This window comes from Bacillus sp. FSL R5-0443, assembly GCF_038608285.1.
In the GTDB taxonomy this organism is placed as follows: domain Bacteria; phylum Bacillota; class Bacilli; order Bacillales; family Bacillaceae; genus Bacillus; species Bacillus velezensis.
In genome coordinates, this window is the sequence record NZ_CP152013.1 from 345,515 (window position 1) to 403,185 (window position 57,671).

Genomic DNA, 57,671 nt, shown 5'->3' on the forward strand with positions numbered 1-57,671 from the left:
ATGGCGGCGAAACGCTTGAGCCGCTGCGGATTCATTATAAAGACTATGCGGTATGGCAGCAGAAATTTATTCAATCAGAGCAGTACCGCAAGCAGGAGGAGCATTGGCTTCGGGAGCTTGACGGCGAGCTTCCGGTATTGACGCTGCCGGCTGATTACAGCCGTCCGGCCGTGCAAACCTTTGAAGGAGACAAGCTGGTCTTTTCTCTGACTGAGGAACAGACGTCGGCTCTTCGCAGTCTTGCGAAACAAACGGATTCTACCATGTACATGGTGCTGCTGGCGACATACAGCGCCTTTCTATCAAAACTGAGCGGACAGCATGACATCATTGTCGGCTCGCCGGTTGCGGGACGGTCACATGCGGATCTCGCAAACGTCATCGGTGTTTTTGTGAATACACTCGCGCTTCGTACGTATCCGGAAGCGGACAAAACGTTCACGGACTATCTTAAAGAAGTAAAACAAACCGCTTTACATGCATTTGACGCGCAGGATTATCCGCTTGAAGACCTTCTGCAAAAGGTTGAGGTGCAGCGTGATACGAGCAGAAATCCGCTGTTTGATGCGGTATTCTCAATGCAAAATGCAAATGCGGAAGATCTGGTCATGGAAGGAATTGAGCTGAAGCACCATCCGTTTGACAGAAAAACAGCCAAGTTTGACCTGACAATGACGGCTGAGGACACAGACGAAGGTTTAACGTTTGTGCTTGAATATAACACCGCGCTGTTTAAACCGGAAACGGCAGAGACATGGAAGCATTACTGGCTTCAACTGTTAGAAGCCGCAGCGGAAAATCCGGCTGCGAAGCTTTCTGAGCTTTCATTGGTGAATAAAACAGAAAAACAAGCTCTCCTCAACGCATGGAAGGGAAAAACACTTTCTGTGCCGCGGGACAAAACGGTTCACCGTCTCTTTGAAGAAACGGCCGCCCGCTACGCGAACCGGCCGGCCGCGGCATACAACGGCGCGAAATGGACGTACGGCGAGCTGAACGCAAGGGCGAACCGGATCGCGCGCATTCTCATGGACTGCGGCGTCACGGCTGACGAACGTGTCGGCATTTTGACGAAACCGTCCTTGGAAATGGCCGCGGGCGTACTCGGCGTCCTGAAAGCAGGCGCGGCATTTGTGCCGATTGATCCCGACTACCCGGAAGAGCGGATCAGCTACATTCTGCAGGACAGCGGCGCCAAGCTTCTTCTTACACAGGAAGCGCTCGACGTGCCGGAAAGCTACAACGGAGAAACGATTCTGCTTGACGGCAGCCGCTCCATTTTGAGCCTGCCGCTTGATGAAAACGATGAAGCGAACCCGCAGACGGAAACAACGGCGGATCATCTCGCTTATATGATTTACACGTCAGGAACGACCGGACAGCCGAAGGGTGTCATGGTCGAACACCATGCGCTGGTGAACCTGTGTTTCTGGCATCACGACGCATTCGCCATGACGGCGGATGATAAAAGCGCCAAATACGCGGGCTTCGGTTTTGACGCCTCTATCTGGGAAATGTTCCCGACATGGACCATCGGCGCGGAGCTTCACGTCATTGACGAAGCGATCCGGCTGGATATCACCCGCTTAAATCACTATTTCGAAGAGCACGGCGTGACCATCACTTTCCTGCCGACGCAGCTGGCCGAACAATTTATGGAGCTGGAAAATACCTCTCTCCGCATGCTTCTCGTCGGCGGCGACAAGCTGAAGCGGGCGGTGAAACAGCCGTACACGATCGTCAACAACTACGGCCCGACGGAAAACACCGTCGTCGCGACAAGCGGCGTCATCAATCCGGAGGAAGGATCGCTTTCCATCGGACGGGCGATTGCCAATACGAGAGCGTATATTCTCGGCGACGGCGATCAGGTGCAGCCGGAAGGCATTGCCGGTGAATTGTGCGTGGCCGGCCGCGGTCTGGCGCGCGGATACCTGAACCGTGAAGAAGAAACGGCGAAGCGGTTTACCGCAGATCCGTTCGTGCCCGGCGAGCGCATGTACCGGACCGGCGACCTCGTCAAATGGAACGCGCAGTGCGGCATCGAATACATCGGCCGTATTGACCAGCAGGTCAAAGTGCGGGGCTACCGGATCGAGCTTTCAGAAATCGAAGTCCGCCTCGCCCAGCTTGCGGACGTTCATGACGCAGCGGTGACGGCCGTGGAAGACAAAGCGGGCAATACCGCGCTTTGCGCCTATGTCGCGCCTCAGCAGGACGATATTGAAGCGCTCAAATCCGCGCTGAAAGACACGCTGCCTGACTACATGGTGCCGGCGTTCTGGGTGGAGATGGACGAGCTTCCGGTCACCGCAAACGGAAAGATTGACAAAAAAGCCCTGCCGGCGCCTGACATTGAAGCGGGAAGCGCGGCATACAAAGCGCCGGAAACGGAGATGGAGACGCTGCTTTCCGACATTTGGCAGGAAGTGCTCGGTCTTGACCAGATCGGCGTAAGCGATAATTTCTTCACGCTCGGCGGGGACTCGATCAAAGGCATCCAAATGGCGAGCCGTCTGAACCAGCACGGCTACAAGCTGGAGATGAAAGATCTCTTCCAGCATCCGACCATTGAAGAGCTCGTCTCCTATGTGGAGCGGACGGAAGGCAAGCAGGCCGACCAGGGCCCTGTCGAAGGCGAAGCGGCCTTAACGCCGATCCAGCGCTGGTTCTTTGAGAAGAACTTTACGGACAAACACCACTGGAACCAATCCGTCATGCTTCACGCGAAAGACGGCTTTGATCCGGAGATAACAGAAAAAACATTACATGTCCTGACGGTGCACCATGATGCGCTCCGGATGATTTATCGTGAACAAAAACCGTATTACAGAGGGCTTGAGGATGCGTCTGTTGAACTGAACGTCTTTGAGCTGAACGGACCTGCTGAAGACCATGAGGATCGTATCGAAAGGGAAGCAGACCGTCTTCAAAGCAGTATTTCACTGGAAACAGGACATCTCTTGAAAGCCGGGCTCTTCCGGGCTGAAGATGGAGACCACCTTCTTCTCGCAATCCATCACTTAGTCGTGGATGGTGTATCTTGGCGGATTTTACTGGAGGACTTTACGTCCGTGTATACGCAGCTGAAGCAAGGCAATGAACCGGCGCTGCCGCCGAAAACACATTCATTCGCCGAATTTGCCGAGAGAATCAAAGAATACGCAAATACGAAGGCGTTTCTGAAAGAAGCGGATTACTGGAGAGAGCTTGAGGAAAAAGAGGTATGCACTCAGCTTCCGAAAGACAGGCAGTCTGGTGATCAGCGCATGAGACATACGAGAACGGTCAGCTTCTCTCTGACGCCTGAACAAACTGAACAGCTGACGACAAACGTACATGAAGCCTATCACACCGAAATGAACGACATCCTGCTCACGGCGCTCGGACTGGCGCTGAAAGAGTGGACGGGTGAAGACACGATCGGCGTTCATTTGGAAGGCCACGGACGCGAAGACATTCTTGACGGCCTGAATATCACCCGGACGGTCGGATGGTTTACGAGCATGTATCCGATGATCCTTGAGATGAAGCACGCCGACGATCTTTCATATCAGCTGAAACAAATGAAAGAAGACATCAGACACATCCCGAACAAAGGAGTCGGCTACGGCATTCTGCGTTATGTAACGGCGCCTGAGCATAAAGAGAATCTTTCATTTGAGATTGATCCGGATATCAGCTTTAACTACTTAGGCCAGTTTAATGAGATGTCGGATTCCGGCTTATTTACAAGATCCGGGATGCCGTCAGGACAATCGCTGAGCCCTGACACAGAGAAGCCGAATGCGCTTGATATTGTCGGATTTATAGAAAATGGGCAGATGACGATGACGTTTGCCTATCATTCTCTCGAATTTCATGAAAAAACCATTCAATCGTTCAGTGACAGTTTTAAAGGGCACCTCTTGAAAATCATAGATCACTGCCTGGCCCAAGACGGACCTGAGCTTACGCCTAGCGATCTTGGCGATGATGATCTGACGCTTGATGAACTTGATAAATTAATGGAAATTCTCTAACAGAAAAGACAGAGGTGACATATGAGCAAAAAATCGATTCAAAAGGTGTATGCACTCACACCGATGCAGGAGGGAATGCTGTATCATGCGCTGCTTGATCCGTATTCTTCCTCCTACTTCACACAATTAGAGCTTAGGATTCACGGAAGCTTTCAGCTGGAGCTTTTTGAAAAAAGCGTCAATGAGCTGATCCGGACATATGACATTTTGCGTACGGTATTCGTGCACCAGCAGCTTCAAAAACCGCGCCAAGTCGTATTGGCGGAGCGGAAGACGAAGGTGCACTATGAAGATATCAGTCAATTAGATGAATCGCGCCAAACCGAATATATTGAACGCTATAAACGCGGCGTGCAGCAGCAGGGCTTTCATCTGGCGAAAGATATTCTCTTTAAAGCGGCGGTGTTCAGACTCAGTGAGAAGGAGCTGTATCTCGTCTGGAGCAATCATCATATCGTCATGGACGGCTGGAGTATGGGCGTTTTGATGAAAAGCCTGTTCCAAAACTATGAAGCGCTTCGTGCCGGCCGGCCCGCCGGGGGAAGCCAGGGCAAACCTTACTCTGACTATATCAAATGGCTCGGAGGCCGGGATTATGAGGAGGCGGAACAATATTGGAGCAGCCGCCTGGCGGATTTCGAACAGCCGAGCCTGCTCCCGGGCCGTCTGGCAGCAGAAAAGAAAGACTACCAAAATGAAGAATATTCTTTTGTCTGGGATGAAGAGCTGGTCGCGCAGATTCAGCAGACCGCCAACCGGCATCAAGTCACGGGGCCTAACCTGTTTCAGGCCGTTTGGGGTGCGGTGCTCAGCAAATACAACTATACAGACGATGTGGTGTTCGGCACCGTCGTATCAGGCCGTCCTTCAGAAATCAACGGCATAGAAACGATGGCGGGGCTGTTCATCAATACAATTCCCGTCAGAATCAAGATTGACAAAGATGCAGCCTTTTCGGACGTGATGGCGGCAGTTCAGAAAAACGCCGTGGAAGCCGAGCGCTATGATTATGTGCCGCTCTATGACATTCAAAAGCGCTCCGCCCTGGACGGCAGCCTCTTAAATCATTTGGTCGCGTTTGAAAACTATCCGCTGGACAAAGAGCTGGAAAACGGGGGCATGGAGGAAAGACTCGGCTTTTCCATTAAAGTTGAACATGCTTTTGAGCAGACGAGCTTTGATTTCAATCTCATCGTGTATCCGGGAAAAACGTGGACTGTCAAAATCAAATACAACGGAGCGGCTTTCGCTCATGATGCCATCGAACGAACGGCGCACCATCTGACCCGCATGATGAAAGCCGCGGTCGGAACGCCTGACGCGCCCGTGCGGGAACTCGGCCTTGTTTCAGGCGAAGAAGAGCGGCAGATTGTTGAGATATTCAATGATACGAAAACGGCGCTTCCGGAAGAGGAGGCCGTTCACCGTTTGTTTGAAGCACAGGCAAACCGGACGCCTGCAAGCATCGCGATAAAAGAAGCGGGACGCGAATGGACCTACCGTGAAGTGAACGAAGCGGCCAACCGTCTGGCGAGACACCTTGTGAAGAGCGGGCTGGAAAAAGGCCGGACCGCCGCTATTATGAACGACCGGTCTGCGGAAACCGTTGTCGGAATGCTTGCCGTCCTAAAAGCAGGCGGCGCATATGTGCCGATTGATCCGGCTTTTCCGGAGGACCGTCTCCGCTTTATGGCGGAAGACAGCTCGATTCGGCTCGTACTGACAGTTCAGGACTATCAAGAACAAGCGGGCGCATTGCAAGTCCCGGTCGTCATGCTGGATGAAAGCGCGGATGAAACGGTAAGCGGAACAGACTTGAATCTTCCGGCCGGCGGCAACGACTTGGCGTATATCATGTATACATCCGGATCGACCGGCAAACCGAAAGGCGTCATGATTGAACACAGAAATATCATCAGGCTCGTCAAACATTCGAATTACGTGCCGGTTCATGAAGAAGACCGGATGGCGCAAACGGGAGCCGTCAGCTTTGATGCCGGAACCTTCGAAGTCTTCGGCGCATTGCTGAACGGAGCGTCATTGCACCCGGTGAAAAAAGAGACGCTGCTTGACGCCGGACAATTCGCCCAATTTCTGAAAGAGCAGCGGATCACGACCATGTGGCTGACGTCTCCGCTGTTTAATCAGCTTGCCCAAAAGGATGCCGGCATGTTTAACACGCTCCGGCACCTCATCATCGGCGGTGATGCGCTTGTGCCGCATATCGTCAGCAAAGTGAGAAAGGCATCACCGGAGCTGTCGCTTTGGAACGGATACGGGCCGACGGAGAATACGACGTTTTCGACGAGTTTTCTCATTGATCAGGATTATGACGGTTCGGTCCCGATCGGGAAGCCGATCGGAAATTCCACTGCGTACATTATGGATGAAAACCGCAATCTCCAGCCGATCGGCGCGCCCGGTGAGCTGTGCGTCGGCGGAAGCGGAGTGGCAAGAGGCTATGTGAACCTGCCTGAATTAACGGAGAAGCAGTTTGTCCGCGATCCGTTCAGACCGGATGAAATGATATACCGGACGGGGGACTTGGCGAAGTGGCTTCCGGACGGCACGATCGAGTTTCTCGGCAGAATTGACAACCAAGTAAAGGTCCGCGGTTTCAGAATCGAGCTCGGCGAAATCGAGGCGAAAATCAGCCAGGCGGAGAATGTGACGGAATCTGCGGCTGTGATCCGGAAAAATAAAGCGGATGAAAATGAAATCTGCGCTTACTTTACGGCAGACCAAGCCCTTTCGCCGGAAGACCTGCGCAAAACACTTTCGGAATCACTTCCGGAATATATGATTCCCGCGCACTTCATCCAGATGAATCAGTTTCCGCTTACGGCGAACGGAAAAATTGATAAAAAAGCGCTGCCTGAGCCTCAGGCTGAAGCCGTTCAAAAAGAATACGTAGCGCCGAAAACGGAAGCGGAGCAGAAACTCGCTGACATTTGGGAAGGCATTCTCGGTGTAAAAGCGGGTGTGACTGACAATTTCTTCACGATTGGCGGACATTCTTTAAAAGCCATGATGATGACCGCTAAAATCCAGGAGCACTTTCAAAAAGAAGTACCGATTAAAGTGTTATTTGAAAAGCCGACCATTCAGGAGCTAGCGCATTATTTGCAGCATGAGAGCGAGGAGGAGCAGCAGTTTGAACCGATCCGACAAGCGCCTTATCAGAAGCATTATCCTGTTTCCTCAGCACAGCGCAGGATGTATATCCTTAATCAGCTCGGACAGGCCAGCACGAGCTACAACGTCCCTGCTGTACTTTTGCTGGAAGGGTCAGTAGACAAAAAGCGTCTTGAGGAGGCCATGCAGGCATTAATCAACCGTCATGAGACACTGCGTACGTCATTTGACATGGCAGAGGGAGAAGTCGTGCAGACCATTCACAAAAACGTGTCGTTTGAGCTTGAAACCGCCGAGGGCCGGGAAGAAGATGCAGAAGAGCTGACAAAAGCCTTTATCAGGCCGTTTGCGCTCAACCGCGCGCCGCTTGTCCGTTCGAAGCTGATCCGGCTTGAAGAAGACCGGCATCTTCTGCTGATTGACATGCACCACATTATTACGGACGGAAGCTCAATGGGCATTTTCATCGGTGATCTTGCGAAGCTTTATCAAGGCACGGAGCTTGCGCTGCCAAAGATTCATTATAAGGATTTTTCAGTCTGGCAGCGTGAAAAAGCAAATCTCGATCAGCACGAAGCCTACTGGCTTGATACGTTCAAAGGCGATCTGCCGGTGTTGGATCTGCCGCTTGATTTCCCGCGTCCTGCCGAGCGCAGTTTTGAAGGGGAACGCGTCATCTTCGGGCTTGATAAACAGGTGACGGCGCAGATTAAGAAGCTGCTGGCTGATACGGATACGACGATGTACATGTTCTTGTTAGCCGCTTTTCAAGTGCTGCTGTCCAAATATTCGGGGCAGGAAGACATCATAGTCGGGTCTCCGGCGGCCGGAAGACAGCATCCTGATCTCCAAGACGTGCCGGGCATGTTTGTCAACACAGTTGCGCTTCGGTCGCATCCTGCCGGCAAAAAAACGTTCAAACAATTTCTGGATGAGGTGAAAACGGCGAGCCTTCAAGCTTTTGAGCATCAAAGCTATCCGCTTGAAGAATTAATTGAAAAACTGCCGTTAACGAGGGACACAAGCCGGAGTCCGCTGTTCAGCGTGTTATTTAATATGCAGAACATGGAGATCCCGGCTCTGCGGCTCGGAGATTTGGAGATTTCTTCATACTCCATGCATCATCATGTCGCTAAATTTGATCTTTCCTTAGAAGCGGCTGAACGCGGAGAAGAGGTCGGATTGAGTTTTGATTACGCGAAAGCCTTATTTGCGGACGAAACCATCCGCCGCTGGAGCGCTCATTTTGTCAATCTGATTAAAGCCTGCGCTGAAAATCCGGATATTCAGCTGGCCGACGCAAGCCTGCTGTCCGCTCCTGAACGGGAAGCGCTCCTTTCTGATGAAAAACGTACGGAAGCGGATCTGCCTGAGGGCACTTTTGTTTCGCTGTTTGAACGGCAAGCGCAAAAAACGCCTGATCTCACGGCGGTTGCGGGCGGAATAAGTCTGACATATCGTGAGCTTGATGAACGCTCGAACCGGTTTGCCCGCCACCTTCAGGCTTGCGGAACGGGCAGTGAGGACATCGTAGCCATTATGATGGATCGTTCGGCCGACTTGATTACCGCGATTCTCGGCGTCATGAAAGCCGGAGCGGCATTTCTCCCGATTGATCCCGAGACTCCTGAAGAGAGAATCCGCTACTCTCTTGAAGACAGCGGAACGAAGCTTCTGGTCGTCAATGAGAGAAACATGACCGCGGCCGCCGTTTATAAAGGAAAAACGGTCGTAATGGAAGACGGAGAATGGCAGAACGAAAGCGCCGACCGGCTTGAAACGGAGCCCGGCTTCGACCAGCTTGCATATATCATTTATACCTCGGGAACAACGGGCAAACCGAAAGGCGTCCAGCTGGAGCACCGCAATCTAATCAATTATGTCACATGGTTCAGCCGTGAAGCCGGTTTGACCGAAGCTGACAAATCTGTGCTGCTGTCTTCTTACGCATTTGATCTCGGCTATACGGCCATATTCCCGATTCTTCAGGCGGGCGGCGAGCTGCACATTGTGCCGAAAGAGACGTACACCGCGCCTGATCAGCTTGGTGAGTATATACAGAAAAACGGCATTACGTATATGAAACTGACGCCGTCATTGTTCCATATGACCGTCAATACAGCCCGTTTTACGTCAGAACGCCGTTTCAGCCCGCTTCGTTTAGTGGTGCTCGGCGGAGAAAAGATCATCACGTCCGATGTCCGCAAGTATCATGACGTATACGCCCATACCGACTTCATCAATCACTACGGGCCGACGGAAACGACGATCGGCGCCATTGCCGGACGGATCAATATGGAGCGCCTTGATCAATATGAACAGCGTCCCGTCATCGGCCGCCCGATCGCGAATACCGGCGCGCTTGTATTGGACGGAGCAATGCAGCTCGTTCCTCCGGGCGCAAGCGGCGAGCTTTATATTACCGGGAAGGGGCTTGCCAGAGGATATCTTCACCGTCCGCAGCTGACGGCGGAGAAATTTCTCTCAAATCCTTTTTCACCGGACAGCCTCATGTACAAAACGGGAGATGTCGTCCGCAGGCTTCCTGACGGGACGATTGAATTTATCGGCCGTGCGGATGATCAGGTGAAAATCCGGGGCTACCGCATTGAATTAAAAGAGGTTGAAACTGTGCTGTTAAGCGTAAACGGCATTCAGGAGGCGGTCGTTCTCGCAGTCAGCAAAGGCGGGCTGCCGGAACTGTGCGCGTACTATAAAGCCGACAGCGGGCTGAAAGGCTCTGAGCTTCGCAAACGGCTTTCCGAAACACTGCCGTCTCATATGCTTCCGGCTTATTTCATGCAAGTAGACCGCATTCCGCTCACAGCCAACGGAAAAGCCGATAAAAACGCCCTTCCGAAACCGGGCGTCAGCCAAACGGCGCAAACAGCTTCAGCCTTGCCGGAAACGGAATTGGAGGAAAAGCTGTGCCGCATTTGGAAACAGACACTCGGTACGGATACGCTCGGCATCGACGATAATTTCTTCGATTACGGCGGGCACTCTTTAAAAGGCATGATGCTCCTCGCCAATATTCAGGCTGAACTGGACAAAACGGTTCCGTTAAAAGCGCTGTTCGAACAGCCGACTGTCCGCCTGCTTGCCGCATATATCGAAAAATCAGCGGTATCTGAGGGATATCGGATGATCTCACCGGCCGACAGTGCAGACGCGTACCCGTTATCATCCGCCCAAAAACGGATGTACGTCCTGAACCAGCTTGACCGGGAGACAATCAGTTATAATATGCCGTCCGTTCTTCTGATGGAAGGAGAAGTCAATATTTCAAGGCTTCAGGAAGCGCTCAATCAGATGATCAATCGCCACGAGTCTTTGCGGACGTCCTTTATCGATCAAAACGGCCGCCCGATGCAGCAGATCGCAGAACAGGCTGACATCGACCTGCACATCTTTGAAGCAGCAGACGAGGAGAAAGCGGATCTTATCATTCAGGCATTCATTAAGCCGTTCGATCTGAGTGCGGCTCCGCTCATTCGGGCCGCTCTTGTCAGACTGAATGAAAAGAAACACCTGCTGCTGCTGGATATGCATCATATTATTGCCGACGGCGTGTCCAGAAGCATGCTGGTCAAAGAGCTCGCTCATCTTTACAAAGGCGGAAGCCTGCCGTCGCCGAACCTGCACTATAAAGACTTCGCCGTCTGGCAGAATGAACCCGAGCAGGCCGAACGGATGAAAGACCATGAGCGTTATTGGCTCTCCGCATTTTCCGGCGAGCTTCCTGAATTGAATCTGCCGACCGATTTCCCTCGTCCGCCGGTTCAAAGTTTTAAAGGACAATCCGTCCGTTTCAGAGCGGGGCGTGAAACGGAAAAAGCGGTGCGTGAATTAATGGAATCATCGGGAGCGACTCTTCATATGGTGCTTCACGCCGCGTTCCATGTCTTTTTGAGGAAAATCACGGGGCAGCGCGATATCATTATCGGTTCGGTGACCGCCGGAAGAACGAGCGCCGAAGTTCAGGAAATGCCGGGGATGTTTGTCAATACGCTTGCGCTTCGCAATGAAACGCAAAAAGAGCAGACCTTTGCCGAGTTGCTCGAACGGGTGAAACAAACCAATCTCGACGCGCTGGCGCATCAGGATTATCCGTTTGAAGATCTGATCGGAAAGCTTGACCTGCCGAGAGATATGAGCCGTAACCCATTGTTCCAGGTGATGGTGACGACAGAAGATCCGGATAAAGAAACACTGGAACTGGAGAACCTGCGCATCACTCCGTATGAGTCAAACCAAGGCACGGCGAAATTCGATCTGACACTCGGCGGCTTTACGGATCAAGAAGGTCTCGGCCTTCAGTTTGAATATGCGACTGATCTGTTTAAAAAAGAAACAATTGAAAAGTGGAGCGCCGGGTTCCTGCGGATTCTGAAGCAAGCGGCAGAAAGTCCGGACAGAAAGCTGCCTGAGATTTCACTGATCAGCGATGCTGAAAAACAAGCCCTCCTCAACGCATGGAAAGGAAAAACAATTTCTGTGCCGCGGGACAAAACGGTTCACCGTCTCTTTGAAGAAACGGCCGCCCGCTACGCGAACCGGCCGGCCGCGGCATACAACGGCGCGAAATGGACGTACGGCGAGCTGAACGCAAGGGCGAACCGGATCGCGCGCATTCTCATGGACTGCGGCGTCACGGCTGACGAACGTGTCGGCATTTTGACGAAACCGTCCTTGGAAATGGCCGCGGGCGTACTCGGCGTCCTGAAAGCAGGCGCGGCATTTGTGCCGATTGATCCCGACTATCCGGAAGAGCGGATCAGCTACATTCTGCAGGACAGCGGCGCCAAGCTTCTTCTTACACAGGAAGCGCTCGACGTGCCGGAAAGCTACAACGGAGAAACGATTCTGCTTGACGGCGGACGCTCCATTCTGAGCCTGCCGCTTGATGAAAACGATGAAGCGAACCCGCAGACGGAAACAACGGCGGATCATCTCGCTTATATGATTTACACGTCAGGAACGACCGGACAGCCGAAGGGTGTCATGGTCGAACACCATGCGCTGGTGAACCTGTGTTTCTGGCATCACGACGCATTCGCCATGACGGCGGATGATAAAAGCGCCAAATACGCGGGCTTCGGTTTTGACGCCTCCATCTGGGAGATGTTCCCGACATGGACCATCGGCGCGGAGCTTCATGTCATTGACGAAGCGATCCGGCTGGATATCACCCGCTTAAATCACTATTTCGAGGAGAACGGCGTGACCATCACCTTCCTGCCGACGCAGCTGGCCGAACAATTTATGGAGCTGGAAAATACCTCTCTCCGCATGCTTCTCGTCGGCGGCGACAAGCTGAAGCGGGCGGTGAAACAGCCGTACACGATCGTTAACAACTACGGCCCGACGGAAAACACCGTCGTCGCGACAAGCGGCGTCATCAATCCGGAGGAAGGATCGCTTTCCATCGGACGGGCGATTGCCAATACGAGAGCGTATATTCTCGGCGACGGCGATCAGGTGCAGCCGGAAGGCATTGCCGGTGAATTGTGCGTGGCCGGCCGCGGTCTGGCGCGCGGATACCTGAACCGTGAAGAAGAAACGGCGAAGCGGTTTACCGCCGATCCGTTCGTGCCCGGCGAGCGCATGTACCGGACCGGCGACCTCGTCAAATGGAACGCGCAGTGCGGCATCGAATACATCGGGCGTATCGACCAGCAGGTCAAAGTGCGGGGCTACCGGATCGAGCTTTCAGAAATCGAAGTCCGCCTCGCCCAGCTTGCGGACGTTCATAACGCAGCGGTGACTGCCGTGGAAGACAAAGCGGGCAATACCGCGCTTTGCGCCTATGTCGCGCCTCAGCAGGACGATATTGAAGCGCTCAAAGCCGCGCTGAAAGACACGCTGCCTGACTACATGGTGCCGGCGTTCTGGGTGGAGATGGACGAGCTTCCGGTCACCGCGAACGGAAAGATTGACAAAAAAGCCCTGCCGGCGCCTGACATTGAAGCGGGAAGCGCCGCGTACAAAGCGCCGGAAACGGAGATGGAGACGCTGCTTTCCGACATTTGGCAGGAAGTGCTCGGTCTTGACCGGATCGGCGTAAGCGATAATTTCTTCACGCTCGGCGGGGACTCGATCAAAGGCATCCAAATGGCGAGCCGTCTGAACCAGCACGGCTACAAGCTGGAGATGAAAGACCTCTTCCAGCATCCGACCATCGAAGAGCTCGTCTCGTATGTGGAGCGGACGGAAGGCAAGCAGGCCGACCAAGGACCGGTCGAAGGCGAAGCGGCCTTAACGCCGATCCAACGCTGGTTCTTTGAGAAAAACTTCACGGACAAACACCACTGGAACCAATCCGTCATGCTTCACGCGAAAGACGGCTTTGATCCGGACCTGGTGGAAAAAACCCTGCAAGCATTGATTGAACACCATGATGCGCTCCGCATGGTTTACCGTGAAGAAAGGGAAGGCATCATTCAGACATACCTCCCTGTCACAGAATGCAAGGCAAGCTTTGAAATCGTTGATCTGTACGGAACTGACGAGGATATGCTGAAAAGCCAGATTCAGCGGCTTGCCGATCATCTTCAGGGAAGTCTTGATCTGGAGAACGGCCCGCTGTTAAAAGCGGAGCAATACCGGACAGAACAAGGCGATCATCTGTTAATCGCGATTCACCATCTCGTCGTGGACGGGGTTTCATGGAGAATTCTGCTTGAGGATTTCGCTTCAGGTTATAAACAGGCGCAGCAGCAAAACAGCATCGTCCTCCCGCAGAAAACCCACTCCTTTAAAGATTGGGCGGAGGTGCTGAACACATTTGCGCAATCAGAAGAGCTGAAAAAGCAGGCGGCTTATTGGGCGCAGGCAGATGCGGAAGAACTCCAGCCGCTGCCGAAAGACCATGATCCGAACAAACGGCTCGTCAAACATACGGCGGCCGTGAAATGTGAATTGACTGAGGAAGAAACGGCACAGCTGCTCACAGATGTTCATCATCCGTACGGAACGGAAATCAACGACATTCTGCTCAGCGCGCTCGGCTTAACGATCGGTGAATGGACGGAAAACGGCAAAGTCGGCATCAACTTAGAAGGACACGGCCGGGAAGAAATCATACCGAATGTCAATATTTCACGGACGGTCGGCTGGTTTACGGCCCAATATCCTTTGATTCTGCAGATCAGCAAGGAAGACGGCGTCTCTTCCGTCATTAAAACGGTAAAAGAGACGGTGCGGCGCGTTCCTGATAAAGGCGTCGGTTACGGGATTCTCCGGTATCTGTCATCCGATAAAACAGAAAAAGGCGTCACGCCTGAAATCAGTTTTAACTACTTGGGGCAGTTTGACAATGAAGTGAAAACGGAATGGTTTGAGCCGTCTCCATATGATATGGGACGTCAAGTCAGCGAAGAGTCAGAGGCGTTATACGCACTGAGCTTCAGCGGGATGGTTACAGGCGGCCGCTTCGTCATTTCCTGCTCATACAATCAGGAAGAATATGAAAGAAGCACCGTCGAAACACAGATGCAGCGGTTTAAAGACAATCTCTTAATGATCATCCGCCATTGCACGGCCAAAGAGGAGAAAGAATTTACGCCGAGCGATTTCAGCGCGCAGGATCTTGAGATGGATGAAATGGGAGACATCTTTGACATGCTTGAGGAGAATTTAACGTGACAAAAACAGATCACAGAAGGGGGGAGCGGAGCAGATGAGCCAATTCAGCAAAGATCAGGTTCAGGACATGTATTATTTGTCGCCGATGCAGGAGGGAATGCTGTTTCATACTCTCCTGAATCCCGGCCAAAGTTTTTACATCGAACAAATGACAATGAAAGTAAAAGGCAGCTTGAATATCAAATGCCTTGAAGAAAGCATGAATGTGATCATGGACCGGTACGATGTATTTCGTACCGTGTTCATTCACGAAAAAGTAAAAAGGCCGGTCCAAGTCGTATTGAAAAAACGGCAGTTTCAGATAGAAGAAATCGATCTGACACATGTAACGGACAGCGAGCAAACAGCCAAAATCAATGAATACAAAGAACAGGATAAGATCAAGGGCTTTGATTTGACGCGGGATATTCCGATGCGGGCAGCCATTTTTAAAAAATCGGAAGAAAGCTTTGAATGGGTGTGGAGCTACCACCACATCATTTTGGACGGCTGGTGCTTCGGCATCGTCGTGCAGGATCTGTTTAAGGTATACAATGCCTTGCGCGAACAAAAGCCGTACAGCCTGCCGCCGGTCAAACCGTATAAAGACTATATCAAGTGGCTTGAAAAGCAGGATAAACAAGCATCACTGCATTACTGGCGCGGGTACTTAGAAGATTTTGAAGGACAAACGACATTTGCGGAGCAAAGAAAGAAACAAAAGGACGGCTATGAGCCGAAAGAGCTGCTCTTCTCACTGCCGGAGGCGGAAACAAAAGCATTTACCGAGCTTGCAAAATCGCAGCATACCACTTTGAGTACGGCGCTGCAGGCGGTTTGGAGTGTATTAATCAGCCGCTATCAGCAGTCTGGCGATTTGATCTTCGGCACAGTCGTTTCCGGGCGTCCCGCAGAAATCAAAGGTGTTGAACATATGGTCGGGCTGTTTATCAATGCTGTCCCGAGGCGGGTGAAGCTGTCTGAGGATACCACATTTAACGGCTTGCTCAAGCAGCTGCAGGAACAATCGCTGCAGTCTGAGCCGCATCAATATGTACCGCTCTATGACATCCAAAGCCAGGCCGATCAGCCAAAGCTGATTGACCACATCATTGTGTTTGAAAATTATCCGCTTCAGGATGCAAAAAATGAAGAGAACAGTGAAAACGGCTTTGATATGGAGGACGTCCATGTTTTTGAGAAATCGAATTATGATCTCAACCTGATGGCTTCTCCAGGTGATGAGATGCTGATTAAGCTTGCCTATAACGGGAATGTGTTTGATGAGGCGTTTATTCTGCGCTTAAAATCTCAGCTTCTCACAGCGATTCAGCAGCTCATCCAGAAGCCGGATCAGCCTGTCAATACGATCAGACTTGTTGATGAAAAGGAAAGAGAGCTTCTGCTTACCGGCTTAAACCCGCCGGCTCAGACTCATCAGGCGAAGCCTCTGACAGATTGGTTCAAGGAAGCGGTGAATGTAAATCCAGATGCACCGGCGCTTACGTATTCCGGCCAGACTCTTTCCTATCGTGAATTAGATGAGGAAGCGAACCGTCTTGCGCGCCGTTTGCAAAAGCAAGGTGCGGGTAAGGACACTGTTGTCGCGTTGTACACGAAGCGCTCGCTTGAGCTGGTGATCGGCATTCTCGGCGTATTAAAAGCGGGAGCGGCTTATCTGCCGGTTGATCCGAAGCTGCCGGAGGACCGAATCTCGTACATGCTGGCTGACAGTGCGGCAGCCTGTCTGCTGACACATCAGGAGATGAAAGAAAAAGCGGCTCAGCTGCCGTATACAGGAACAACACTCATCATCGATGATCAAGCACGGTTTGAGGAACAGGCAAGCGATCCTGCAGCCGCAATTGATCCCGATGATCCGGCGTATATTATGTATACGTCCGGCACAACCGGAAAGCCGAAGGGCAATATCACCACTCATGCCAATATTCAAGGATTGGTCAAGCATGTAGACTACATGGCATTTTCTGAAAAAGATACGTTCTTATCTGTTTCCAATTACGCCTTTGACGCATTTACCTTTGATTTCTACGCATCAATACTGAATGCGGCACGGCTCATTATCGCAGATGAACATACACTGCTTGATACAGAACGGCTCACTGATCTGATCCGGCAGGAGAATGTCAATGTCATGTTTGCGACAACCGCACTTTTTAATCTTCTCACCGATGCGGGAGAGGAGTGGCTGAAGGGGCTTCGCTGTGTGTTATTCGGGGGTGAGCGCGCGTCAGTGCCTCACGTCAGAAAGGCGCTTGAGATCATGGGGCCTGGCAAGCTGATTAATTGCTACGGGCCGACTGAGGGAACGGTGTTTGCGACAGCTCACGTCGTGCATGATATACCGGATTCCCTTTCCTCATTGCCGATCGGAAAGCCGATCAGCAATGCCAGTGTTTATATTCTTAACGGGCAAAATCAGCTTCAGCCGTTTGGAGCTGTCGGTGAACTGTGCATCAGCGGAATGGGTGTATCAAAAGGGTATCTGAACCGTCATGACCTGACGAAGCAAACGTTTATCCCAAATCCGTTCAAGCCGGGAGAAATGCTTTACCGCACAGGGGATTTAGCACGCTGGCTGCCGGATGGAACAATTGAATACGCCGGGCGTATTGACGATCAGGTCAAAATACGCGGACACCGGATTGAGCTTGAAGAAATCGAAAAGCAGCTGCAGGAATACCCGGGTGTGAAAGATGCGGTCGTTGTTGCAGACCGCCATGAGTCTGGAGATGCATCAATCAACGCCTACCTCGTGAACCGGACGCCGCTTTCAGCTGAAGACGTAAAGAGGCACCTGAAAAAACAGCTTCCTGCTTACATGGTGCCGCAAACCTTTACTTTCTTAGAGGAGCTTCCTTTAACGACAAACGGGAAGGTCAATAAACGGCAGCTGCCGAAACCGGATCAGGCTCAGGCGGCCAAAGAATGGATCGGGCCTCGAAACGCGACGGAAGAAACGATTGCACACATCTGGTCCGACATCCTCGGCAGACAGCAGATCGGGATTCATGATGATTTCTTCGCGCTCGGAGGCCATTCCTTAAAAGCGATGACGGCAGCGTCGCGCATTAAAAAAGAGCTCGGTACGGACATTCCGGTGCAGCTGTTATTCGAAGCGACGACAATTGCAGACATTGCCGGTTATCTGCTTCACGGTGAAGAAAAAGGAATGAAAGATCTCACCATCATGAATAAAAATCAGTCTGACACACTGTTTGCGTTCCCGCCGGTTCTCGGTTACGGGCTGATGTACCAGCCGCTGGCAAAACAGCTGTCCGGCTATAAAATCTGTGCGTTTGATTTTATTGAGGAAGACAACCGCATCGAACGCTACACAGAGCTGATCAATCAGCTCCAGCCGGAAGGACCGGTCAAGCTGTTCGGATACTCGGCAGGCTGCACGCTCGCCTTTGAAACGGCCAAACGCCTTGAAGCAGGGGGCCGTAAAGTGGAGCGGCTGATCATGGTTGATTCCTATAAAAAACAAGGCGTCAGCGACTTGGAAGGCCGCACCGTAGAAAGTGATGTCCAGGCGCTGATGAAGGTAAACCGGGACAATGAAGCGCTGAATGACGAAGCTGTCAAAGAAGGTCTCGCCAAAAAAACAAACGCGTTTTATTCTTATTTCGTGCATACCGTCAGCACCGGCACGGTCAATGCGGATATAGATCTTTTAACGTCAGAACCGGACTTTGCGATGCCGCCGTGGCTCGCTTCGTGGGAAGAAGCCACGACAGGTGAATACCGTGTGAAAAAAGGCTGCGGCACGCACGCAGAAATGCTTCAGGGAGAATGTCTCGAAAGGAATGCGGCATATTTGCTCGAATTCCTAAAGAAGGAACATCTGAAGCTGACAACTTCACGATAGAAAAGGAGGAAGCCCGCCAATGGTCCAGCTCTTTAAATCGTTCGATACCACAGAAAAAACGCAGCTCATCTGTTTTCCGTTCGCAGGAGGCTATTCCGCATCATTCCGCCCGCTCCACACCTATCTTCAAGGTGAGTGTGAGATGCTTGCCGCGGAGCCGCCGGGACACGGAACAAATCAAATGTCCGCCGTTGAGGATTTTGAACAGCTTGTCAGTTTATACAAGCAGGAGTTGAATCTCCATCCCGACCGCCCGTTTGTGCTGTTCGGCCACAGTATGGGAGGCATGGTCGCTTTCAGGCTGGCGCAAAAGCTGGAGCGGGAGGGCATTTACCCGCAGGCCGTGATCATCTCAGCCATTCAGCCGCCGCATGTGGAAAGGAAAAAAGTGTCTCATCTTGATGATGAAAAATTTCTCGCCCATATTATCGAGCTTGGCGGAATGCCGCAGGAGTTAGTGGAGAATAAGGAGGTCATGTCATTTTTCCTGCCTTCTTTCAGATCCGACTACCGCGCGCTTGAAAGCTTCCGTCCGTCTGATTCTCACATCATTCAATCACCCGTCCATATATTTAACGGGCGGAAAGATAAAAAATGTATCAAAGATGCGGACGGATGGAAAAAATGGGCCGACAATCCCGTATTTCATGAGTTTTCGGACGGCCACATGTTCATATTAAGTGAAACTGAAAAAGTGGCGGAACGAATCTATGAGATTATTAACAGGAGCACTGCAGGCCAATTGTTATAGGATATGACAGACAGCATTCGCTGTCTGTTTTTTGTAACAAAATCTGCCCGCGAGTTTTCTCATTTATCAAAAATTTTATGTTATGATTTGATGGAATATAATTTTGAAGGGATTGTCGTACATGAATGATGCAGCAAAAGAGCTGAACAGAACATTATCTGAAGAAAACCCGCACGTGCTTCATATGCTTTCTGATTTGGGCAGAGAGTTGTTTTATCCGAAAGGGGTGCTGACACAATCGGCGGAAGCGAAAGCCAAGGCCGGAAAGTATAATGCCACGATCGGAATCGCCACCTCACAGGGCGAGTCCATGCACTTTTCCCATATTCAAGAGACACTGTCCGCCTATAACCCCGATGATATCTACGATTATGCTCCGCCGCAGGGAAAAGAGCCGCTCAGACAGGAATGGCTGAAAAAAATGCGTCTCGAAAATCCTTCATTAGCCGGCAAAGACATCAGCACGCCGATCGTGACAAACGCTTTAACACACGGGCTGAGCATCGCCGCCGACTTGTTCGTCAATGAAGGGGATACGCTGCTTCTGCCTGATAAATATTGGGGAAATTACAATTTCATTTTCGGTGTCCGGCGCATGGCATCCATTGAGACGTACCCGCTTTTTCAGCAGGATGGGCGTTTTAATGCGGCGGGGCTGTCCGAGCTGCTGAAAAAGCAGGAAGAAAAGGCGATTGTCGTGCTGAATTTCCCGAATAATCCGACAGGCTACACGCCGGGAGAAGAGGAAGCGGCAGAAATCGTCAGCGTGATCCTGGAGGCGGCGGAGGCCGGCAAAGAGATTGTCGTGCTCGTAGACGATGCGTATTACAATCTGTTTTACGATGAAACGGCCATTCAGGAATCCATCTTCAGCAAACTCGCCCAAGTGCACGACCGGGTGCTTTGCGTAAAAATAGACGGCGCGACGAAGGAAAATTACGCGTGGGGTTTCCGCGTCGGTTTTATTACGTACAGCACAAAAAGCGAAAAAGCGCTGCGCGTGCTTGAGGAAAAAACAAAAGGGATTATCAGGGGAACGATTTCAAGCGCCCCGCACCCGTCCCAAACGTTTATGCTGCGGGCGATGCAGTCACCGGAATACGAGAAAGAAAAATCGCTGAAATATAACATCATGAAAAAACGGGCTGACAAAGTGAAAGCCGTTCTTGCAGAAAACAAGCACTATGAAGACGTATGGACGCCTTATCCGTTTAACTCGGGTTATTTCATGTGTGTCCGGCTGAAAGACATAAACGCCGGCGAATTGAGAGTATCGTTGCTTGAAAAGAGAGGAATCGGGACGATATCCATTAATGAAACCGATTTGCGAATCGCATTTTCATGTGTTGAAGAAGAACACATCGCGGATCTGTTCGAAGAAATTTATCAAGAAGCAAAGCAGCTGCAGAAACAGGCGGAAATATCAGGCTGACAAAAAAGGAGGGGGACACCCTCCTTTTTGTCTTTTATTCTGTTACATTTACTTTCCCATTTACATTTTCCCGGAGCATTTGCCTGAAAACGGCGATATCTTTTTGCGAATAGAAAAGTCGTTTCGGCAGCAGAAGTGTTCCGTAACCCGATGTTTGTAATCGAAACATATCTTTGTGCTCCCTAGCCGAGAGCAGTTCATCCCATTCAAAAAGAATGCTTGCGTTTTTTTGTTTTTGGCTGATTCCGAGCTGATGAATCGTAATACTTCTGGCAGATTTCAGCCGCTGATTCGTTTTGTATGTTCTGTAAAGACGGAAGAATGAGATTGCCGTTGCGATCACCGTGACTGCCAAAGAGAGAATCACAGCTGCAAGGAAATTCAGGAGAGCTCTGACGCCCCATGTGCCGCCTGTAACCGGGCCGTTCATTCAAAACAGATGGCAGAAGCCAGCAGCATAATCAAAAAACAGACAGCCGCGGATTTTCCTTGATGATAAGCAAAGTGTTTTCTTACATCGGCAAATGTTAAGCAGCCCGCGAGATAGATATTTTCATTTCGTGTGTTGATCATATTCCGTCTTCGTTTCCTTTCATTTTTCCCCTATGTCGTAATATGCTTTTTTTTCGCCGTCCTGAAGCATTGCTTCCCAAGACTCCGATGACGATACAGACGGCGCCGGCGATATGATACCAGCGGAGTGACTCATGGAGAACGAGGACACCCGCAAGCATCGTCACGATGACGGACAAATTGTTAAAGGCGCTCATCTTAAACGCTTCAATCTTGGACAGCGCGTAGTTTGACATCAATGATGTAATGAGAGAAGACAAAATGCCTAAATACAGAATCGCTGCGATAAAACCGGGATCGCGGAAGGGCAGAAAATACTGCCCGATCGTTCCTTCCGCTCCGTGCCGGAAGAGAGCGATGCAGTTGAAGGAAGCAAAGCCGATCGCAGACATGCACCAGGTCAGCTCACCCAATGAAAAACGCTGGGTCATGCGTCTCGCTGCCGTATTGTAAAGGGCGGAGGACAGCGCGGACAACAGGATCAGGAAAGCACCTTTAAAACTCGCCGATTCCGCGGACACCCCTTTCATTGTGAAAATAAATACCACCCCGGCCACTGACAGGCATGTGAATCCCTTTTGCGCCCATGTCGGACGTTCCTTTAAAAAGTAAGACGAAAACAGCATCGTAAAAATCGGGATGGCGGCTTGAATGATACCGGCTTCCGATGATGAAGAATACAAAAGGCCGAACGCCTGAAAACTGAAAAACAAAGCCGGATATAAAAGGGCCAAAGGCAAGATCGCCAGCACATTCTTCCAGCTGACGGACAGTTTGATCCAGCCGAATAAAACAGGAAGCATTGCACAGATGAAGGCCGCTGTGAACCGATGAGCCAATATATCAAACGGATTGGCGGATTGAAGCGCAATCTTGACAAATATAAAGGAAAAACCGATAATCAGCGCATTTAAAATGGCAGCGAGGTAAGCAGCAGCCAAACGGTTTTGATTAATCATCTTTACGAACTCCTTTAATGAGATCGAGCGCCGGCCGCTCCCTTTTATTGTATGGGAAGGGAAGAAGCAGTACAATGAGAATAATGATAAACTGTACCGGTACAGATGGAGGTTCAGCATGGAAAAGTATATGAACGTGATGATAGAAGTGGAGAGTCTCATTGAAGGCGGCACTTTTCAGGAAGGGGCGCGGCTGCCTTCTATCAGGCAGCTGGCCGAGCGTTTTCACGTCAGTAAAAGCACCGTCATCCGTGCGCTTCAGGAGCTTGAAAAACGGCACATTATTTATGCCGTGCCGAAAAGCGGCTACTATCTTATTAAAAATGACAAAAAGCAGGAGCGAGAACAAACAGGTATCATTGATTTTGCAGCCTCGGCGCCGGACCCTGATATTTTTCCGTACCGCGACTTTCAGCATTGCATCAACAAAGCCATTGATATGTATAAAAATGATTTGTTCATTTACGGCACGCCGCAGGGGCTTCCGTCTTTAATCCGGGTGCTTCAGAAGCTGTTATCCGATTATCAGGTATTTGCAAAAGAGCGGAACATTTTTATCACCTCGGGTGTGCAGCAGGCGTTATCCCTGCTGTCTCTGATGCCGTTTCCGAACGGAAAAAAGAAGATTTTAATCGAACAGCCGGGCTATCATCTGATGGTGGAGCAGCTTGAAGCGCTGCGCCTTCCCGCCTGCGGCATTAAACGGACGGCTGAGGGGCTTGATATGGCGGAAGTCGAGCGGCTGTTTCAGACGGAGGAAATTAAGTTTTTTTACACGATGCCCCGATTTCATAATCCGCTCGGCAGCTCTCTGACAGAATGGCAAAAACGAGAGCTTGTCCGATTAGCGGAGGCGTATGACGTTTATTTGGTTGAGGATGATTTCCTAGGAGATTTAGAGGACAATCAGAAGGCAGACCCGCTGTACGCCTACGATCTGTCTTCCCGCGTGATTTATTTGAAAAGCTTTTCGAAAATGATTTTTCCGGGGCTGCGTGTTGGAGCGGCTGTGCTCCCGGATTCGCTGGCCCCGGTTTTCCATACGTATAAAAAGCTGAGCGATATCGACTGTTCGATGATATCCCAAGCGGCCCTTGAAGTGTATATCAAAAGCGGCATGTTCAAAAGGCATAAAGAAAAAATCCGGGCCTCTTACAGAGCACGTTCCGAGCTGCTCCAAAACGCGCTGCAGGAGTACGACGGTTTTTCTGTAAAGCAAACGTCGATCCATACCCATCTCGTACTGGAGAAAAGCCTTTCCGCTTCAAGAGTTGTGCAGCGTCTGAAAGCGCAAGGCGTGCTGGTGGAGCCGATTGACAGCCATTACCTATCGGATTTTCCGAAAGAAAATATCATCAAACTCAACGTGTCCAACGTCAAGACAGGGGATATCACGCGAGGCATCAAAATGCTGACGGATTGCTTATAACAGCTCTTCATACGTTTTCATCTCAATCCCGTCACAAAAATCGGGATGCGCCGCACAAACGGCCAGCTTATACTCCTCGTCCGCATCATATGTGCGGATGAAACAAGGTTCATGCCCGTCCGGAAGCTCAATGGACACATGGCCGTCGTCTTTGAGGCGGACGCTGAATGAATCAAGCGGCAGGGAAAGCCCTTTTCCGGCCTGCTTGATAAAGCTTTCTTTCATCGACCACAGGTGGTAAAAATAATCGGTCTGCTGATCGGGGTGTTTCGCTTGCAGATCACTGTATTCCGTCGGCGAAAAAAACCGTTTGGCGATATCAATCGTGCCGGGCTTCATTTTTTCAATATCAATGCCGATCGGTTTTGAATCAACGGCGCACACGATCCAGCGCCCGGAGTGGGAAATGTTAAAGTGCATGTCCGGAAGCGCGGGGATGTACGGCTTTCCGTATTCCTGGACGCCGAATGAAATCCCGGCCGGATCAAGTCCGTAAGCCTTCGCCGCAGCGGTGCGGATCAGCATGTCGCCGATCAAGGTGCGGTGAGCATCCTCCTTATGGTAAAAGCGCCGGCATTTTTCCCGCTTTTCGGCGGACACGGCCGCCATCATCCGATCCTCTTCCCCTGCAGAAAGCGGGCGGTCCATATATACTCCGTAAATATTCATGTCCAGATCCTCCGTCTGAAAATATTGTCAAAACCATCCTATCATATCAGACGAAAGCTGTCCGAAAAGAAAAAAACAAAACCGTTTCGGCTTTGTTTTTAATGAACGGACGTTGCCCGCCCGGAGATCGCGTATGTTAACAGTTTAGAGGACTGCGGCAAAGAAAAACGCAGAATCAGCCCCGTCAAAACAGCCGTAATAATGGTTCCGGCACCGATCGGTCCGCCCATCATCCAGGCTGCGGCAAGAATCGTCAGCTCAATGCCGTTCCGCACCCATTGCACGTTCCAGCCTGTTTTTTCAGATATCAGCATCATCAGAGAGTCCCGGGGGCCCGCGCCGAGCCCTGCTGATACGTAAATACCGACGCCGCAGCCGATCAGCAGCAATCCGATAGAAAAACACACGGCCGCTAAGGAAAAAGCGTGCGTCTCAGGAAGCAGAAACGAAAAGAAATCAATAAACATTCCCATCAGCACCATGTTTAAGATAGCGCCGATTTTCGGGAGTGTCCTTGTGAACAGGCAGGTTAAAGCCACGATGACCGCGCCGACCACGATGGACCATTGGCCGACAGAAAGCCCGAAATGCTGAAAAAGCCCATAATGAAAGGCATCCCAAGGGCTGATGCCGAGAGCTTTTCCTTTAATGGTTAACGATACCCCGAAAGACAAAATTAACAGACCGGCAAAATAAAACGTCCAGCGCATCAAGAATTCCCGCTTCAAAGAGGTCCCTTCTTTCATAAAATTTCATTAATTGTCATTGTAGCATAACCGCCAAAAAAAAGAAGAAGCGAAATCAGTGTTTCGCTTCTTCTCCCGCTCCTACAAAGGATTCAGTATACGATTTAAAAACCGCTGCGTGCGTTCTTCTTTCGGCGCGGAGAAAATTTGCTCCGGCGGTCCTTGTTCCACAATGACGCCGCCGTCAATGAAGATGACTTCATCGGCCACTTCCTGCGCGAATTTGATTTCATGGGTGACGACGACCATCGTCCAGCCTTCGTTCGCCAGATCCTTAATCACTTTGAGCACCTCGCCGACCAGCTCCGGATCAAGCGCTGACGTCGGTTCGTCAAACAGCATCAGCTCGGGCTGAATCGCAAGCGCGCGGGCGATGCCGACACGCTGCTGCTGACCGCCGGAAAGCTGGAACGGATATAAATCCATTTTGTCTTTCAGTCCGACTTTTTCCAGAAGCTCCATCGCTTCTTTTCTGACTTGCTCCTTGTCGCGCTTTTGCACTTGAATGGGTCCTTCCATGACGTTTTCAAGCGCCGTGCGGTGAGGAAACAGATGATACGCCTGAAAGACCATGCCTGATTTGCGGCGGAGGCGAAGAATATCAGCCTGCTTCACTTTTTTGGAGAAATCTATTGAAAAATCGGAGAATGCCAGCTCGCCGCGATTGGGGATCTCAAGCGCGTTCAGACAGCGCAGAAGCGTCGTTTTTCCTGAACCGGACGGTCCCAGAACGGCGATGACTTTCCCTTTTTCTATCTCCATATCTATCTTTTTTAAAATTTCATTCTGTCCGAATGATTTATTTAATCCTTTGACGGAAAGCATATCGAAACCTCCTTATTTGGCCACATAACGGTCGAGACGCCGTTCGATCACGTGCTGTACGATTGACAGCAAGAAGCAGATGATCCAATAAATAAAGGCGGCTTCAATATAGATGACCAAGATTTGATCAAGGTTTTGCGCGCCGATTTCCTGCGCTTTTCTGAACAGCTCCGCGACGAGAATCTGTGACGCGAGAGATGTATCCTTGATCAGGCTGATAAATGTATTTGATAATGGCGGAATGGACACGCGAAACGCCTGCGGCAGGATCACGCGGAACAATGTCTTGCGATAGGTCATGCCGATCGTATAACCGGCTTCCCATTGCCCTTTCGGCACGGATGAAATAGATGCCCGGATGATTTCAGAAGCGTAGGCGCCCACGTTTAACGAAAACGCGATGACTGCGCTTGGGAAAGGGTCCAGCGTAATATTAAATGTCGGGAACAGATAAAAAATGATGAACAATTGAACGAGAAGAGGAGTGCCGCGCACCGCTGATACGTATACGCTGAACACCCATCTCAATGGTTTCATATTTGACATTCTGGCGAGCGCCGTAATCAGCGCGATGATCATTCCGAAAATAAAGGAAAGAATGGTAAGGGGAATCGAGTAATAGATTCCCCCGGAAAGAATCGGCCAGAATGACTGCTGCACCAGATCCCAAGGAATGGCTGTTGCAATCACGGGTTCCGGCATGTTACTTAGAAACATCTTCGCCGAACCATTTTTTCGCTATTTTAGAAAGAGTCCCGTCCTCTTTCATTTCTTTTAACGCTTTGTTGACGTGAGTCACAAGTTCGCCGCTTCCTTTTCGGAATGCGAAATACGTCTGCTGCGGCTGGCCTGCTTCAAACGCGATTTTCACGTTTTTATTGCCGGACGTTTTTAAGTAGTTCAGTACGGCAAGCTTATCGTTGTAAGTCAGATCAGCGCGGCCCTGCTGAATGAGCTGAAGGGATTGAGCCATGCCTTCAACGCCTTCAATTTTCGCGCCGGCTTCTTTCGCTAATTTATTGTAATTGCTTGTTAATGACTGAGCCGCTGTTTTTCCTTTGACATCAGCCTCTTTCGCAATCGTGCTGTCTTTTTTCGTCACGACGACTGCATTTGACGTTGTGTATTTATCCGAAAAATCATATTGGTTCTCACGGCCTGTTTTGCCGACTTGGTTGGCAACGACGTCAAACCGTTTCGCGTTTAATCCGGCAAACATGCTGTCCCATTGCGTTTCTTTGAAGTCAGCTTTCAGACCGAGGCGTTTCGCGACTTCTTGAATCACTTCAACATCATATCCGGTCAGTTTGTCAGTCTTTTTATCATGGAAGGTAAACGGTTCGTACGTTCCTTCTGTGCCGACGGTCAGTACGCCTTTTTTCTTGACAGAAGCCCAAAGATCGCCGTCTTTTGACTTAGATCCGCTGTCCTGTGAGTTTCCGCAGGCTGCAAGCATTGCGATGCTGACCATCATGAACAAAGCGAATAATGCTTTTTTCATCTTCTTTATTCCCCACTTTTCTGAGTAGTTTTATTGAGAAAAAATAGCTCCCAATTGTAAAGGATAACTTTTTTTTAGTATGAGTCAAGTAATTGGTTTTCATAAGCGGGAATTCTTCGTGTTTCGGATCAAAATAATTCCAAAAACTGTCTGACCGGCTTCGGCAGATAGCTGTCTTTTCTCCAGATGACGGCCGGTGTCATGACAAACGGGTTGTCTTCGATGATAACCGTTTTGACATGCGAACGCATATGGACGGGAATCATCGTCAAAGGCAGAATTGTGGCGCCGAATCCTGATGATACGAGGCTCAAGAGCGTCGCGGAGTCATGGCATTCACAGACAACCTGAAGGTCGAGACCGTACTGTTCACAAACTTGGAGGACTTGGTCATACACACCTCTTCCATTGACGGTGCGCAAAAGGATCAAAGGCAAAGAGGCGATGTCATTCAGTTTAATCGTTTCACCGCACAGTCGTTTTGAATGCTCGGACAGCACCAATACACACGGAATGTCTTCAAGCTCCTTCGATTCAATGCCGTCGTTTTTAATCAAGGTGGTGGTGACGGCGGCGTCAATCTGCCGGGTTTCCAGAAGCTCGAGCAGTGAGACGGGCTCATCTTCCCAAATGTTAAAGGTGAGATGCGGAAACCGCTCTTTCATCTGTGACACTTTCTCAAGCATGAGCGCGGCGCAGTAAATGGTTGACCCGACGGCAAGTGTCCCGGCCACCTCCTCCTTCAGCTCTTGTACCTCGATTATAGCGTCCTCAAACTTATGAAGAATCTCTTTCGCTCTTTTCAAAAAGACATTTCCTTCATATGTAAGGGTCATTTGTTTCTTTTTATTGCGGTCAAACAGAATGACGCCCAATTCTTCTTCGAGCTGTTTCAGCTGTCTGCTTAAAGGCGGCTGTGCCATATGAAGCTTTTTGGCGGCCGTCGTGATCTTCTGCTCTTGGGCAATGGTGATGAAATAACGCAATTGCCGGATATCCATGAGAACGCGCTCCTTTCTGTTATACCTTTAAGGTATGATACATAGATTTAACGAATATTTTTCATATGGATATATCAGGAGTATGATGGTTTTGACACCACATTTCAAGCGTAAAGGAGGGGTCAATATGAAGCTTGTCATCGGAATGACCGGGGCAACAGGAGCCATATTCGGGATCAGGCTTTTAGAATATTTAAAAGCCGCGGAGATCGAAACCCATCTTGTCGTGTCTCCTTGGGCAAATGTCACCATTACACATGAAACCGATTATACGTTAAAAGATGTCGAGAAACTCGCATCCTATACGTATTCTCACAAAGACCAAGCGGCGGCGATTTCAAGCGGCTCGTTTGAAACGGACGGGATGATCATCGCTCCGTGCAGCATGAAATCACTGGCAAGCATCCGCACCGGAATGGCTGACAACCTGCTGACAAGGGCGGCTGACGTCATCTTGAAGGAGCGGAAAAAACTTGTGCTGCTGACAAGAGAAACGCCGCTCAGCCAAATTCATTTAGAAAATATGCTAGCGCTTACAAAAATGGGTTCCGTCATTCTTCCGCCGATGCCGGCATTTTATAACAAGCCGGCTGACATGGATGAATTGATCGACCATATTGTGTTCCGGACGCTCGATCAGTTCGGCATTCGTCTGCCGGAAGCGAAACGGTGGTACGGAATTGAAAAACAAAAAGGAGGAATCTGATAATGGCCTATCAGGATTTTAGGGAATTTCTCGCCGCTCTTGAAAAAGAAGGGCAGCTCTTAACAGTCAACGAAGAGGTAAAACCGGAGCCGGATCTGGGCGCCGCTGCGCGTGCAGCCAGCAATCTCGGGGATAAAACCCCTGCGCTTTTGTTTAACAATATTTACGGACATCACCATGCGCAGGTGGCTCTGAATGTCATCGGCTCGTGGCCGAATCACGCGATGATGCTCGGCATGCCGAAAGATACGCCTGTTAAAGAACAATTCTTTGAGTTCGCCAAACGGTACGATGCATTTCCGGTGCCGGTCAAACGGGAAGAAACCGCGCCGTTTCATGAAAATGAAATAACGGAAGATATCAATCTATTTGACATCCTTCCGCTATTCAGAATCAACCAGGGGGACGGCGGCTACTATTTGGATAAAGCGTGTGTCATTTCCCGCGATCTTGAAGATCCGGACAATTTCGGCAAGCAGAATGTCGGCATTTACAGAATGCAGGTAAAGGGAAAAGACCGCCTCGGCATTCAGCCCGTGCCTCAGCATGATATTGCGATTCATCTTCGCCAAGCTGAAGAACGCGGCGTGAATCTTCCCGTTACGATCGCGCTCGGCTGTGAGCCGGTGATTACGACAGCTGCGTCAACTCCGCTGTTATACGATCAATCCGAGTATGAAATGGCCGGCGCGATTCAAGGGGAGCCCTACAGAATCGTCAAATCTAAACTGTCTGATTTAGACATCCCTTGGGGCGCTGAAGTCGTTCTGGAAGGAGAGATCCTTGCGGGAGAACGGGAATACGAAGGACCTTTCGGTGAGTTCACGGGCCATTATTCAGGCGGCCGCAGCATGCCGGTGATCAAAATCAAACGGGTATATCATAGAAACAATCCGATTTTTGAACATTTATACTTAGGCATGCCGTGGACGGAGTGCGATTATATGATTGGCATTAATACGTGCGTGCCGCTTTACCAGCAGCTCAAGGAAGCTTATCCGAACGAAATTGTCGCCGTGAACGCGATGTATACGCACGGCCTGATCGCCATTATTTCCACGAAAACGCGCTACGGCGGATTTGCCAAGGCGGTCGGCATGCGCGCCCTGACGACGCCGCACGGACTCGGCTACTGCAAAATGGTCATTGTTGTGGATGAGGATGTCGATCCGTTTAACCTGCCGCAAGTCATGTGGGCGCTCTCAACGAAAATGCATCCAAAACACGATGCAGTCATCATTCCTGACCTGTCCGTCCTTCCGCTTGACCCGGGGTCTGATCCGGCAGGGATGACACACAAAATGATTCTTGACGCCACGACGCCTGCCGCGCCGGAAACAAGAGGCCATTATTCTCAGCCGCTTGATTCTCCGCTGACAACGAAAGAATGGGAACAAAAACTGATGGACTTAATGAATCAATAAGAAAGGATGAGGTTGCAATGAAAACATGCCCGCGCTGTGAATCGAAAAAAGGAGAAACCGTCAGCCAATCGCCGGTCAAAGGCGCCTGGGAAATTTACCAATGCCAAACCTGCTTTTTCACATGGAGATCCTGTGAACCGGAAAGCATCACGAATCCGGCGGCATTCAACCCGGCATTTAAAATTGATCCGAAAGAAACGGAGACGGCCGCACATGTTCCCGCTGTCCCGGAAAGAAAAGCGTAATGCTGACGGAGCACTTGCCGGAGACGCTTTACACGCTTTTAGACGGGACGGAGCTTGAAAAAAAGCAGCACGACGCATTTGTGCTCCAATCCGTGACAAAAGAAGGCCGTCCGCACGCGGCCATGATCAGCGCCGGTGAAATCGTGGCCGTGAGCAGAACAAATCTCCGGCTCGCCTTATGGAAAAACACGACGACCGTAAGAAGCCTTCTGCATTCGGGACAAGCTCTTTTCATCGCCTGGCACGGAGGAGCCGCATATTACGTCACATTGGAATGTGAGGCGCTTCCGCCGCTGAAAGAGGCGAAACACGAGCGGGAACGGTTCAGCTGCCGCGTGATCACCGTCAAGGAAGATCGGGCGAAATACGCGGATCTGACATCCGGACCGGCCATCCAGCTCCACGAACCGGAAGATGTCTTGAAGAGATGGAGAGAAACACTTGAGGAGTTAAAACGATAGACGCATCAAAAAAGCCTGCGGACGATTCCGCAGGCTTTTCTTTATCTGTTATTGTACGCCTTTCATCGCCCGTTTAATGACGGGAGACAGAAGAATCAAAATAATACCGAGAATGATCGAAACAAGACCGATTGAGCCGAAGTAGGCCGCTTCAGAAATCTTATCAAACAAACCGACTACTTTTGCGTTCAGGGCTTGACCGCAGGCGTTTGTTAAAAACCACATGCTCATCGTCTGCGCTGAGAAAGCGGCAGGCGCAAGTTTTGTTGTGACGGATAAACCGACCGGTGAAAGGCAAAGCTCACCAAGCACAACCAAAAGGAAGCTGAGCACAAGCCAAAGCGGGCTCACAAGCTCACCGCTCCCGCCCATAACCGGAAGCACCATGACTAAAAATGATAATCCGGCAAGGATAATGCCGATGGCGAATTTAATCGGTGTTGAAGGCTGGCGTTTGCCAAGCTTCATCCAGATCCAGGCGAACACCGGCGCGAAAATAACGATGAATAACGGGTTCAGAGACTGGAACCATGAAGACTCAAGATGCATGCCCGCAAAGGAAAGTCTCGTGCGCTGATCCGCATATAAAGCAAGAATCGTCGCGCCCTGCTCCTGAATCGCCCAGAACATTGCCGCTGCAACAAACAGCGGAACATAAGCCGCAAGCCGTGATTTTTCCGTTTTCGTCGCTTTTTTGCTCGTGAACATCACGATAAAGTAAATAACCGGAATGACAATGCCGAGGATACTGACGGTATCAATCACACGCTGGATCGTCAGCCAGCCGGTTTGAATCAGAACGATGATAACGGCTGCTGCGATGACCACTCCGATTCCCGTGCCGATCACTGATGATTTAGAAATCGGATTCGGTACATTGGAGCCTGCTTTGCCGAGGTATTTCTTTCTCGTAAGAGCGAAAACAATCAGTCCGAGGAACATACCGGCCGCGGCGCATCCGAAGCCTAAGTGGTAGTTGTACTTCTGTCCGAGTGTTCCGACAATTAGCGGCGCAAGCAATCCGCCGAGGTTGATCCCCATGTAAAAGATGCTGAAACCTGAGTCGCGGCGCTCGTCTTCCTTCGTATATAAATCTCCGACAACGCTGGATACGTTTGGTTTAAGCAGGCCGGTTCCGATAATGATCAGAGCCATGCTGGTAAAAAACGCCGCCGTGCTGCCAGGGAAGGCAAGAGCGATGTGCCCGAACATAATTAAAATTCCGCCGTAAAATACGGTGTTTGCCGTGCCGAATACCCGGTCGGCCAGCCATCCGCCGATGACGCTCGACATGTATACGAGAGACCCGTATATGGACATGATGGCAACTGCGGTCGTTTTATCAAAGCCGAGACCGCCATGAGCGACCTCCGTGTATAAATAGTAAAGCAATATGGCTCTCATACCATAGTAGGAGAAACGCTCCCAAAATTCGGTGAAAAACAGTGTGAACAAGCCGCGGGGATGACCGAAAAAGCCTCGTTGCGGCACAGTTTCTGTTATAGAGTCCTTATCAATAGATGCCACCTGAGCCAACCCTTTCTTAAAAAAGTGTATTACAAAAATCATATTCTTATATAATACTTGTGTCAATATAATTTATACTGAATTCAAAAAATTCCAGAATGAAAAGATATTAAAACGTTGAATATAGACGAATTTTCCTAATTCCAATGACTTATTTTGTTATATTATCTGACTAAACTATCTTTATAAACTTTTTTAATAAAATTTAAAGTATGTACAGGCGGAGCGGGATATGGCGGAATAAGATGACAATAAGAGAGGAAGGAGGAGATTATCACTTGCCGAATCGTATATTGGATATTACGGATTGCGGTGTGGAGGTAGACGGAAAAACCGATGTGACGGGCGCCATCAACCAATGCTTGGCCAAGGCCGTCAGCGAAGGCTGTCATACGGTGTTTTTTCCGCCGGGAACGTATAAAATCAACGGCACGCTTGGCGGGGACAGCAGCCAGCCGTTTCGGAACGCCGGGATTAACGTGCCGAGCCATCTCACCATCGTTTTAGATCCGGAATGCACGATTAAAGTGGCGCCGAACAGCTCCTGGGGCTACTCGGCTTTCTATATAGGCAGGCGGGAAAATGTCACCATCACCGGCGGCCGGATCATCGGCGAACGGGATGAACACACGTATACCAATGTCCCTTTGCGTTCGACCCATGAATGGGGGTTTGGAATCTGTATTGAAGGCAGCAGCAATGTGCTGATCGAAAATGTGAAGATTTCGGATTTTACGGGAGACGGCATTATTGTCAGCCCGCTCGGGTTAAAAACAAACAGTGATTACGAAACTTCAGAACAGGTGACCATCCGCCGCTGTGAGATCAGGCAGTCAAGGCGAAACAACATTTCAATCACCGGCTGCAATACCGTTACGGTGGAAGAATGCGTGATTGAAGACGCCGGGCAAGGGAACGGAACGGCTCCGAAATTCGGAATCGATATTGAATCGTACGGAGAAGGCGATATTGATTATGAAGAAGCTCTTCATATTACGGTCCGCAACAACTTCTTTTCCGGAAACGCCGCAAGCTCAGTCACCAATTTTAACGGATATCATGTGTTAATTGAAGGAAATCATTCCGATAACACAATCAGCTACGGGTATGGGGCACATACCGTCATTTCGGGGAATGTCTTCTTTCGGTCAGACGGCGGCTCAAGGACCGCAGTCGCCGGACAAGGTGTGTCACAGGGACAGGACAGCAGCAATGCCGTCATTTCCAACAATCTGATTACCGGGTTTTCCACCGGAATAGATGTAAGGGGAAAAAGCGTCCTCGTCACCCATAACAAAATCAGTCAATTTGAAAATACGGGCATTTCCGTCTATCAGGCGGAAGATGTGACCGTTGACGGCAATGTCATTGAAAACGGACGTTCCGAAACGAGACGAAGCACGGGGATGCGGGCGACGCTGTCGGAAAACGCCGTCTTTATGAATAATACTCTGAATCAGGTAACGGACGGAATCAGCATGTCGGCCGGCAATATCACCGTAAAACAAAATGTGCTGAAATCGTTCAGCCGGGGCATATGGGTCACAGGCGGAAATGCCGTTATTGAAGGAAATACGCTGATTCCGAATGCGTATCAGGGCGCCGCGGAGTCCTATGCCGTATCTGTGACAAATGACGCCAGGGCTGTCATCAAGGGAAATCTCTTCAAAAGCTACAAAAACTATCCCATTTTCAGTTCAACATCCTCGGGAACCTCTGTCATCAGCAACCGCTTTGAATCATCACCGCTTATCGTTACCGTGTATCTGAATTCAGGCACGCATGAAGTCATAGACAATACGCTCACGATCAACCGAACGGCGGGCAGCCCGATCGGCATCTATCTGAACGGAACCTCCAATTCCCTCGTGTCGGGCAATACCATCAACAACCTTTCCGCCGCTTCTGCTTCCGCCATCCAAACCAATTCCTCCGCAAGTACTAAAATCATCGGCAACCGCATTATCAGAGGCGTCATTGTGAAACACGCGACAGATACGGACAGCGGAAATATCGTCATCTGAAAACGGTCCCGCCGGAAAAATAAAAAGAACACATGAACTCCGAAAGAAGGAGGGATGTGTTCTTTTTTGAAACAATACAGCCGTGCGCCTGTCAGGCATCTTTTTTACCTGATTTATATAAAACGATCATTTCTCTGATTAAAAAGAGGGCGAATAAAAACAGCATCAGCCATTCTGAGAAGGTGGTCAATTTAAAAGCGGACAGGTTGTTTTGGACCGCTCCATAGAAACTGAAACCTTGCAGCATATCTATCGTTACTGAAATGATCAGACAGGCAGCCAGCAAAAAAAATGAAACCCCCAATATTTTCATGCGCATCACTCTCCCTTTTTATCCTTTTCGATTACGCAGAACTTATACAGACTTTCCGCCGTGCATAATCTTTTGCCGTACAGGAAGAATATGAAAAAAACGAGGAAAGGTTTTTTGCGATATGCCGCCATTTTTTAAGCAGAAGAAACAAAAAAAAGCCGATCAAAACGACCGTGACAATGAAGGCAGAAAAGAAGCGGACAGCCAGCCGGACAAAGAGCGGGATGAGCCGATCTCCCTCAGCTTAAAGCAAAATATGAAGAAGCTGTCTGAGAGGTTCGGCAACAGTGCCGATGTCGTCATCCGCCGGCTTAAAATCGGAAAAGAAGAGCTTCCGGCCGCAATTGTGTATATCGCCGGTTTGGTAGACGAACAGCTCGTCAGCCAATCCCTTCTGGAGGATTTAATCGACATCCCGTCCGTTCAGCCGGAACAAGCGGTCTGCCTGATATACGATAAAACGCTTGCGATCGGCGGGGTGAAAGAGGCAGAAAAATGGAAAAGTCTTTATGCCGGGCTGGTGGCGGGCAGCACGCTCATTTTTGTCGACGGGGCTGACAAGGCGCTGATCGCCAGCACGGAAGGGGGAGAGCACCGGTCCATTCAAGAGCCGAGCACTCAGGTCTCTTTCCGCGGCCCGCGGCAGGGATTCACTGAATCTCTGCAAACCAATATTTCCATGATCCGCAGGTATGTAAAAACGCCTGATGTATGGGTTGAAAAAATGGAGATCGGACACGAAACGAATACGGATGTCGCGCTGATGTATATTAACGGAATTTGCGATAAAAAGCTGATTAAGGAAGTCCGCAAGCGGCTGAAGCACATTGACATCGACAGCATTCTGGAATCCGGCTACATTGAACAGCTCATTGAAGACGCGCCGTTTTCTGTGTTTCCCACCGTATATCATACGGAGCGGCCGGACGTTGTGGCGGGGAATCTGCTGGAAGGACGATTTGCGATTATCGTGGACGGAACGCCGTTCGTTCTCATCGCGCCGGCCTTATTTATTCAATTTTTTCAATCTGTTGAGGATTATTATTCACGATTTGATATCGCCACTAGCATCAGGGTGCTGCGGGTTTTGATTTTCTTCATTTCACTGGTGGCGCCGGGGATTTATGTGGCGGCGACGACCTTTCACCAGGAAATGATTCCGACGCAGCTGCTGATTGTCATCGCGGCTCAGCGGGAGACGGTGCCGTTCCCGGCCGTGATTGAAGCGCTGACGATGGAAGTGGCCTTTGAGATTCTCAGGGAGGCGGGTGTCCGGCTTCCGAGAGTTGTCGGCTCCGCTGTTTCCATAGTCGGAGCGCTTGTCATCGGCCAGGCCGCCGTACAGGCCGGCATTGTTTCCCCAGCCATGGTTATCGTCGTCGCCCTGACGGCGATTGCCAGCTTTGCGACCCCGGCTTTTGACATGGCGATATCTGCGCGGCTGATCCGGTTTCTCTTTATTCTGTCGGCGGCGGTCATGGGATTTTACGGGCTGATTCTGGGCATTATCATGATGTTTGTCCATCTGTGCGGCCTGCGTTCATTCGGATTTCCGTATATGTCCCCGCTCGCTCCTTTAACCCCGGGCGGGCTGAAGGATTCCCTTCTCCGAGCTCCGTTATGGGCGGATGAAAAAAGGCCGGGACTGCTCGTGCAGGAAAACAACAGGCGCCAAGGGGAACATCAAAGACCGAAACCGGAGACATCCAGAGGAATGGTTAATAAAGATGTAGAAGAGGGCGACGGTAATGAAAAGACGTAAATGGATGCTTATCCTTTGTACGATGGTTTCCCTTATGTTTGTATCCGGATGCTGGGATAAAAGGGAGCTGACCGATCTAGCGGTGATCTCCGCCATCGGTATTGACCGAACCGAAACGGGAAAATACGTCCTTCACTTGCAAATTATCAATCCGGGAAACGTGGCCGGCGGTCTGCAGGGCGGCGGAGCGGGAGACCGGCCTCCGGTTTCCGTCTATTCGGTGTCCGGAGACAATATGACGGAAGCTTTGAGAAAAGGCTCGATGAAAGTGTCCAGAAGGCTCTATTTTGCGCATACGAATCTCGTGGTGTTCAGTGAAAAACTGGCGAAAGAGGAAGGGCTCAGTTTTATTCTGGACAATCTTGACCGCGACACCGAATTCAGGACGACCGCAACCGTTGTGATCGCGCATAATTGCAAGGCTGAAGACATTATTAAAGTGCTGACGCCGATTGATAAAATCCCTTCCAATAAAGTGAACAAGACGCTCAGCTTCACGCAGGAACAATACGGCAGAGTCATTAAAACCAACCTTCAGGACGTTCTGATTGATCTCGCTTCTCCGACCGGGTCACCGTTTATTCCGGGTTATGAAATGCACGGAGACGATAAAGCCGGTCCTACGATGGAAAATACGCAGACAACTGAACCGAAAGCAGTGCTGTCAGCGGACGGACTGGCGGTGTTCAAAAAGGATGGGAGGCTGGATTACTGGATTGAGGATGACGACAGTGTGGGGGCTGTATGGCTGCTCAATAGGATCAAGCATACGTTCATCAATGCGGATTGGAAGAATGTGAAGCATGCAATCAGTCTGCAGGTCACCCGCCAGAATACAAAGGTGACGGCCACTTTTCCGAACGGAAAACCGCATATTCACGTGCATGCTCAGGTCGAAGGGCTGGTGGACGCTGTCAGATACCCTTTCCATCTGTCTGATCCGCAAGTGCTGATGACGATGCAAAAGGCGCTCAGTGTGCAGCTTGAGAAAGATATCACCAAATCGATTGAAGATATAAAAGCCCATAAGAATGACTTCGTCGGCTTCGGAGACCTGATCTATCGGAAGCATCCGGACAAATGGAAAAAGTTCAAAGGGAAGTGGGATGAAGAATATTTCCCCAATCTCCCCGTAGATGTCAAAACAGAAGTCATTATCAGAAGAACGGGCTTGCGGAATAATCCTCTCTCAGACAAGCTTGAGCATGATTGATTTGAGGAGAAAGGAGCGAAGCGTATGGAAAATGCGAAAATCGGCACGCGTCAGCTGTTTATTATGATCATTTTGTTTGAATTGGGCAGTTCGTTATTGATCCCGCCGGGCACGATGGCCGGGCGGGATGCGTGGCTGTCCGTGCTTCTCGGGTGCGTTATCGGTCTCGGACTTTTCTACGTTTATCAGGCGCTGTATCAATTTTTTCCTGAGTCTTCTCCGAGAGATTACATGAACGAACTGATCGGCAGACATCTGAGCTGGGCGGTCTCCCTTCTTTATATTCTCTATTTTGCTTATATCGCCGCCCGCGTATTGCGGGATTTTGGCGAAATGCTTGTCACCTTCGCCTACCAGGACACGCCGCTTTTAATTGTGAATGCCATGCTGATGATCGCCGCAATATTTGCGGTCAGAAAGGGAATTGAAGTGATAGCGAGAGCCGGCGAGCTGCTGTTTGGCATTATGTATTTCCTGACAGCCGTCGGGCTGATCCTCATTATCAGCTCAGGCACGATAAACCTCAGATTTCTCCAGCCCGTTTTAGCGGAGGGTGCAGGAACGGTCATTTATTCCGTGTTTAAACAGACGATGTTCATCCCGTTTGGTGAATTAATCGTGTTTGTCATGATTTTCCCTTATTTAAAAGATCGGAAAAAGGTGAAGAAAACCGGATTTCTGGCGATTATCATCAGTGGGCTGTTTTTGGCAATGTCAGTGGCGATTAATATTTGTGTGCTGGACGTCAACTTAATGCTCCGCTCTCAATTTCCGCTGCTGAGCACCATACAGACAATTAAAGTGGAAGAGTTTTTAGACCGGCTGGATGTCTTTTTCATGCTCGTGCTCGTCATCGGCGGTTTTTTCAAAGTCAGCCTTTTTACATATGCGGTTGTCGTGGGCGTGTCCACGCTGTTTAAAGAAAAAAATCCGTCCCAGCTGGCCTTCCCGGTCGGATTAGGGGTGCTGATTCTCTCCATCAGCATCGCAAGCAATTTTTCGGAACACATGAATGAAGGCTTAAACATTGTGCCGATCTATATTCATCTTCCGTTTCAAGTGCTGTTCCCCGTTTTGCTGCTTATCATTGCCGTTATTAAGAAAAAGGTCAAAGGGACCGTCTATACAGTTTCGAAGAAATAACCCGGCCGGTGCGCCGGGTTTTTTAAAAAAACATGATTTTTGTCTTAATGCATTGACAAACTTGCCTGACAATTGTACATTTTGATTTATTCTTATAAAATTACTAGGAAATATAGGTTTAGTGGTGTTAATATGTTCCGAACCGTATTTCAGAATAGAAGGAGATCCATCATGACAAAGAAAAAAGAAATCAAACTCGGTGTGTTTCTCGCGGGCACCGGCCATCATGTCGCTTCTTGGAGACATCCTCAGGCACCGGCGGACGCGAGCATGAATTTGGATTATTTCAAAGAACTGGCGAAAACAGCGGAGCGGGGGAAATTGGACATGCTGTTCTTGGCGGACAGTTTATCAATAGACGGCAAATCACATCCGAATGTGCTGACGCGCTTTGAGCCGTTTACGCTTCTGTCGGCGCTCGCTCAGGTCACATCCCGCATCGGTCTGACGGCGACCGCGTCTACCACATACAGCGAACCGTTCCATATCGCGAGACAATTTGCATCGCTTGACCATCTTTCCAACGGCCGCGCGGGCTGGAATGTCGTCACATCTTCGATTGAATCGACCGCGCTTAATTTCAGCGGCGAAAAGCATCTTGAGCACCATCTCAGATATCAGCGCGCGGAAGAATTCGTTGAAGTCGTCAAAGGATTATGGGATTCGTGGGAGGAAGACGCCTTTATCCGTGACAAAGAATCAGGAGCATTTTTCGATAAAGACAAAATGCATGAATTGAACCATAAAGGAACATATTTCTCCGTGAGAGGGCCGTTAAATGTTGCCCGCACACCTCAAGGGCGCCCGGTCATTATTCAGGCCGGATCATCAGGAGACGGAAAAGCGCTGGCCGCCAAAACGGCGGAGGTCATTTTCACCGCGCAAAATCATTTGGAATCCGCGCAGGAATTCTATCAATCTATTAAAGAACAAGCGGCTTCTTTCGGCCGTGATCCTGAAAAAATCGCGATCATGCCGGGGATTTTTCCCGTTATCGCCGATACCGAAGAAGAAGCGCAGGCAAAATATGAAGAGCTCCAAGACCTCATCATTCCGTCTGTCGGCCTGAACATTCTGCAAAACTATCTGGGCGGCGTCGACCTTTCCGCCTGCCCGCTTGACGGCCCGCTGCCTGAATTGGATGCGGATGCGTCGAATGCCGTTAAAAGCCGCTTCAAGCTCGTTCAGGAGATGGCCAAACGCGATAACATGACCATCCGCGAGCTGTACAAATATGTGGCGGGTTCAAGAGGACATCATATCTTTGTCGGAACGCCAGAACAGCTTGCCGATAAGATGGAAGAATGGGTCGGAAAACAAGCTTGTGACGGTTTCAACATCATGCCGCCGCTTTTGCCTGAAGGTCTCACTCTTTTTGTAGACAAAGTGATTCCGATTTTACAAGAACGGGGCGTGTTCAGAAAAGAGTATGAAGGAACGACGCTGAGAGAACATTTCGGACTGGAAAAACCGGCAAACCGATATGCCGACTAAAGGAGGGCTCATCATGTCAAGACAATACCGGCTCGCAACGGAGGCAGACGCTGATGAGCTGCTTTCACTGACACTGCGGGCGTATGAACCGATCCGTAAGCTCGGCATCAACTTTGCCGCTGCCACGGCGGATAAAGAACTCGTTTTGAATAACATACAAAAAAACGCCTGTTACGTTTTGGAGGAAGACGGCCGGATTCTGGCGACGATTTCTCTGCGGATGCCGTGGGGGCCGAATCCCGGGCCGTACGGTGTTCCACATATTTGGTGGTTTGCCGTCGATCCTGAAACCGGAAAAAAAGGGACGGGCTCAGACATGCTGGAGTGGCTGGAGAATACAGTGCTCCGCGACACATTAAAAGCGCCTTTCGTGTCACTGGGCACAGCGGACAAGCATCCGTGGCTGATCGGCATGTACGAGCGGAAAGGCTACGTCCGTGCAGGCGAAAAGGATCTAGGAAAAGGGCACATCACCATCTATTTAAAAAAACAATTGCAGGATTAACATATTAATAGGAAAAGGCGGGATTTTAATGAAGAAGAAAACATGGGCTTTGCTGCTGTCTGCCGTGCTTTTGGCGGTCTTATCAGCATGCGGAAACGGAAAAGAAAGCGAAGGCGGCGATAACGTACTGCATGTCGGCGCCACGGGACAAAGCTATCCGTTCGCATATAAAGAAAACGGCAAGCTGACCGGCTTTGACGTGGATGTCATGGAAGCCGTCGCGAAAAAAATCAACATGAAACTGGACTGGAAGCTGCTTGAATTCAGCGGTCTGATGGGAGAGCTCCAGACCGGCAAACTCGACACCATCTCTAACCAGGTCGCTGTCACGGACGAACGCAAGAAAACGTATAACTTCACAGAACCGTATTCGTATGCGGGCACTCAAATCGTCGTCAAAAACGATAACAAAGACATCAAATCAGTCAACGATCTAAAAGGAAAAACAGTGGCGGCCGTTCTGGGCTCAAACCACGCGAAAAACCTTGAGAGCAAGGACCCGGATAAAAAAATCAACATGAAAACATATGAAACACAAGAAGGCACACTGAAAGACGTGGCTTACGGACGGGTTGACGCTTATGTGAACAGCCGCAGCGTCCTGATCGCCCAGATCAAAAAGACCGGTCTGCCTCTGAAATTAGCAGGAGACCCGATTGTCTATGAAAAAGTCGCTTTCCCGTTTGCGAAAGATGCGGCTCACGATAAAATCCGCAAAAAAGTAAACAAAGCCATTGAAGACCTGCGGAAAGACGGCACGCTGAAAAAGCTGTCTGAAAAGTACTTTAAAGAAGATATCACAACAGAAGCAAAGCATTAAGAAACGGCGGTGAAAATCGAGAATGAACAGCATTGATTGGGGATTTATGTTTTCAGCTTTTCCCGCGTTAATCGAAGCCTTGCCGATCACATTACTAATGGCCGTCGCGGCCATGGTATTTGCCGTGATCGGCGGCCTTATATTAGCGCTTATCACAAAAAATCGTGTTCCTGTGCTTCACCAGCTGTCAAAGGTGTATATTTCATTTTTCCGGGGCGTGCCGACGCTTGTCCAGCTTTTCTTAATTTATTACGGCCTGCCTCAGCTGTTTCCCGGAATGAGCAAGATGACGGCGTTAACTGCGGCGATTATCGGGTTAAGCCTGAAGAATGCCGCCTACTTGGCTGAAATCTTCCGCGCGGCGCTCAACTCAGTCGATGAGGGGCAGCTTGAAGCCTGTCTGTCTGTCGGAATGACAAAATCCCAGGCGTACAGACGGATCATTTTCCCGCAAGCCGTCAGAAACGCGCTTCCCGCGACGGGAAATACGTTTATCGGCCTGTTAAAAGAAACATCGCTCGCCTTTACATTAGGAGTGATGGAAATGTTCGCCCAAGGAAAAATGTACGCATCAGGCAACCTCAAATATTTTGAGACGTATTTAGCCGTCGCGGTCATGTACTGGATTCTTACGATTATTTACAGTGTGCTGCAGGATCTGCTCGAACGGGCGATCAGCAAGCCTTATCGCACATAGGAGGAGGCTCAGGATGATACAAGTCAGACATATTCGAAAAGCATTTAAAGACCTTACCGTACTTGACGGGATCGACCTTGAGATCAAAAGCGGCGAAGTCACGGCCATCATCGGCCCGTCAGGCTCGGGAAAATCAACGCTCCTCCGTTGTTTGAATCTGCTGGAGCGCCCGGATGACGGCATCATTGAAATCGGTGATGCAAAGCTGAATGCAGCGTCCTATTCGCGCAAAGACGTTCATAAGCTTCGCCAGCAGACGGCGATGGTGTTTCAGAATTACAACCTGTTCAAAAACAAAACCGCCCTGCAAAATGTGACAGAGGCGCTGATCACCGCGCAAAAGAAACCGAGAAAAGAAGCGGAACAGATCGGTATGGATCTGCTGCGGCAAGTCGGTTTAGAACACAAAGCTGACAGCTACCCGATTACGATGTCAGGCGGGCAGCAGCAGCGGATCGGGATTGCGCGCGCCTTGGCCGTTGATCCTCACGCGATTTTACTGGATGAACCGACTTCGGCCCTTGACCCTGAGCTTGTAGCCGGGGTGCTCCAAGTCATCAAATCAATTGCCGAAAAACAGACAACCATGATCATCGTCACGCATGAGATGGCTTTTGCTCGTGAAGTGGCCGACAAAGTTATTTTTATGGCGGACGGACGCATCATCGAACAGGGAACGCCGGAAGAGCTGTTTGACAATCCGCAGAACGAACGGACGAAAAAATTTATTAAGCAAGTGGGAGAGCCCGCCGAACTTGTCTAAGAAGGGAAGAAGAAGAAATGGCAAATGAAACGTATGAATCATTAAACAAACGTTTAATCAATATCCGCCGCGACCTTCATGAACACCCTGAGCTGTCAGGCGAGGAATACGAAACGACGAATAAAATCCGCCGCTGGCTGGAGGAAGAAGGAATTACGGTTCTTGATATGCCGAAACTTCAAACCGGAGTGATCGCTGAAATCAAAGGAGACAAAAGCGGCCCCGTCATCGCCGTCAGAGCGGACATCGACGCATTGCCGATCGAAGAGAAAACAAACCTTCCGTTTGCTTCGCGCAACAGCGGCGTGATGCACGCCTGCGGCCATGATTTCCATACGGCATCTATCCTCGGCACGGCTTTTTTATTAAATGAGAGAAAGCATGAGCTGAAAGGAACGGTGCGGTTTATTTTTCAGCCCGCGGAAGAAATCGCCGCCGGAGCAAGACAGGTCATTGAAGCCGGCGCGCTTGACGGTGTATCGGCGATATTCGGCATGCATAACAAACCTGACCTCCCCGTCGGCACGGTCGGTCTGAAAGAAGGCCCGCTGATGGCGAGTGTCGACCGCTTTGAAATCACTGTTAAAGGAAAAGGCGGCCACGCCGGAATCCCTGATAACAGCATTGATCCGATTCAGGCGGCAGGGCAGATTATCGGCGGCCTGCAATCGGTTGTCAGCAGAAATATCAGCTCGCTTCATAATGCCGTCGTCAGCATCACAAGAGTTCAAGGCGGCAGCTCTTGGAATGTCATCCCGGACCATGTTGAAATGGAAGGCACCGTCCGGACGTTTCAAAAGGAAGCGCGTGACGCTGTTCCGAAACATATGAAGCGGGTTGCCGAAGGAATCGCGGCCGGGTTCGGGGCAGAAGCCGAATTCCGCTGGTATCCTTACCTTCCGTCAGTCATGAACGACGCCCGTTTCATACAGGCGGCGGAACAAACGGCTGAAAGCCTCGGGCTTCAGACCGTTCGGGCAGAACAGTCGCCCGGCGGGGAAGACTTCGCGTTATATCAAGAAAAAATCCCCGGCTTTTTCGTCTGGATGGGAACAAACGGAACAGAAGAATGGCACCATCCCGCCTTCACACTCGACGAAAAAGCGCTCCCGGCAGCGGCTGAGTTTTTCGCCCGGCTTGCCGTCAATGTATTGGAGCAGACGGAATGAATACGGAAAATCTGACGGCCGGACTTGCTCAGGCCGTCATGTCGTCTGTGCCGGAAACATCCGCTGAAGCGATGAAAGAAGCGCGCAAAGGACTGCTTGATTTTACAGCGGCAGCTTTTGCGGGGAGACGGGATAAAGGAGTTGAAAAGCTGGTAAAACTGGCCGAAGAAGAAGGCGGGGTGCCGATAGCGCCGCTTATCGGCAGAAATCAAAAAACCACGCCGTCCCAATCCGCGCTCATTAACGGATTCATCGCACATGCGCTTGATTTTGACGACGTTCATTCTGATGTAAGAGGACATCCGAGCGCAGTCATCCTTCCGGCTTTGATTGCAGCCGCATCAGCCGGCCGTATAGACAAAAGCCGTTTTCTCGGTGCTTATGTGACGGGAATTGAAGTGATGGCGCGGCTCGGCGAGTCAGCTGGAAGGCATCATTACGAGAAAGGCTGGCACAATACAGGAACGTTAGGTGCCATTGCGGCCGCATGCGCCGTCGGATTCGCGGAGAATCTGAATCAAACCCAATTGCAGAAAGCAATCGGGTTTGCGGCTGCCCGTTCCGGAGGCATGAGAGTGCAATTCGGGACAGAAATGAAGCCGCTCCACGCCGGACTGGCCGCTCAAGCCGGATTGTTCGCCGTGCAGCTTGCCAAGGCCGGTTTCGGCGGCTCAGTTCATGCGCTCGACGGGGAGAAAGGTTTTTTCGGACTGTACGGCGATCTTGAACGGGCAGAAACCCTGCTTGTAAACGGGTGGGGAACACCTTGGCGGATTGTGAGCCCGGGACTTTGGTTTAAGGTTTATCCGTTTTGCTCGGCGGCTCATCATGCGGCGGACGCCATTCTCAAGCTGAAGGCCGAACATGGTCTCACTTTCGGCCAAACGGAACGGATCGACGTGATTTATCCGCCGGGCGGTGACGCTGCATTGACAGAACGGCGTCCGAAAACAGGCGAAGCGGGAAGATTCAGCGTGGAATATGTGATCACCTTAGCTTTGCACGGTAAGGATTTTTCAGTTGAACATTTCACATCCGAGCCGATTCCGGAATCCCTTCAAAAAGGATTTGAGCGGATTCACCGCAGCTGCGATGATCAAATTCAGCCGGCTGACAACGCCGTTCCGAAGGGCCGTTTTACAATTGTACGGGTCACGGCTTCCAGCGGTCATGTTTATGAAACACGTATCGACTGTCCGAAGGGAGCGCCGGGAAACGGTCTTTCTGAAAAAGACATTGAAGACAAACTCCGGCTCGCTTTACCGGGAGAAGAGAAAAAGGCGGAAGAATTGATCAAAGCAGCCGGACAATCAAATATGGACCGTTATTTACAGCTGATATAAATAAAAAGAGCGGGGGGATGCAGCCCTCGCTCTTTTTACGTTCACTTCTATTGAATAGGGGGATATAGGGTGCGCCCCTGTCTGCGCTGGCAGGGGCGCGGTATCAGGAAACGGCCGTGCCGTTTTCTTTAACCGTGAAACTTCCTCTTGATAAGCGGATGTTGATATCCGAAACTTTGGCAATTTGTTCGTCGTGCGTAACCATGATGACGCATTTGCCGTCTTTATGCGCCAGATCCTGAAAGAGCCGGACGATTTCCTTTGACGTATCCTCGTCGAGATTTCCCGTCGGCTCGTCCGCGCAAATCAAATCCGTGTTACAGCAGAAAGCCCGCGCAATTGAAACGCGCTGCTGCTGTCCGCCGCTTAATGTCAGCACCCGCTGACGGGCCTGCTGTTCGGTGATGCCGACTTTTTTCAGCATGCTGAGCGCGAACGCATCTTTGTTGTTCTCCTTAGAGTCGGTGATCTCCATCGCCGTTGTGACATTCTGGAGCGCCGTCATATACGGGATCAGATGATAAGATTGAAAGACGATAGAGACATATTGATTTCTGAATTTGGTTAATCCGATTTTGGAGATGTCTTTTCCGTTATAAAGGATGCTTCCCTCTTTAGGTGTGTCAAGGCCGCCAGCCAGAGACAGAAACGTTGTTTTTCCCGTTCCGGAGGCGCCGACAATTGTATAAAACTTCCCTTTTTCAAAGCTGATCGTTATATCCTGAAACAGCGGCTGTGATTTATCTTGGTACCAGTAGCCGGTCTGTTGAAAGGTTAATAGGCTCATTATGCTGCCTCCTCTTACTCCTGCTTGGTCAGGATCGTTTTAGGGTGAAGCCGCATGACTGATACAGACGGCAGTAATGTGGCGATGACGGCAATTGCGACGCCGATCCCGCCAAGAATCAGAAGGTCATTCAGTGAGACGTTTACCTGCATTGTACTGATGACATCCGCGCCGGATGAATGCTGACCGAACAAGCCGCCTCCCCGCGGCATTTCTCCTCCGCCCCAGCCGCTTGTTTGCTGCTGTGAATCATCGGCTGAGCTGACCTGCTGGGAAAGAAGCTGATTTCCGAGCTGATTCGCCACAAGGCTGCCCGTGACGGATGCGATCCCGATGGCAATAACGGCGACAACCAGAATTTCCGTTAAGAATTGTCCGATGAGCTTCCAGCGCTTTTCGCCGATCGCCATCAAGACACCCATTTCATACTTGCGTTCCCTGATCGACATCATCACGATCAACCCGAGAATGACCGCGCCCGCGATGGATACAAGGTATACCACGTTTTTAGAAAATGACGCGACATTTTCAATCGGGCCGGCCATTTGCTGATACACCTGATCATTTGTCGTCAGCGTGTAGGTTTTATCAACTATGGATGTTTTTTTCGCAGCCGCAACGAATGAGTCAATATATTTTGCATCATCCATATAATAAACGGCTGAGCTGATTTTGTTTTTGTAATCAGACCCTTTTAACGCCGCCGCGGCGGTGTAAGGCGTATAGATTTTATTGTCAGGATTTAAGAATGAAAAATGCTGTGCCTGATCGTCTCCTGATGATGTTGTTTTATAGATTCCCACAATTTTAAGCTTCGTTTTCACAGAATCATCCGCTGCTGAGGAAACGGTAATGGAGCCGCCGACCTTCAGCTTGTTTTGATCTGCCAGCGTTTCATTAATCACGGCGACTTTTGCGTCCGCATCTGTCTTTGTGATGGCGCGGCCGTCAGTGATTTTTGAGCTCCCGCCTGTGAAATCATCAAGCAATGCCGTAGAGAGCACGCCTTCGATCGAGATATCAGCTGAAATCATCTGTCTTCCGCCGCCTTGAAAACGGCCGGCGCCGGAACTGTTATCGGCTGATTCGCCTGAGCTTTTTATCGCATCAAAGCTTTCTGCATTTGCTGACGCTGTCGTGAGGAAGTTGTAATTTTTAACATGCTGTAAAGATGTAAGCTTCTTGGCATCTGAGACGGAAATCGGCGTTGATTCAAACGTCCTCTTTTCACCGTCTTTTTGCTGCTGCGCCATTTGCTTTTGGCGGTCAGCCTGGAGTGTGACGCTCCCGCCGAGCTGCTGCCTTGCCAGTTCGCTTGATTTCTTTGCTGCTGACTGGATCGTAAGACCGGACAGGACAAAAATGCAAATCACTGAAAACACAACCAGCTGCAAAAATGTTTTTCCCTTTTTTGCCTTCATGCTCCAAAAGGCTCTTTTTATAAAGTTCATGTCTGTTCCTCCGTGTGGGTGTCAGATCTTGTAAAACCGGCCTTCTTTAGCACCGGCCATCCGATATGTATATAGTAGGAGAAATGTATGAAAAAAATATGAACAAACTATTTCCGGATGATGAAATAAAAACTAACAATTGTGAAACCCGAAAACACCCGGGTAAAATGGTGCTATTATAAGAAAAAGCGTGAAGATAAGCGGAGGAACCAATGAAGATATTAATGATAGAAGACAATATAAGCGTATGCACCATGACGGAAATGTTCTTTTTTAAAGAAGGATTTGAAGCCGAATTTGTCCATGACGGAGTGGAAGGCTATCAGCGTTTCACGGAAGAGGACTGGGATTTGGTCATTCTGGACATTATGCTTCCATCAATGGACGGAGTGACGATCTGCCGGAAAATAAGAGAGACGAGCAGTGTGCCGATTATTATGCTGACCGCAAAGGACACGGAGTCTGATCAGGTGATCGGGTTTGAAATGGGAGCCGACGACTATGTCACCAAGCCGTTCAGCCCGCTGACACTAGTAGCGCGGATTAAAGCGGTGATCAGAAGATACCGGGCGACGGGGCAGGCCGTTAAAAGCGACGACTTGATCGAAACGGCGTGTTTTTCAATCAATAAGAAGACGCGGGAAGTGTTTCTGCACGGAAAACCTGTCGAGAATCTGACGCCGAAGGAATTCGATCTGCTCTTTTATCTCGCACAAAACCCGCGCCAGGTTTTTTCGAGAGAGCAGCTGCTTGAGCAGGTGTGGGGCTATCAATTTTACGGCGATGAACGTACGGTTGATGTTCATATTAAACGGCTGCGCAAAAAACTGTCCAGTGAGGAAAAACCGTTTTTATACACGGTGTGGGGGGTAGGATACAAATTTGATGAGGATTAAATACTTATATCAGCTGCTGTTAAGCCATGTCAGCATTTTGATTTTGGCCTTTTTCATCATCATTTCCCTGTTTTCGCACTTTGTGAAAGATTTTGCGTATCAAAATAAAGTGGATGAGCTGTCTTCTTACGCGCAGCAGATCACTAGTGAGCTGAACGGCCGCGATCTTGATCTGCGCCGCCTGTATCCGTATCAGGACATGTTAAAAACGCGCGAGACCAGGTTTATTATTTTTGATGAACATCAGCGCCCTTACTTTTTTCCTGACGATATGCCGCCGCGCGAGAAGCTGAAAAGTAAAGAGTGGCACATGCTGAAGCAAGGGAAAACCGTTCAGATCAGAGCGGAGATGAACCGTTTTAATACGGAAGGCTTGGAAGTATCGCTTGTCGCAAAACCGCTTTTTATCAACGATCAATTTAAAGGCGCGGTGCTGCTCGTGTCTCCCGTCAGAGGGGTCGAGCAGATGATCAGCCAGGTCAACCGCTATATGATTTACGCGATCATCAGCACCCTTATCATCACGATTCTGCTGAGCTGGCTTTTATCTAAATTTCACGTCAAGCGGATTCAGACATTGCGGGATGCGACCGGAAAAGTGGCATCCGGTGATTACGATATTTCGCTCAAGAACAGCGGCGGCGATGAAATCGGCATGCTGGCGTCCGATTTCAACATCATGGCCAAAAATCTGAAGCAATCGAGAGAGCAGATTGACCGCCTTGAAAAACGGAGGCGCCAATTTATCGCCGATGTCTCCCATGAGCTGAGAACGCCTTTGACGACCATTAACGGACTTGTGGAGGGGCTTAACAGCAACACCATCCCGGAAAAAGATAAAGAGAAATGCTTCTCGCTGATCAGCGAAGAAACGAAGCGGATGCTCAGGCTCGTGAAAGAAAACCTGGATTATGAAAAAATCAGATCCCAGCAAATCAAACTGGACAAGCTCAGCCTGCCGCTCATCGAGGTGTTTGAAATTATTAAAGAGCATCTCAATCAGCAGGCGGAGGAAAAACAAAATCAGCTGCGGATTCAAGTGGAGGACGGCGTCAAAGTGTTCGCCGATTATGACAGGCTGATCCAGATTCTCGTCAACATCACGAAAAACAGCATTCAATTTACGCAAAAGGGAGACATCACACTGCGCGGGTATGAAGGCTATAAAGAAACGGTGATTGAAATCGAAGACACCGGGATCGGCATCTCCAAAGAGGAAATTGAGCATATATGGGAGCGGTTTTATAAGGCGGACGTGTCCCGGACGAATACGGCATACGGCGAATACGGACTCGGCCTGTCCATCGTCAGGCAGCTCGTCGAAATGCACAGGGGTACGATAGATATTGACAGCGAAAAAGGAAAAGGCACGACCTTTACAATCCGCCTTCCGCTGAATACGAAAAATGAATCATCTTGAAACCGGCGGTCCCGTCTGGCCGCCGTCTGTTTTATCTCCACTCGGAAAATTGCGCTCTGCCGAAACAAAGTTTGCGTGTTTTTCGGGATGGAAAGAGACGGAAACGTGATAAAATAACTGGTAAACAGGTCTTGGATGGGGAGGGTGAAGGAATGAAGAGCGGGTTAATTCCTTCTTCAGCAGTCGGGCAGAAAATTAACGAGTGGTATCGATACATCAGAACATTCAGCGTGCCGGATGCGGAGATCTTGAAGGCCGAGATCAAACAAGAGCTTGACCATATGGAGCCTGATTCGAACTTAGTGCTTTATTATTCCCTCATGGAATTTCGCCATCAGCTGATGCTGGACTACTTGGAGCCGCTGGAAAAACTGAAGATAGAAGACCAGCCGACCCTGTCGGAAATTCTTGATAACATTGATAACAGCCAGGCCGGCCTCAAAGGGCTTCTCGATTATTACGTCAACTTTTTCAAAGGCATGTTTGAATTTGATAAAAGAGAATTTATCTCAGCGATTACATATTATAAACAAGCTGAGAAAAAACTGGCCTTCGTATCGGACCACGTGGAACGGGCGGAGTTTTATTTTAAAGTGGCCGAAGCTTATTATCATATGAAACAAACGTATTTTTCTTTGATACATATAAAAAACGCTTATGAAATTTACGTAGAGCAGGACACATATAACGTCCGGATCATTCAATGCCATTTTGTATTCGGCGTCAATTTAATGGATGAAAGGCGCTTTGAACAGGCGGCCAAACATTTTCAGCACGCTCTGCAAATGGCCGAAAAAGAACAAAAAGCGCAGCTTGTCGGGAGGGCGCTGTATAACCTCGGACTGTGCTACTACAATCAGGACCGCATCGGCGAAGCGATTCCATACTTTGAACGGGCGGTCGATACATTTGAATCACAAAGAATCGTCAATTCTCTTCCTCAAGCATATTTTCTAATCACACTCATTTACTTTAAACTCGGAAAAAAAGAAAAAGCGTCGGAATATCACAAGCGGGGATATGAATATGCTAAAGAAACAGACGATCCCGTTTACACGGTAAAATTCGAATGGCTGCAGGCTCTGTATCAGGCGAAACCGGATGAGGAAACAATCAGTGCGTGTTTCCGTTACCTGGAAGATAAAAATTTATACGCCGATATAGAGGATTTAGCACTAGAAGCAGCTAAATATTACTATGAACAAAATTGCTTTAAAATTTCTTCTGACTATTTTCTGAAAGTCGAAGAGGCAAGGAAACAAATACAAAGGAGTGAGGGTTTGTATGAAATTGAAATCTAAATGGTTTGTTATTTGTTTAGCAGCCGCCGCGATTTTTACAGTGACAGGTGCAGGCCAGACAGATCAGGCTGACTTCCATGTAGCTGAAAGAGGAATGACGTGAGAAGAAAATAGCCTGAATAAAGGAAAAGACTGCATGGGAATGTTCCCGGCAGTCTTTTTTTGCGCGGCCGGACTCGGACAGCGGCGGAAAACAAAAGAAAACGCCGCAGGTCAAAACCCGCAGCGTCCTCATATAGACGGAGTGATGCTTAGAAGCCGCCAACATAGGCAGTACCTACAATAACCAACAGGATAAATAAAACAACGATCAAAGCGAAAGAGCTGATTCCAGAATATCCTGACATGAGCTTCACCTCCATATTGTCTATACCATACAATATGTAAAAGAAGCTGCTTTGTAAGGGATATTAGTGGACAAGAGAAAAAAGAGGCGGTGTCCTATGAGAGTAAGACTCCGGCGAAAAATTCGTCATACAGTGCCCGCACCGCGTGTCTTTCCTGTTCTTCTTTCACTCCGAACATCATGCTGACTTCCGATGACCCTTGATTGATCATCTCGATGTTGACGCCGGCTTCCGACAGTGCTTTGGATGCCCTGGCGGTTGTGCCGACATTATGGCGCATCGCTTCCCCGACGACCATAATCAGCGCCAGATTGTGCCTGACTGTGACTTCATCTGCTTGAAGTTCCTGCTTCAGACGGGTGACGAGCCTGTGTTCCAGTTCTGAGTCCATCTGATTGTGCCGAAGGATGATCGTGATGTCGTCAATGCCGGATGGAACGTGTTCATACGTCAATCCTTCTTCCTCCAAAATGTGAAGGGCTTTGCGGCCGAAACCGATTTCCCGGTTCATTAAATATTTGCTTATGTAAATGCTGCAAAAGCCCGTGTCGCTTGCGATGCCGATGACTGGCCCGTTCGTATTGTCACGGCTGCTGACGACGCGTGTTCCTTTCGCATCCGGATTATTCGTATTCTTAATCTGAACGGGGATGCCGGCCCGAAATGCGGGAATCAGCGCTTCATCATGAAAAACGGAAAATCCGGCATAGGAGAGCTCACGCATTTCCCGATACGTCAGTTCGTTAATTTCTTTCGGATGCCGCACGATTGACGGGTTGACGGAATAGACGGCGTCCACATCAGTAAAGTTTTCGTACAGGTCGGCTTTTAAGCCGCTGGCGAGGATGGAGCCGGTAATATCAGAACCGCTCCGGGAAAACGTCACAATCTCATGCTCCTTCGTGTAACCGAAAAATCCCGGAAAAATGATCAAGCCTTCACGGTTTCTCAGACGGTACAAATGACCATAAGACTCAGGGAGCACCTGCGCGCTTCCGGGTTCATTCGTCACAAACAGCCCCGCTTCTTTCGGACTTACGTATTCCGCTTTCACGCCCTGCCGTCGGAAGTAGGCTGCGATCAGCTTCGCGTTGTTGTCCTCGCCGCTCGCCTTCACCGCATCCATATATTGTTCGGGATTGGTTTTACAGCTGTTTAAAAGAGCGAATAGGTCACTGCGGATTCTTTCTATAATAGAGAAATCCAGGTTCAGCTCACGCGCGATGGCGGCGTACCGTTCAATGACCGTTTCGGCAAGCTCGGGCGCTGCACCTTTTTGCAAATAATGCTCCGCACAGCGGATTAACAGATCCGTCACCTTTGTATCGTCCGAGAAGCGTTTTCCCGGTGCCGATACGACGACGGCTTTCCGCGCGGGATCAGCCGTCACGATTTGAAACACTTTCTCAAGCTGGGCTCCTGACGCAAGAGAGCTGCCTCCGAATTTTACAACTTTCATGATTTACATCCCCTAATATTTAAATTTTCTCACAAATTTAATTTTTATTATCTCTCTTTCAAACATGTAAATCAAGGATTTTTTCTACGTGGGAAGAACATTTGTATTTTCGTGGAGGAATTTTGCCGCTGTTTGTCAGATTTGTTTCCCTCAAGCGTGTCATCATGTGCAAAAAATGATAAGCAGCCAAATGTAGGTTATAGAAAATCCTGCAAATTCTTGATAGACTGATTGTAAGACAATTTAGTGTACGGCCCGCGGATGACCGCTTTTGAAAGCAAAACTGTATTGACTGCGCTTGGAAAGATGATAAGATTATAATTGTCGTTGATAATGATAATCATTACGAGTGGGATATATGGGAGTTGTTTGGCAATCAGTCATACCGTTTGTGATGGGTGCAGGGAGGCAGCATGAAGCTACGTTACTTACTTTTGCTACTGGCGGTTTTGGCGTGTACTTCTATATTTATCGGTGTAGAAGATTTGTCGCCGCTGGATATTTTTCATTTAAATAAAGAACAGGCGGGTACATTGTTTGACAGCCGGCTGCCGCGTTTGGTGAGCATTATCATCGCCGGCATGAGCCTGAGCATCTGCGGATTAATCATGCAGCAGATCAGCCGGAATAAATTTGTATCGCCGACGACTGCGGGAACGATGGATTGGGCAAGGCTCGGAATCTTGATTTCATTAATGCTTTTTACGTCAGCGAGTCCGCTTGTGAAAATGTCTATCGCTTTCGTTTTCGCGTTGGCGGGAAATTTCCTTTTCATGAAAATCCTCGAGAGAATCAAGTTCAATGATGCGATTTTTATTCCTCTCGTCGGTTTAATGCTTGGGAACATCGTCAGCTCAATCGCCACGTTTATCGCATATAAATATGACCTGATCCAAAACCTGTCGTCTTGGCTGCAGGGAGATTTCTCACTGGTCGTCAAAGGCCGGTATGAGCTTTTATATCTGAGTATCCCGCTTTTGATCATCGCTTATGTGTATGCGGATAAATTTACGGTGGCGGGAATGGGAGAGAGCTTTTCCGTCAATCTCGGCCTGAAATACAAACGCGTCGTCAATATCGGTCTGATTATCGTGTCGCTCATCGCTTCACTGGTGATCCTGACCGTCGGGATGCTGCCGTTTCTCGGTTTGATCATTCCCAATATGGTGTCGATTTACAAAGGGGACAACCTGAGGAGCAGCCTGCCTCACACCGCTCTGCTGGGCGCTGTTTTTGTGCTGTTTTGCGACATTTTGGGAAGGGTGATCATCTTCCCGTACGAAATTTCCATCGGCCTGATGGTCGGTGTTATCGGCAGCGGCATCTTCCTGTATATGCTGTTAAGGAGAAAAGCATATGAGTCATAATAAAAAAATTACGCTGCTGGCGGCGCTCGCCATGATATGTATCGGATTCTTCCTGTTCTACGGACTGGGCAATTGGGAATACTCCCTGCCGAGACGATGCTTCAAAGTGCTTGCCATGATGCTCACCGGAGGAGCGATCGCGTTTTCAACGGTCATCTTCCAGACGATTACAAATAACCGCATACTGACACCGGGCATTTTAGGCCTCGATTCCCTGTATATGCTCATTCAGACCGTCATCGTGTTCCTGTTCGGTTCAATGAATATCGTCATGATGAACAAAAATCTTAATTTCGTCATCTCCGTCGGGCTGATGGTGCTCTTGTCACTCGTTTTGTATCAGCTCATGTTTAAAGGCGAGGGGCGGAACGTGTTTTTCCTTCTGCTTGTCGGCGTCGTGTTCGGCACGCTGTTCAACAGTCTGTCATCCTTTATGCAGATGCTGATTGATCCGAATGAGTTCCAGGTTGTTCAGGACAAAATGTTTGCCAGTTTTAACAATATCAATACCGATCTTTTAGGGTTTGCCGGTGCTGTCTTTCTTCTGACGGGCATTTATGTCTGGCGGTTCACGCGGTTTTTTGACGTGCTGTCGCTCGGCAGGGAGCACGCCGTCAACCTGGGGATTGATTACGATAAGCTTGTGAAACAGATGCTCATTGTCGTTGCCATTCTTGTGTCTGTCTCTACGGCTCTTGTCGGGCCGATTATGTTTTTAGGACTGCTTGTCGTCAATCTGGCGAGAGAGTTTTTAAAAACCTACAGGCACACGTATTTAATCGCGGGTTCTGTCCTGATCAGCATCGTCGCGCTCGTCGGGGGCCAGTTCGTCGTGGAGAAAGTGTTCACGTTTTCCACGACGCTGAGCGTCATCATTAATTTTGCCGGCGGGATTTATTTTATCTATCTGCTGTTAAAGGAGAATAAATCATGGTAGAGGTCAAAAATGTAAGCAAACAATACGGAGGGAAAACCGTCCTTGAGAAAACGTCTCTATCCATTCAAAAGGGCAGGCTCACCTCATTTATCGGTCCGAACGGCGCGGGAAAAAGCACGCTGCTGTCTATCATGAGCCGGCTGATTAAGACGGATTCCGGGGAAATTACGGTCGACGGGCAAGAGATCGGGGCCTGCAAAAGCAACGATCTGGCAAAAAAAATCAGCATCCTGAAGCAGACGAACCAAATCAATATCAGGCTGACGATTAAAGACCTGGTCAGCTTCGGCAGATTTCCGTATTCCCAGGGGAAACTGACGGATGAAGATTGGGTGCATATCAACCAGGCACTCAGTTATATGAAGCTGGATGACTTAAAGGATAAATATCTCGATCAGCTCAGCGGAGGCCAGTGCCAGAGGGCGTTTATCGCGATGATCATCGCTCAGGATACGGACTATATTTTTCTCGATGAGCCGCTGAACAATTTAGATATGAAGCATTCCGTTGAAATGATGAAGCTGTTGAAGCGGCTTGTGGAAGACTTCGGAAAAACGGTCGTCGTAGTGATTCACGATATCAACTTCGCATCCGTATATTCAGACCATATCGTCGCACTGAAAAACGGCCGGATCGTCAAAGAAGGGCCGGCGGAGGAGATCATTGAAACCTCCGTGCTTGAAGATATTTATGATATGACCATCCCGATTCAAGAGATTGACAGTCAGCGGATCGGTGTGTACTTTTCTTAAAAACCAGATGAGGTGAAAGTCATGAAAAAATTCGCATTGCTAATCATTGCACTCGTTACGATTTTTGTTGTTTCTGCATGCGGAAACGGGGACAAAACATCAGGCAAATCAAAAGAAACAATCACAATCAAAGATGACCTGAACAAAGAAGGCGTCAAAGTGCCGAAGAATCCGAAAAAAGTCGTCGTATTCAACTTCGGAATGCTGGACACGATGGATGAACTCGGTTTACAGGATCATGTGGCGGGACTTCCGAAACAAAACCTTCCAAAATACTTATCTTCATATAAAAGTGATAAATACGCCAATACAGGCGGTTTAAAAGAACCGGATTTTGAAAAAGTCGCGGATATTGATCCGGATTTAATCATTATCGCCCACAGACAATCTGATTCTTTTAAAGAGTTCTCAAAAATCGCTCCGACGATTTATCTTGATGATGACTATACAAACTACGTTGACAGATTCAAGCACAACACCGAAGTGATCGGCAAAATCTTTAACAAAGAAAATGAAGTGAAAGATAAGCTTGCGAAAATTGACAAATCCATTGCGGATCTGAAGAAAAAGACAAGCAGCACGGATAAAAACGGGTTAGTGGTGATGGCGAACGACGGCAAAATCAGCGCGTTCGGATCTAAATCAAGATACGGCTTCATTCATGATGTGTTCGGCGTCAAACCGGCTGACAAAAACATCGAAGCCTCATTGCACGGACAAAGCATTTCCTATGAATATATCGCCAAAACAAACCCTGATTACATGTTTGTCGTTGACCGCGGAA

The 57,671-nt window shown here is 49.6% G+C and carries 43 protein-coding genes and 2 pseudogenes (2 of these 45 running past the window's edge); 31 read left to right on the plus strand and 14 right to left on the minus strand.

The genetic code is table 11. The annotated features are described in order from the left end of the window. From srfAA to NYE28_RS01855, 7 genes and pseudogenes are all read left to right on the plus strand, one after another. Nucleotides 1-4,022 carry the 3' end of a surfactin non-ribosomal peptide synthetase SrfAA gene (gene srfAA, locus NYE28_RS01825; RefSeq protein WP_094031492.1) on the plus strand. The gene continues 6,733 nt to the left of window position 1, outside the view, so only the last 4,022 of its 10,755 coding nucleotides appear in the window; its start codon lies beyond the left edge, outside the window; it ends in the stop codon at nucleotides 4,020-4,022. 21 nt (nucleotides 4,023-4,043) lie between these two features. Then, a pseudogene (srfAB, locus tag NYE28_RS01830) lies at nucleotides 4,044-7,136 on the plus strand (surfactin non-ribosomal peptide synthetase SrfAB); the annotation flags it as partial. Nucleotides 7,137-7,152: 16 nt separating this feature from the next. Next, the gene (comS, locus tag NYE28_RS01835; protein WP_012116773.1) at nucleotides 7,153-7,317 is read left to right on the plus strand and encodes a competence protein ComS; all 165 of its coding nucleotides are present in this window, start codon (nucleotides 7,153-7,155) and stop codon (nucleotides 7,315-7,317) included. Then, nucleotides 7,263-14,804 (plus strand): annotated as a pseudogene (gene srfAB / locus NYE28_RS01840) (surfactin non-ribosomal peptide synthetase SrfAB); the annotation flags it as partial. The gene comS and the pseudogene srfAB (NYE28_RS01840), both read left to right, overlap by 55 nt. Before the next feature lie 34 nt (nucleotides 14,805-14,838). Next, nucleotides 14,839-18,675: a surfactin non-ribosomal peptide synthetase SrfAC gene (srfAC, locus tag NYE28_RS01845; protein ID WP_305175672.1), complete on the plus strand. Its 3,837-nt coding sequence runs from the start codon at nucleotides 14,839-14,841 to the stop codon at nucleotides 18,673-18,675. A gap of 19 nt (nucleotides 18,676-18,694) precedes the next feature. Then, a complete protein-coding gene (gene srfAD / locus NYE28_RS01850) occupies nucleotides 18,695-19,426 on the plus strand; it encodes a surfactin biosynthesis thioesterase SrfAD (protein WP_012116775.1) in 732 nt (243 codons plus the stop codon). 121 nt (nucleotides 19,427-19,547) lie between these two features. Further along, complete coding sequence (locus NYE28_RS01855) at nucleotides 19,548-20,858, plus strand: aminotransferase class I/II-fold pyridoxal phosphate-dependent enzyme (RefSeq protein WP_043021388.1); 1,311 nt, start codon at nucleotides 19,548-19,550, stop codon at nucleotides 20,856-20,858. 34 nt (nucleotides 20,859-20,892) lie between these two features. Here the strand turns inward: NYE28_RS01855 and NYE28_RS01860 are convergent, their stop codons facing one another. Further along, nucleotides 20,893-21,288 carry a YcxB family protein gene (locus NYE28_RS01860; protein WP_015239136.1) on the minus strand — a complete coding sequence of 132 codons (396 nt, stop codon included), beginning with the start codon at nucleotides 21,286-21,288 and terminating at the stop codon, nucleotides 20,893-20,895. A 139-nt stretch (nucleotides 21,289-21,427) separates the two neighbouring features. After that, nucleotides 21,428-22,387 (minus strand): DMT family transporter, encoded by a 960-nt coding sequence (locus NYE28_RS01865; RefSeq protein ID WP_059366607.1) that lies wholly within the window; start codon nucleotides 22,385-22,387, stop codon nucleotides 21,428-21,430. 121 nt (nucleotides 22,388-22,508) lie between these two features. On the opposite strand from NYE28_RS01865, the gene NYE28_RS01870 reads away from it, so the two are divergent. Further along, the gene (locus NYE28_RS01870; protein WP_043021389.1) at nucleotides 22,509-23,819 is read left to right on the plus strand and encodes a PLP-dependent aminotransferase family protein; all 1,311 of its coding nucleotides are present in this window, start codon (nucleotides 22,509-22,511) and stop codon (nucleotides 23,817-23,819) included. On the opposite strand, the gene NYE28_RS01875 is transcribed toward NYE28_RS01870, so the two are convergent. From NYE28_RS01875 to NYE28_RS01900, 6 genes are all read right to left on the minus strand, one after another. Then, a complete protein-coding gene (locus tag NYE28_RS01875; protein WP_160223415.1) occupies nucleotides 23,814-24,488 on the minus strand; it encodes a 4'-phosphopantetheinyl transferase superfamily protein in 675 nt (224 codons plus the stop codon). The genes NYE28_RS01870 and NYE28_RS01875 overlap by 6 nt on opposite strands. Nucleotides 24,489-24,586: 98 nt before the next feature. After that, nucleotides 24,587-25,216 carry a YitT family protein gene (locus NYE28_RS01880; RefSeq protein WP_025284214.1) on the minus strand — a complete coding sequence of 210 codons (630 nt, stop codon included), beginning with the start codon at nucleotides 25,214-25,216 and terminating at the stop codon, nucleotides 24,587-24,589. A 99-nt stretch (nucleotides 25,217-25,315) separates the two neighbouring features. Further along, a complete protein-coding gene (tcyC, locus tag NYE28_RS01885) occupies nucleotides 25,316-26,059 on the minus strand; it encodes a cystine ABC transporter ATP-binding protein TcyC (RefSeq protein ID WP_025284215.1) in 744 nt (247 codons plus the stop codon). A gap of 12 nt (nucleotides 26,060-26,071) precedes the next feature. Beyond that, nucleotides 26,072-26,776: an amino acid ABC transporter permease gene (locus NYE28_RS01890; protein ID WP_003156375.1), complete on the minus strand. Its 705-nt coding sequence runs from the start codon at nucleotides 26,774-26,776 to the stop codon at nucleotides 26,072-26,074. Then, on the minus strand, nucleotides 26,763-27,560 hold the full coding sequence (tcyA, locus tag NYE28_RS01895) for a cystine ABC transporter substrate-binding lipoprotein TcyA (RefSeq protein ID WP_003156373.1): 798 nt from the start codon (nucleotides 27,558-27,560) through the stop codon (nucleotides 26,763-26,765). The genes NYE28_RS01890 and tcyA overlap by 14 nt, the downstream gene beginning before the upstream one ends. 128 nt (nucleotides 27,561-27,688) lie before the next feature. Further along, on the minus strand, nucleotides 27,689-28,561 hold the full coding sequence (locus NYE28_RS01900; RefSeq protein WP_003156371.1) for a LysR family transcriptional regulator: 873 nt from the start codon (nucleotides 28,559-28,561) through the stop codon (nucleotides 27,689-27,691). A gap of 91 nt (nucleotides 28,562-28,652) precedes the next feature. Between NYE28_RS01900 and NYE28_RS01905 the strand changes: the two genes are divergently transcribed. From NYE28_RS01905 to NYE28_RS01920, 4 genes are read left to right on the plus strand one after another with little or no spacing between them, the layout of a single operon-like run. Continuing rightward, a complete protein-coding gene (locus NYE28_RS01905) occupies nucleotides 28,653-29,267 on the plus strand; it encodes a non-oxidative hydroxyarylic acid decarboxylases subunit B (protein WP_088005476.1) in 615 nt (204 codons plus the stop codon). Between the two features lie 2 nt (nucleotides 29,268-29,269). Then, nucleotides 29,270-30,691, plus strand: a complete 1,422-nt coding sequence (gene bsdC / locus NYE28_RS01910; protein ID WP_007410249.1) for a phenolic acid decarboxylase BsdC — start codon at nucleotides 29,270-29,272, stop codon at nucleotides 30,689-30,691. Between the two features lie 17 nt (nucleotides 30,692-30,708). After that, on the plus strand, nucleotides 30,709-30,936 hold the full coding sequence (locus tag NYE28_RS01915; protein WP_007410250.1) for a non-oxidative hydroxyarylic acid decarboxylases subunit D: 228 nt from the start codon (nucleotides 30,709-30,711) through the stop codon (nucleotides 30,934-30,936). Continuing rightward, complete coding sequence (locus NYE28_RS01920) at nucleotides 30,936-31,397, plus strand: hypothetical protein (protein ID WP_076425718.1); 462 nt, start codon at nucleotides 30,936-30,938, stop codon at nucleotides 31,395-31,397. Before NYE28_RS01915 ends, NYE28_RS01920 begins: the two co-directional genes overlap by 1 nt. Nucleotides 31,398-31,445: 48 nt before the next feature. Here the strand turns inward: NYE28_RS01920 and NYE28_RS01925 are convergent, their stop codons facing one another. Next, complete coding sequence (locus NYE28_RS01925) at nucleotides 31,446-32,924, minus strand: peptide MFS transporter (protein WP_012116786.1); 1,479 nt, start codon at nucleotides 32,922-32,924, stop codon at nucleotides 31,446-31,448. Between the two features lie 278 nt (nucleotides 32,925-33,202). Between NYE28_RS01925 and NYE28_RS01930 the strand changes: the two genes are divergently transcribed. After that, a complete protein-coding gene (locus NYE28_RS01930; protein ID WP_083673825.1) occupies nucleotides 33,203-34,948 on the plus strand; it encodes a right-handed parallel beta-helix repeat-containing protein in 1,746 nt (581 codons plus the stop codon). Nucleotides 34,949-35,039: 91 nt separating this feature from the next. Here NYE28_RS01930 and NYE28_RS01935 read toward each other — a convergent pair whose 3' ends face one another. Continuing rightward, entirely contained in the window at nucleotides 35,040-35,261 is a 222-nt protein-coding gene (locus tag NYE28_RS01935) for a hypothetical protein (protein WP_007410254.1), read from the minus strand. Nucleotides 35,262-35,382: 121 nt separating this feature from the next. On the opposite strand from NYE28_RS01935, the gene gerKA reads away from it, so the two are divergent. The 10 genes from gerKA (at nucleotide 35,383) to NYE28_RS01985 (ending at nucleotide 46,170) form a co-directional block, all read left to right on the plus strand. After that, on the plus strand, nucleotides 35,383-37,023 hold the full coding sequence (gene gerKA, locus NYE28_RS01940; protein WP_039252803.1) for a spore germination protein GerKA: 1,641 nt from the start codon (nucleotides 35,383-35,385) through the stop codon (nucleotides 37,021-37,023). Further along, nucleotides 37,010-38,236: a Ger(x)C family spore germination protein gene (locus NYE28_RS01945; RefSeq protein ID WP_060563071.1), complete on the plus strand. Its 1,227-nt coding sequence runs from the start codon at nucleotides 37,010-37,012 to the stop codon at nucleotides 38,234-38,236. Before gerKA ends, NYE28_RS01945 begins: the two co-directional genes overlap by 14 nt. Nucleotides 38,237-38,260: 24 nt before the next feature. Beyond that, complete coding sequence (locus NYE28_RS01950) at nucleotides 38,261-39,379, plus strand: GerAB/ArcD/ProY family transporter (protein WP_014416891.1); 1,119 nt, start codon at nucleotides 38,261-38,263, stop codon at nucleotides 39,377-39,379. A 168-nt stretch (nucleotides 39,380-39,547) separates the two neighbouring features. Then, nucleotides 39,548-40,873, plus strand: coding sequence for an LLM class flavin-dependent oxidoreductase (locus tag NYE28_RS01955; RefSeq protein WP_029326230.1), 1,326 nt, complete (start codon nucleotides 39,548-39,550; stop codon nucleotides 40,871-40,873). Between the two features lie 13 nt (nucleotides 40,874-40,886). After that, nucleotides 40,887-41,378 (plus strand): GNAT family N-acetyltransferase, encoded by a 492-nt coding sequence (locus tag NYE28_RS01960; protein ID WP_003156352.1) that lies wholly within the window; start codon nucleotides 40,887-40,889, stop codon nucleotides 41,376-41,378. 28 nt (nucleotides 41,379-41,406) lie between these two features. Then, a complete protein-coding gene (locus NYE28_RS01965) occupies nucleotides 41,407-42,198 on the plus strand; it encodes an amino acid ABC transporter substrate-binding protein (RefSeq protein WP_007410260.1) in 792 nt (263 codons plus the stop codon). Between the two features lie 22 nt (nucleotides 42,199-42,220). After that, complete coding sequence (locus NYE28_RS01970; RefSeq protein WP_007410261.1) at nucleotides 42,221-42,895, plus strand: amino acid ABC transporter permease; 675 nt, start codon at nucleotides 42,221-42,223, stop codon at nucleotides 42,893-42,895. 13 nt (nucleotides 42,896-42,908) lie between these two features. Continuing rightward, a complete protein-coding gene (locus NYE28_RS01975) occupies nucleotides 42,909-43,658 on the plus strand; it encodes an amino acid ABC transporter ATP-binding protein (RefSeq protein WP_012116792.1) in 750 nt (249 codons plus the stop codon). Between the two features lie 17 nt (nucleotides 43,659-43,675). After that, nucleotides 43,676-44,827 (plus strand): M20 peptidase aminoacylase family protein, encoded by a 1,152-nt coding sequence (locus tag NYE28_RS01980; protein WP_190664056.1) that lies wholly within the window; start codon nucleotides 43,676-43,678, stop codon nucleotides 44,825-44,827. Continuing rightward, nucleotides 44,824-46,170, plus strand: a complete 1,347-nt coding sequence (locus NYE28_RS01985; RefSeq protein ID WP_099566392.1) for an MmgE/PrpD family protein — start codon at nucleotides 44,824-44,826, stop codon at nucleotides 46,168-46,170. The genes NYE28_RS01980 and NYE28_RS01985 overlap by 4 nt, the downstream gene beginning before the upstream one ends. Before the next feature lie 103 nt (nucleotides 46,171-46,273). Here the strand turns inward: NYE28_RS01985 and NYE28_RS01990 are convergent, their stop codons facing one another. Together NYE28_RS01990 and NYE28_RS01995 are read right to left on the minus strand one after the other, a co-directional pair. Continuing rightward, a complete protein-coding gene (locus tag NYE28_RS01990; protein WP_326146242.1) occupies nucleotides 46,274-46,957 on the minus strand; it encodes an ABC transporter ATP-binding protein in 684 nt (227 codons plus the stop codon). A gap of 14 nt (nucleotides 46,958-46,971) precedes the next feature. Beyond that, a complete protein-coding gene (locus NYE28_RS01995; protein ID WP_059366585.1) occupies nucleotides 46,972-48,408 on the minus strand; it encodes an ABC transporter permease in 1,437 nt (478 codons plus the stop codon). Nucleotides 48,409-48,620: 212 nt separating this feature from the next. Between NYE28_RS01995 and NYE28_RS02000 the strand changes: the two genes are divergently transcribed. The 4 genes from NYE28_RS02000 (at nucleotide 48,621) to NYE28_RS02015 (ending at nucleotide 52,128) form a co-directional block, all read left to right on the plus strand. Further along, nucleotides 48,621-49,304 (plus strand): response regulator transcription factor, encoded by a 684-nt coding sequence (locus NYE28_RS02000; protein ID WP_007410267.1) that lies wholly within the window; start codon nucleotides 48,621-48,623, stop codon nucleotides 49,302-49,304. Beyond that, nucleotides 49,291-50,724 carry a HAMP domain-containing sensor histidine kinase gene (locus tag NYE28_RS02005; RefSeq protein ID WP_161936390.1) on the plus strand — a complete coding sequence of 478 codons (1,434 nt, stop codon included), beginning with the start codon at nucleotides 49,291-49,293 and terminating at the stop codon, nucleotides 50,722-50,724. Before NYE28_RS02000 ends, NYE28_RS02005 begins: the two co-directional genes overlap by 14 nt. Before the next feature lie 152 nt (nucleotides 50,725-50,876). Beyond that, nucleotides 50,877-52,025 (plus strand): Rap family tetratricopeptide repeat protein, encoded by a 1,149-nt coding sequence (locus tag NYE28_RS02010; RefSeq protein WP_007410270.1) that lies wholly within the window; start codon nucleotides 50,877-50,879, stop codon nucleotides 52,023-52,025. After that, nucleotides 52,009-52,128, plus strand: coding sequence for a PhrC/PhrF family phosphatase-inhibitory pheromone (locus NYE28_RS02015; RefSeq protein ID WP_033575081.1), 120 nt, complete (start codon nucleotides 52,009-52,011; stop codon nucleotides 52,126-52,128). The genes NYE28_RS02010 and NYE28_RS02015 overlap by 17 nt, the downstream gene beginning before the upstream one ends. Nucleotides 52,129-52,276: 148 nt before the next feature. On the opposite strand, the gene NYE28_RS02020 is transcribed toward NYE28_RS02015, so the two are convergent. Both NYE28_RS02020 and NYE28_RS02025 read right to left on the minus strand, forming a co-directional pair. Then, nucleotides 52,277-52,372 carry a YjcZ family sporulation protein gene (locus NYE28_RS02020; RefSeq protein WP_012116800.1) on the minus strand — a complete coding sequence of 32 codons (96 nt, stop codon included), beginning with the start codon at nucleotides 52,370-52,372 and terminating at the stop codon, nucleotides 52,277-52,279. A 94-nt stretch (nucleotides 52,373-52,466) separates the two neighbouring features. Then, nucleotides 52,467-53,831, minus strand: a complete 1,365-nt coding sequence (locus NYE28_RS02025; protein ID WP_059366589.1) for an aspartate kinase — start codon at nucleotides 53,829-53,831, stop codon at nucleotides 52,467-52,469. Nucleotides 53,832-54,244: 413 nt separating this feature from the next. Here NYE28_RS02025 and NYE28_RS02030 point away from each other — a divergent pair, with 413 nt between their 5' ends. The 4 genes in view from NYE28_RS02030 to NYE28_RS02045 are tightly spaced (at most 21 nt apart) and all read left to right on the plus strand, a layout consistent with a single transcriptional unit that may run on beyond the window. Then, a complete protein-coding gene (locus tag NYE28_RS02030) occupies nucleotides 54,245-55,198 on the plus strand; it encodes an ABC transporter permease (protein WP_059366593.1) in 954 nt (317 codons plus the stop codon). Further along, on the plus strand, nucleotides 55,188-56,135 hold the full coding sequence (locus NYE28_RS02035) for an iron chelate uptake ABC transporter family permease subunit (protein WP_007410274.1): 948 nt from the start codon (nucleotides 55,188-55,190) through the stop codon (nucleotides 56,133-56,135). The genes NYE28_RS02030 and NYE28_RS02035 overlap by 11 nt, the downstream gene beginning before the upstream one ends. Further along, nucleotides 56,129-56,887, plus strand: a complete 759-nt coding sequence (locus NYE28_RS02040) for an ABC transporter ATP-binding protein (protein WP_003156330.1) — start codon at nucleotides 56,129-56,131, stop codon at nucleotides 56,885-56,887. Before NYE28_RS02035 ends, NYE28_RS02040 begins: the two co-directional genes overlap by 7 nt. 21 nt (nucleotides 56,888-56,908) lie before the next feature. Beyond that, a protein-coding gene (locus NYE28_RS02045) for a siderophore ABC transporter substrate-binding protein (protein ID WP_095352402.1) crosses the window boundary here: on the plus strand, nucleotides 56,909-57,671 show its 5' portion. 182 nt of this gene lie beyond the right edge of the window; only the first 763 of its 945 coding nucleotides appear in the window; it begins with the start codon at nucleotides 56,909-56,911; its stop codon lies beyond the right edge, outside the window.

What these genes read in the sequence shown, in the direction of transcription:
- comS (WP_012116773.1), top strand. Translation starts at nt 7,153, where the DNA reads ATGAGAGCGAGGAGGAGCAGCAGTTTGAACCGATCCGACAAGCGCCTT.
- srfAC (WP_305175672.1), top strand. Translation starts at nt 14,839, where the DNA reads ATGAGCCAATTCAGCAAAGATCAGGTTCAGGACATGTATTATTTGTCG.
- srfAD (WP_012116775.1), top strand. Translation starts at nt 18,695, where the DNA reads ATGGTCCAGCTCTTTAAATCGTTCGATACCACAGAAAAAACGCAGCTC.
- NYE28_RS01855 (WP_043021388.1), top strand. Translation starts at nt 19,548, where the DNA reads ATGAATGATGCAGCAAAAGAGCTGAACAGAACATTATCTGAAGAAAAC.
- NYE28_RS01860 (WP_015239136.1), bottom strand. Translation starts at nt 21,288, where the DNA reads ATGAACGGCCCGGTTACAGGCGGCACATGGGGCGTCAGAGCTCTCCTG.
- NYE28_RS01870 (WP_043021389.1), top strand. Translation starts at nt 22,509, where the DNA reads ATGGAAAAGTATATGAACGTGATGATAGAAGTGGAGAGTCTCATTGAA.
- NYE28_RS01875 (WP_160223415.1), bottom strand. Translation starts at nt 24,488, where the DNA reads ATGAATATTTACGGAGTATATATGGACCGCCCGCTTTCTGCAGGGGAA.
- tcyC (WP_025284215.1), bottom strand. Translation starts at nt 26,059, where the DNA reads ATGCTTTCCGTCAAAGGATTAAATAAATCATTCGGACAGAATGAAATT.
- NYE28_RS01890 (WP_003156375.1), bottom strand. Translation starts at nt 26,776, where the DNA reads ATGTTTCTAAGTAACATGCCGGAACCCGTGATTGCAACAGCCATTCCT.
- tcyA (WP_003156373.1), bottom strand. Translation starts at nt 27,560, where the DNA reads ATGAAAAAAGCATTATTCGCTTTGTTCATGATGGTCAGCATCGCAATG.
- NYE28_RS01900 (WP_003156371.1), bottom strand. Translation starts at nt 28,561, where the DNA reads ATGGATATCCGGCAATTGCGTTATTTCATCACCATTGCCCAAGAGCAG.
- bsdC (WP_007410249.1), top strand. Translation starts at nt 29,270, where the DNA reads ATGGCCTATCAGGATTTTAGGGAATTTCTCGCCGCTCTTGAAAAAGAA.
- NYE28_RS01915 (WP_007410250.1), top strand. Translation starts at nt 30,709, where the DNA reads ATGAAAACATGCCCGCGCTGTGAATCGAAAAAAGGAGAAACCGTCAGC.
- NYE28_RS01920 (WP_076425718.1), top strand. Translation starts at nt 30,936, where the DNA reads ATGCTGACGGAGCACTTGCCGGAGACGCTTTACACGCTTTTAGACGGG.
- NYE28_RS01935 (WP_007410254.1), bottom strand. Translation starts at nt 35,261, where the DNA reads ATGAAAATATTGGGGGTTTCATTTTTTTTGCTGGCTGCCTGTCTGATC.
- gerKA (WP_039252803.1), top strand. Translation starts at nt 35,383, where the DNA reads ATGCCGCCATTTTTTAAGCAGAAGAAACAAAAAAAAGCCGATCAAAAC.
- NYE28_RS01945 (WP_060563071.1), top strand. Translation starts at nt 37,010, where the DNA reads ATGAAAAGACGTAAATGGATGCTTATCCTTTGTACGATGGTTTCCCTT.
- NYE28_RS01950 (WP_014416891.1), top strand. Translation starts at nt 38,261, where the DNA reads ATGGAAAATGCGAAAATCGGCACGCGTCAGCTGTTTATTATGATCATT.
- NYE28_RS01960 (WP_003156352.1), top strand. Translation starts at nt 40,887, where the DNA reads ATGTCAAGACAATACCGGCTCGCAACGGAGGCAGACGCTGATGAGCTG.
- NYE28_RS01965 (WP_007410260.1), top strand. Translation starts at nt 41,407, where the DNA reads ATGAAGAAGAAAACATGGGCTTTGCTGCTGTCTGCCGTGCTTTTGGCG.
- NYE28_RS01970 (WP_007410261.1), top strand. Translation starts at nt 42,221, where the DNA reads ATGAACAGCATTGATTGGGGATTTATGTTTTCAGCTTTTCCCGCGTTA.
- NYE28_RS01975 (WP_012116792.1), top strand. Translation starts at nt 42,909, where the DNA reads ATGATACAAGTCAGACATATTCGAAAAGCATTTAAAGACCTTACCGTA.
- NYE28_RS01980 (WP_190664056.1), top strand. Translation starts at nt 43,676, where the DNA reads ATGGCAAATGAAACGTATGAATCATTAAACAAACGTTTAATCAATATC.
- NYE28_RS01985 (WP_099566392.1), top strand. Translation starts at nt 44,824, where the DNA reads ATGAATACGGAAAATCTGACGGCCGGACTTGCTCAGGCCGTCATGTCG.
- NYE28_RS01990 (WP_326146242.1), bottom strand. Translation starts at nt 46,957, where the DNA reads ATGAGCCTATTAACCTTTCAACAGACCGGCTACTGGTACCAAGATAAA.
- NYE28_RS01995 (WP_059366585.1), bottom strand. Translation starts at nt 48,408, where the DNA reads ATGAACTTTATAAAAAGAGCCTTTTGGAGCATGAAGGCAAAAAAGGGA.
- NYE28_RS02000 (WP_007410267.1), top strand. Translation starts at nt 48,621, where the DNA reads ATGAAGATATTAATGATAGAAGACAATATAAGCGTATGCACCATGACG.
- NYE28_RS02010 (WP_007410270.1), top strand. Translation starts at nt 50,877, where the DNA reads ATGAAGAGCGGGTTAATTCCTTCTTCAGCAGTCGGGCAGAAAATTAAC.
- NYE28_RS02015 (WP_033575081.1), top strand. Translation starts at nt 52,009, where the DNA reads ATGAAATTGAAATCTAAATGGTTTGTTATTTGTTTAGCAGCCGCCGCG.
- NYE28_RS02020 (WP_012116800.1), bottom strand. Translation starts at nt 52,372, where the DNA reads ATGTCAGGATATTCTGGAATCAGCTCTTTCGCTTTGATCGTTGTTTTA.
- NYE28_RS02025 (WP_059366589.1), bottom strand. Translation starts at nt 53,831, where the DNA reads ATGAAAGTTGTAAAATTCGGAGGCAGCTCTCTTGCGTCAGGAGCCCAG.
- NYE28_RS02030 (WP_059366593.1), top strand. Translation starts at nt 54,245, where the DNA reads ATGAAGCTACGTTACTTACTTTTGCTACTGGCGGTTTTGGCGTGTACT.
- NYE28_RS02035 (WP_007410274.1), top strand. Translation starts at nt 55,188, where the DNA reads ATGAGTCATAATAAAAAAATTACGCTGCTGGCGGCGCTCGCCATGATA.
- NYE28_RS02040 (WP_003156330.1), top strand. Translation starts at nt 56,129, where the DNA reads ATGGTAGAGGTCAAAAATGTAAGCAAACAATACGGAGGGAAAACCGTC.